This window comes from Novosphingobium terrae (genome assembly GCF_017163935.1).
GTDB lineage: Bacteria > Pseudomonadota > Alphaproteobacteria > Sphingomonadales > Sphingomonadaceae > Novosphingobium > Novosphingobium terrae.
Window position 1 is genome coordinate 2,450,755 of the sequence record NZ_JABVZR010000001.1, and the last position, 56,717, is coordinate 2,507,471.

General features: G+C 65.2%; 54 protein-coding genes (2 of these 54 only partly in view). 32 read left to right on the forward strand and 22 right to left on the reverse strand.

The genetic code is table 11. The features are described 5' to 3' along the window. On the forward strand, positions 1-287 hold the end of the coding sequence (locus tag HGK27_RS11090) for a hypothetical protein (RefSeq protein WP_206240578.1). It extends 1,141 nt beyond the left edge of the window; the window shows 287 of its 1,428 coding nt (coding positions 1,142-1,428); the start codon falls outside the window, past its left edge; the stop codon is at positions 285-287. 2 nt (positions 288-289) lie between these two features. Here HGK27_RS11090 and HGK27_RS11095 read toward each other — a convergent pair whose 3' ends face one another. The 3 genes from HGK27_RS11095 to HGK27_RS11105 all read right to left on the reverse strand — a co-directional run bounded on the left by HGK27_RS11095 (position 290) and on the right by HGK27_RS11105 (position 4,395). Beyond that, entirely contained in the window at positions 290-841 is a 552-nt protein-coding gene (locus HGK27_RS11095; RefSeq protein ID WP_206240579.1) for a hypothetical protein, read from the reverse strand. A gap of 53 nt (positions 842-894) precedes the next feature. Continuing rightward, a complete protein-coding gene (locus tag HGK27_RS11100; RefSeq protein WP_206240580.1) occupies positions 895-1,815 on the reverse strand; it encodes a DUF481 domain-containing protein in 921 nt (306 codons plus the stop codon). A 162-nt stretch (positions 1,816-1,977) separates the two neighbouring features. Further along, positions 1,978-4,395 carry a DUF3772 domain-containing protein gene (locus HGK27_RS11105; protein WP_206240581.1) on the reverse strand — a complete coding sequence of 806 codons (2,418 nt, stop codon included), beginning with the start codon at positions 4,393-4,395 and terminating at the stop codon, positions 1,978-1,980. Between the two features lie 271 nt (positions 4,396-4,666). Here HGK27_RS11105 and HGK27_RS11110 point away from each other — a divergent pair, with 271 nt between their 5' ends. The 5 genes from HGK27_RS11110 to HGK27_RS11130 all read left to right on the forward strand — a co-directional run bounded on the left by HGK27_RS11110 (position 4,667) and on the right by HGK27_RS11130 (position 9,711). Next, positions 4,667-6,388 carry an Hsp70 family protein gene (locus HGK27_RS11110; protein ID WP_206240582.1) on the forward strand — a complete coding sequence of 574 codons (1,722 nt, stop codon included), beginning with the start codon at positions 4,667-4,669 and terminating at the stop codon, positions 6,386-6,388. Next, a complete protein-coding gene (locus HGK27_RS11115; RefSeq protein WP_206240583.1) occupies positions 6,385-7,608 on the forward strand; it encodes a J domain-containing protein in 1,224 nt (407 codons plus the stop codon). The genes HGK27_RS11110 and HGK27_RS11115 overlap by 4 nt, the downstream gene beginning before the upstream one ends. Continuing rightward, on the forward strand, positions 7,605-8,396 hold the full coding sequence (locus HGK27_RS11120) for a DUF1266 domain-containing protein (protein WP_206240584.1): 792 nt from the start codon (positions 7,605-7,607) through the stop codon (positions 8,394-8,396). The genes HGK27_RS11115 and HGK27_RS11120 overlap by 4 nt, the downstream gene beginning before the upstream one ends. Positions 8,397-8,439: 43 nt before the next feature. Continuing rightward, positions 8,440-9,009 carry an HdeD family acid-resistance protein gene (locus tag HGK27_RS11125; protein ID WP_241127044.1) on the forward strand — a complete coding sequence of 190 codons (570 nt, stop codon included), beginning with the start codon at positions 8,440-8,442 and terminating at the stop codon, positions 9,007-9,009. A 129-nt stretch (positions 9,010-9,138) separates the two neighbouring features. Then, a complete protein-coding gene (locus HGK27_RS11130) occupies positions 9,139-9,711 on the forward strand; it encodes a hypothetical protein (RefSeq protein WP_206240585.1) in 573 nt (190 codons plus the stop codon). Positions 9,712-9,717: 6 nt separating this feature from the next. Here the strand turns inward: HGK27_RS11130 and HGK27_RS11135 are convergent, their stop codons facing one another. Next, positions 9,718-10,443: an endonuclease/exonuclease/phosphatase family protein gene (locus HGK27_RS11135; protein ID WP_206240586.1), complete on the reverse strand. Its 726-nt coding sequence runs from the start codon at positions 10,441-10,443 to the stop codon at positions 9,718-9,720. 55 nt (positions 10,444-10,498) lie between these two features. Between HGK27_RS11135 and cls the strand changes: the two genes are divergently transcribed. Then, the gene (gene cls / locus HGK27_RS11140) at positions 10,499-11,968 is read left to right on the forward strand and encodes a cardiolipin synthase (protein WP_241127045.1); all 1,470 of its coding nucleotides are present in this window, start codon (positions 10,499-10,501) and stop codon (positions 11,966-11,968) included. Here the strand turns inward: cls and HGK27_RS11145 are convergent. Then, positions 11,965-12,465 carry a GNAT family N-acetyltransferase gene (locus HGK27_RS11145; RefSeq protein ID WP_206240587.1) on the reverse strand — a complete coding sequence of 167 codons (501 nt, stop codon included), beginning with the start codon at positions 12,463-12,465 and terminating at the stop codon, positions 11,965-11,967. The genes cls and HGK27_RS11145 overlap by 4 nt on opposite strands. Positions 12,466-12,544: 79 nt before the next feature. Here HGK27_RS11145 and HGK27_RS11150 point away from each other — a divergent pair, with 79 nt between their 5' ends. From HGK27_RS11150 to HGK27_RS11160, 3 genes are all read left to right on the forward strand, one after another. Further along, entirely contained in the window at positions 12,545-13,711 is a 1,167-nt protein-coding gene (locus HGK27_RS11150; RefSeq protein WP_241127046.1) for a benzoate/H(+) symporter BenE family transporter, read from the forward strand. A gap of 93 nt (positions 13,712-13,804) precedes the next feature. Continuing rightward, complete coding sequence (locus HGK27_RS11155) at positions 13,805-14,083, forward strand: hypothetical protein (protein WP_206240588.1); 279 nt, start codon at positions 13,805-13,807, stop codon at positions 14,081-14,083. A 202-nt stretch (positions 14,084-14,285) separates the two neighbouring features. Next, positions 14,286-17,507 carry an alpha-L-rhamnosidase gene (locus tag HGK27_RS11160; RefSeq protein WP_241127047.1) on the forward strand — a complete coding sequence of 1,074 codons (3,222 nt, stop codon included), beginning with the start codon at positions 14,286-14,288 and terminating at the stop codon, positions 17,505-17,507. Positions 17,508-17,669: 162 nt separating this feature from the next. On the opposite strand, the gene HGK27_RS11165 is transcribed toward HGK27_RS11160, so the two are convergent. Beyond that, the gene (locus HGK27_RS11165) at positions 17,670-18,776 is read right to left on the reverse strand and encodes an FAD-dependent oxidoreductase (protein ID WP_206240589.1); all 1,107 of its coding nucleotides are present in this window, start codon (positions 18,774-18,776) and stop codon (positions 17,670-17,672) included. Positions 18,777-18,938: 162 nt separating this feature from the next. Beyond that, positions 18,939-20,099: an MFS transporter gene (locus HGK27_RS11170; protein WP_206240590.1), complete on the reverse strand. Its 1,161-nt coding sequence runs from the start codon at positions 20,097-20,099 to the stop codon at positions 18,939-18,941. Positions 20,100-20,257: 158 nt separating this feature from the next. Between HGK27_RS11170 and HGK27_RS11175 the strand changes: the two genes are divergently transcribed. Then, positions 20,258-20,791 (forward strand): type 1 glutamine amidotransferase domain-containing protein, encoded by a 534-nt coding sequence (locus HGK27_RS11175; RefSeq protein WP_206240591.1) that lies wholly within the window; start codon positions 20,258-20,260, stop codon positions 20,789-20,791. Positions 20,792-20,827: 36 nt separating this feature from the next. Here HGK27_RS11175 and HGK27_RS11180 read toward each other — a convergent pair whose 3' ends face one another. The 3 genes from HGK27_RS11180 to HGK27_RS11190 all read right to left on the reverse strand — a co-directional run bounded on the left by HGK27_RS11180 (position 20,828) and on the right by HGK27_RS11190 (position 23,528). Further along, complete coding sequence (locus tag HGK27_RS11180) at positions 20,828-21,199, reverse strand: UrcA family protein (RefSeq protein ID WP_206240592.1); 372 nt, start codon at positions 21,197-21,199, stop codon at positions 20,828-20,830. A 218-nt stretch (positions 21,200-21,417) separates the two neighbouring features. Beyond that, positions 21,418-23,124, reverse strand: coding sequence for a M56 family metallopeptidase (locus tag HGK27_RS11185; RefSeq protein WP_206240593.1), 1,707 nt, complete (start codon positions 23,122-23,124; stop codon positions 21,418-21,420). Beyond that, entirely contained in the window at positions 23,121-23,528 is a 408-nt protein-coding gene (locus HGK27_RS11190) for a BlaI/MecI/CopY family transcriptional regulator (protein WP_206240594.1), read from the reverse strand. Before HGK27_RS11190 ends, HGK27_RS11185 begins: the two co-directional genes overlap by 4 nt. An 87-nt stretch (positions 23,529-23,615) precedes the next feature. Here HGK27_RS11190 and HGK27_RS11195 point away from each other — a divergent pair, with 87 nt between their 5' ends. The 8 genes from HGK27_RS11195 (at position 23,616) to aqpZ (ending at position 33,369) form a co-directional block, all read left to right on the forward strand. Continuing rightward, on the forward strand, positions 23,616-23,873 hold the full coding sequence (locus HGK27_RS11195; protein ID WP_241127048.1) for a hypothetical protein: 258 nt from the start codon (positions 23,616-23,618) through the stop codon (positions 23,871-23,873). Positions 23,874-23,941: 68 nt separating this feature from the next. After that, complete coding sequence (locus HGK27_RS11200) at positions 23,942-25,030, forward strand: endo-1,4-beta-xylanase (protein ID WP_206240595.1); 1,089 nt, start codon at positions 23,942-23,944, stop codon at positions 25,028-25,030. A 267-nt stretch (positions 25,031-25,297) separates the two neighbouring features. Next, positions 25,298-26,806 carry a S53 family peptidase gene (locus tag HGK27_RS11205; RefSeq protein ID WP_206240596.1) on the forward strand — a complete coding sequence of 503 codons (1,509 nt, stop codon included), beginning with the start codon at positions 25,298-25,300 and terminating at the stop codon, positions 26,804-26,806. A 76-nt stretch (positions 26,807-26,882) separates the two neighbouring features. Next, the gene (locus tag HGK27_RS11210; RefSeq protein WP_241127049.1) at positions 26,883-27,566 is read left to right on the forward strand and encodes a response regulator transcription factor; all 684 of its coding nucleotides are present in this window, start codon (positions 26,883-26,885) and stop codon (positions 27,564-27,566) included. Further along, complete coding sequence (locus HGK27_RS11215) at positions 27,557-29,011, forward strand: sensor histidine kinase (RefSeq protein WP_206240598.1); 1,455 nt, start codon at positions 27,557-27,559, stop codon at positions 29,009-29,011. Before HGK27_RS11210 ends, HGK27_RS11215 begins: the two co-directional genes overlap by 10 nt. Before the next feature lie 33 nt (positions 29,012-29,044). Next, positions 29,045-31,297 carry a TonB-dependent receptor gene (locus tag HGK27_RS11220; protein WP_206240599.1) on the forward strand — a complete coding sequence of 751 codons (2,253 nt, stop codon included), beginning with the start codon at positions 29,045-29,047 and terminating at the stop codon, positions 31,295-31,297. Beyond that, positions 31,297-32,490: a histidine-type phosphatase gene (locus HGK27_RS11225; protein WP_206240600.1), complete on the forward strand. Its 1,194-nt coding sequence runs from the start codon at positions 31,297-31,299 to the stop codon at positions 32,488-32,490. Before HGK27_RS11220 ends, HGK27_RS11225 begins: the two co-directional genes overlap by 1 nt. Positions 32,491-32,640: 150 nt before the next feature. Then, positions 32,641-33,369, forward strand: a complete 729-nt coding sequence (gene aqpZ / locus HGK27_RS11230) for an aquaporin Z (RefSeq protein ID WP_206240602.1) — start codon at positions 32,641-32,643, stop codon at positions 33,367-33,369. Between the two features lie 14 nt (positions 33,370-33,383). Here the strand turns inward: aqpZ and HGK27_RS11235 are convergent, their stop codons facing one another. Continuing rightward, a complete protein-coding gene (locus tag HGK27_RS11235) occupies positions 33,384-34,313 on the reverse strand; it encodes a LysR family transcriptional regulator (protein WP_206243071.1) in 930 nt (309 codons plus the stop codon). A gap of 131 nt (positions 34,314-34,444) precedes the next feature. Here HGK27_RS11235 and HGK27_RS11240 point away from each other — a divergent pair, with 131 nt between their 5' ends. The 7 genes from HGK27_RS11240 to HGK27_RS11270 all read left to right on the forward strand — a co-directional run bounded on the left by HGK27_RS11240 (position 34,445) and on the right by HGK27_RS11270 (position 38,995). Further along, positions 34,445-35,272 (forward strand): alpha/beta fold hydrolase, encoded by an 828-nt coding sequence (locus HGK27_RS11240; protein ID WP_206240604.1) that lies wholly within the window; start codon positions 34,445-34,447, stop codon positions 35,270-35,272. Positions 35,273-35,293: 21 nt separating this feature from the next. After that, entirely contained in the window at positions 35,294-35,908 is a 615-nt protein-coding gene (locus HGK27_RS11245; protein WP_206240606.1) for a M17 family peptidase N-terminal domain-containing protein, read from the forward strand. Between the two features lie 4 nt (positions 35,909-35,912). Beyond that, entirely contained in the window at positions 35,913-36,317 is a 405-nt protein-coding gene (locus HGK27_RS11250; RefSeq protein ID WP_206240608.1) for a hypothetical protein, read from the forward strand. 20 nt (positions 36,318-36,337) lie between these two features. Next, complete coding sequence (locus tag HGK27_RS11255; protein WP_206240609.1) at positions 36,338-37,048, forward strand: YoaK family protein; 711 nt, start codon at positions 36,338-36,340, stop codon at positions 37,046-37,048. Positions 37,049-37,265: 217 nt separating this feature from the next. Further along, positions 37,266-37,964 carry a pirin family protein gene (locus tag HGK27_RS11260; protein WP_206240610.1) on the forward strand — a complete coding sequence of 233 codons (699 nt, stop codon included), beginning with the start codon at positions 37,266-37,268 and terminating at the stop codon, positions 37,962-37,964. Positions 37,965-38,019: 55 nt separating this feature from the next. Then, positions 38,020-38,403: an OsmC family protein gene (locus HGK27_RS11265; protein WP_206240611.1), complete on the forward strand. Its 384-nt coding sequence runs from the start codon at positions 38,020-38,022 to the stop codon at positions 38,401-38,403. 79 nt (positions 38,404-38,482) lie between these two features. Further along, entirely contained in the window at positions 38,483-38,995 is a 513-nt protein-coding gene (locus HGK27_RS11270; protein WP_206240612.1) for a Dps family protein, read from the forward strand. A gap of 40 nt (positions 38,996-39,035) precedes the next feature. On the opposite strand, the gene HGK27_RS11275 is transcribed toward HGK27_RS11270, so the two are convergent. Beyond that, on the reverse strand, positions 39,036-39,314 hold the full coding sequence (locus tag HGK27_RS11275; protein WP_206240614.1) for a hypothetical protein: 279 nt from the start codon (positions 39,312-39,314) through the stop codon (positions 39,036-39,038). 200 nt (positions 39,315-39,514) lie between these two features. On the opposite strand from HGK27_RS11275, the gene HGK27_RS11280 reads away from it, so the two are divergent. Next, positions 39,515-41,629 (forward strand): TonB-dependent receptor, encoded by a 2,115-nt coding sequence (locus HGK27_RS11280; protein ID WP_206240616.1) that lies wholly within the window; start codon positions 39,515-39,517, stop codon positions 41,627-41,629. 63 nt (positions 41,630-41,692) lie between these two features. Here the strand turns inward: HGK27_RS11280 and HGK27_RS11285 are convergent, their stop codons facing one another. Continuing rightward, entirely contained in the window at positions 41,693-42,454 is a 762-nt protein-coding gene (locus tag HGK27_RS11285) for a creatininase family protein (protein ID WP_206240617.1), read from the reverse strand. Between the two features lie 286 nt (positions 42,455-42,740). Here HGK27_RS11285 and HGK27_RS11290 point away from each other — a divergent pair, with 286 nt between their 5' ends. Then, complete coding sequence (locus HGK27_RS11290) at positions 42,741-43,766, forward strand: lysozyme inhibitor LprI family protein (RefSeq protein WP_241127381.1); 1,026 nt, start codon at positions 42,741-42,743, stop codon at positions 43,764-43,766. A 4-nt stretch (positions 43,767-43,770) separates the two neighbouring features. Here the strand turns inward: HGK27_RS11290 and mmsB are convergent, their stop codons facing one another. Next, entirely contained in the window at positions 43,771-44,640 is an 870-nt protein-coding gene (mmsB, locus tag HGK27_RS11295; RefSeq protein WP_206240621.1) for a 3-hydroxyisobutyrate dehydrogenase, read from the reverse strand. A gap of 12 nt (positions 44,641-44,652) precedes the next feature. Beyond that, positions 44,653-46,149, reverse strand: coding sequence for a CoA-acylating methylmalonate-semialdehyde dehydrogenase (locus tag HGK27_RS11300; protein ID WP_206240623.1), 1,497 nt, complete (start codon positions 46,147-46,149; stop codon positions 44,653-44,655). A gap of 94 nt (positions 46,150-46,243) precedes the next feature. Here HGK27_RS11300 and HGK27_RS11305 point away from each other — a divergent pair, with 94 nt between their 5' ends. After that, a complete protein-coding gene (locus HGK27_RS11305; RefSeq protein ID WP_206240625.1) occupies positions 46,244-47,137 on the forward strand; it encodes a LysR family transcriptional regulator in 894 nt (297 codons plus the stop codon). 181 nt (positions 47,138-47,318) lie between these two features. Here HGK27_RS11305 and HGK27_RS11310 read toward each other — a convergent pair whose 3' ends face one another. From HGK27_RS11310 to HGK27_RS11320, 3 genes are read right to left on the reverse strand one after another with little or no spacing between them, the layout of a single operon-like run. Further along, a complete protein-coding gene (locus HGK27_RS11310; RefSeq protein ID WP_206240627.1) occupies positions 47,319-48,449 on the reverse strand; it encodes a lysozyme inhibitor LprI family protein in 1,131 nt (376 codons plus the stop codon). Between the two features lie 5 nt (positions 48,450-48,454). Beyond that, the gene (locus HGK27_RS11315; RefSeq protein WP_206240629.1) at positions 48,455-49,198 is read right to left on the reverse strand and encodes an anti-sigma factor family protein; all 744 of its coding nucleotides are present in this window, start codon (positions 49,196-49,198) and stop codon (positions 48,455-48,457) included. Next, positions 49,195-49,653 (reverse strand): RNA polymerase sigma factor, encoded by a 459-nt coding sequence (locus HGK27_RS11320; RefSeq protein WP_241127050.1) that lies wholly within the window; start codon positions 49,651-49,653, stop codon positions 49,195-49,197. Before HGK27_RS11320 ends, HGK27_RS11315 begins: the two co-directional genes overlap by 4 nt. 135 nt (positions 49,654-49,788) lie before the next feature. Between HGK27_RS11320 and HGK27_RS11325 the strand changes: the two genes are divergently transcribed. The 3 genes from HGK27_RS11325 (at position 49,789) to HGK27_RS11335 (ending at position 52,728) form a co-directional block, all read left to right on the forward strand. Beyond that, on the forward strand, positions 49,789-51,063 hold the full coding sequence (locus tag HGK27_RS11325) for a S8 family serine peptidase (RefSeq protein WP_206240631.1): 1,275 nt from the start codon (positions 49,789-49,791) through the stop codon (positions 51,061-51,063). A gap of 169 nt (positions 51,064-51,232) precedes the next feature. Next, complete coding sequence (locus tag HGK27_RS11330; RefSeq protein WP_206240632.1) at positions 51,233-52,147, forward strand: hypothetical protein; 915 nt, start codon at positions 51,233-51,235, stop codon at positions 52,145-52,147. A gap of 350 nt (positions 52,148-52,497) precedes the next feature. After that, positions 52,498-52,728, forward strand: coding sequence for a hypothetical protein (locus HGK27_RS11335; RefSeq protein WP_206240634.1), 231 nt, complete (start codon positions 52,498-52,500; stop codon positions 52,726-52,728). A 14-nt stretch (positions 52,729-52,742) separates the two neighbouring features. Here HGK27_RS11335 and HGK27_RS11340 read toward each other — a convergent pair whose 3' ends face one another. The 4 genes from HGK27_RS11340 to HGK27_RS11355 all read right to left on the reverse strand — a co-directional run. Further along, positions 52,743-53,483, reverse strand: a complete 741-nt coding sequence (locus HGK27_RS11340) for a prephenate dehydrogenase/arogenate dehydrogenase family protein (protein ID WP_206240635.1) — start codon at positions 53,481-53,483, stop codon at positions 52,743-52,745. Positions 53,484-53,677: 194 nt separating this feature from the next. Next, complete coding sequence (locus HGK27_RS11345) at positions 53,678-55,030, reverse strand: alpha-amylase family glycosyl hydrolase (protein ID WP_206240636.1); 1,353 nt, start codon at positions 55,028-55,030, stop codon at positions 53,678-53,680. Positions 55,031-55,046: 16 nt separating this feature from the next. Next, a complete protein-coding gene (locus HGK27_RS11350; protein ID WP_206240637.1) occupies positions 55,047-56,549 on the reverse strand; it encodes a tryptophan halogenase family protein in 1,503 nt (500 codons plus the stop codon). 86 nt (positions 56,550-56,635) lie between these two features. Next, positions 56,636-56,717 carry the end of a TonB-dependent receptor gene (locus HGK27_RS11355; protein ID WP_206240639.1) on the reverse strand. It continues 2,744 nt past the right edge of the window, so only the last 82 of its 2,826 coding nucleotides appear in the window; its start codon lies off the right edge, out of view — the gene reads right to left on this strand; the stop codon is at positions 56,636-56,638.

Here is a 56,717-nt window from a genome sequence, read left to right on the forward strand (position 1 = left end):
ACGATGTGGGCGCCCTGCCCCGCCTGCCGATCCTGCGCCTGCGCTTTGACGATCCGGCGCAAAGCTGGCTGCATATCGATCCCGAGACCGGCGCCATCCTTGAGCATCTCGATGCCCGCCGCCGCACCTATCGCTGGCTCTTCGACCTGCTTCACAAATGGGACCTCAACGCCCTCACCCACAACCGCCCGATCTGGGACATCTGGCTGTGGGTGTGGTCGCTGCTGGGGCTGGTCACCTCGGTCAGCGGGGTGTGGATCGGCTGGAAAAGGCTGCGCCGCGCCTGATCCTATTGGCCCGAGGAGTATTTCTCCAAAGCCTTCATCGCTTCGAGATCCTCATTGGAATCGAATTCGCAGACCAGCATCGTCTTGCCCGGCATCGCCGGACCTTCACGCGCGACAAGCGAGATCAGCCCCAGATCCTTCATACCCTGATCCGCATCGGGCAAGCGACGCGAGAAACCCAGCGTGGAGGCACCAAACAAATGATTTTTCTCGCGCTCCAGCTGGTATTTTTGCGCCAGTTCCTCCGCGACATGGCCCTCGATCAGCACGCCCACCGCGGAACCGGCGAAGATCACATCCTGCGTGGTAAAACCATCCCGGGTGACCGGCGCGGGCAGATGATAGACCGCCGCGCCCATCATCGACATATCCGGCTTGGTCAGCTTTTCAGCAGCCTCATACAGCGTGTTGGCATGGTCGAAGGAATAGGGCGGCTGGCACAGCGCCGCCGAGAAAAAGTCGGGTGCGGCGCCCGCCTCGACCGGCACCGAAGCACACAACCAGAGTAAAGGCAAAGCGGCGAAGCGGCGCAGAGCCGAAGAGCGGATCAACATAAATTCAATCTAATGAAATGGTTGCCACCAATCAAGTCACCTGACGAACCGCATCAGAAGCCATAGACAAAGGTCAGGCGCGAGGTTGTGTTGGTCTTGGCCAGACCCACCGGCGGCTGGGTTTCGTGATCGACCAGAAAGCCCGCCTGTACCGATAGCCTGCCGAACACCTTCATCGTCAACGCCGTGTTGGCGGTCAGCGTGCTGTCGCCGCTCTGGCCGTAATAGGTGGCGTTTTCGGTGAAGACCACGCCGGGGCGGATGGTCCAGCTGTAGTCCAGCCCCGCGCGACCGGCCAGCTTGCCGTCATCATAGCCGGTGGTGATCTGATAGTCCGGCACATAGCGCGTCTGGCGCAAGGCGGGACCGGCGGTGAGGTTCAGCGTCATGGTCGGCGTCTTGATCGCCGTATAGCCCGCGCCCAAAGTCTCGCTGAAGCGGCGTTCGAAGCCCGAGAAGCGATCGCCTTCCCAGCTGACCAGCCCCATCACGAAGAAGCGGTCGTTCAGCTTGTAATCCATCTGATAGCTGACGGCATGCTGATTGGCGGTGGTGACGCCATTCTGCCGCGCATAATTGGCCGAGGCGATCACCGTATGCCGCCATTTGATGCCATTGCGCACCAGATTGAGGCCCAGCGAAATGCCGGTCGTATCGGTGGTGCCGGTCGTGTTGTTGAGACCGGCCTGCCCCTGCCCCTTCCAGCCTTGCCACGGCTTTTGCGTGCGGACCTTGGCAATCTGCTTGTCATCGGCCTGTTTCTGCAGGCCGGTGGCCAGTTCATCGATCTCCTTGGCAGCGTTCGGATTGGTCTTTTTCGCCAGATCCGCCACGGTCTTGAGCGTCACCGCATTGCCGGTGTCGGCAGCCGCATGGATCATGGCGGCGATGCTATCGGGAATGGGGTCGGCCTGGGCAGGCACAGCCGCAAGCATGCCCGCTGCTCCAAAACCGAGCATGATTGTTCTGCGCATGGAAGCCTCCGCTGAATTGTTGCTGGCGGGTTAGCAGCCATGGCGCGCGGCAGGCGACCGCCTCACCCCGGCTGATCGCCAGAAAAGCGACCGTTCCGGCATCATGTGCGATAAAGAGGCGATCCGCGCTGATCTTTCGGCATAATCCCGGAAGGGCGGTCCTCAGCCCGGCCCCGCCTCATCCGCGCCATCGCCCGTCGGCATGCCGATCCACTGCACCTGCTGAGGCGTGGTGCCCAGCTCGATCCCCGCGGCAGGCAGTTCGGAGAGCAGGCGGAACCAGATATCGCTGCGCGTCGCATAGACCGCGCGTGGCGAGTTCACGAAGGCAAAGCCGTTGAAGTTGATCCGCCCGTCGATGATCGTATCGATATAGAGGCTGGGCTTGGGATCGGCGATCACGGCGGGCTGCGCTTCGTAGATCTCCATCACCATATGGCGGATCTGCTCGACATCGCTGCCCAGCGGCACGGAGAATTGCAACTGGATGCGCCCCAGCGGGTCGGCAAGGGTCTTGTTGACGATGCTCTTGGTGATCAGCTCGGAATTGGGCACGATCAGCGTCGAGCGATCCGCGATCTGGATCTCGGTGGCGCGCACGCTGATCTTCTTCACATCGCCTTCCTGATCGCCGATCTTCACCCAGTCGCCGATCTTCACCGGGCGCTCGGCCAGCAGGATCAGGCCCGACACGAAATTCTGCGTGATCGCCTGAAGGCCGAAACCGATGCCGACCGACAGCGCAGAAAGCAGCAGCGCAATCTTCTCGACCCCGATCCCCAGCGAGGCCATCGCCCACAGCACCGCCAGGATCAGGCCGATATACCGCGTGACCATGGCGATGGAGTTCTGTGCGCCCGCATCCAGATCGGTGGCGGGCAGATAGCGCCCGGTCAGCCAGCGCTGAAGGGAGCGCGCAATGAACATGCCCACCGCCAGCACCGCCATTGCGCGCAGGATCGCACCCGGAGAGATCGTCACCTGACCGATGGTGATGCCCTGCGCGATCTGGCTCAGCTGGTCGAAGATGCTCGACACATCCGAGCCGAAGGGGCGCGACACACGCCCGATCGCCAGCAGGATCAGCAGCAGCCGCAGCAGGGCGGACAGGGCCACGCCGAACTGGTCGACCAGACTGCGGCGCACGCCAAACCCTTGATAGAGGGTGGTGGCCAGCTTGCTGTCACGGTCGAAGGCGGCGGTGCAGATATCGTCCACCGCGATCAGCAGCAGATAGAGCGTCGCCCCCACCACCGCGACCCAGATCATGAAGCGCATCAGGAAGAAGGCAAAGGCGATATAGCCGCTCAGCAGCGACAGCACCGACAGGATCAGCAGTCCCCATGAGGCCAGCGAGAGGAAGGCCATGATGGATTGTTCGCCGCTCTCCTCCTGCGTCTCGCCCTTTTCTTTCGCAACGGCGTGAGCATGGGTGCGGGCCCGCGCGCCACTGACCAGAATGGCCATCACCAGTCCGGTGTAGATCAGAGCCGTCACCGCATCGACCGCCGCCTGCAAGGGGCCGCTCGCCCCCATGCCATCCCGCAGCGCCAACAGCAGCGTGGTCAGCATGGTCACGCCCGAGGCGATGAAGGTCAGCGGGCGCAGCATCTGCGCCGTATGATCGGAAATGCCGATCAGCCGCCATGAGGGCTGGCGCCGCTGAAGCAGCGCGCCGCCCAGCGCGGTGATCAGCGCGGCAATCAGGCTGGCGATCTGGAAATGGCTGACCAGCGGCGCCCAGGCCGGCGCGATCATCTCCCCGGCGCGCAGCCCCATCACCAGCGAGAGCAAGGCCAGTGACGGCACCAGCGTGCCCACAACCGCCAGCCACAAGGCCAGAGTGGAGCGCCGGATACGGCTGCCCGGCACGCGCTCGATCACATAGCGGCGCCCTGCCGCGCGCAGGGCGAGGCGCGCGGGTCCGATCAGCGCAAGGCCGAAGAGCAGGCCAACCAGCGCGGCGGGCATGCCGCCGCCCTCGATGCCCTGAAGGATGGCGTGCATCTCGATGGCCAGAAAGCCCGAGAAGCGCTTGCTGTCCCGTGGCACGTTGCGGATCAGCGGCCCCCAGAACTGCCCGCTGAGCGGCGAAGCCACCCGCTGGGACATTTGATCGGAAAAGGCATCAGCCTGATTCTGCCCGATTTCATTGGCGAGCTGATCGGCCTCCGTGCCCAGCAGCTTGCCACGCTTGATCGCCGAATCGATGGTCGAGCGCTGCTGCGCCAGCAATTTGCGCTGGGCCTGAATGTCCGGCGCCTCGACCACGCCCGGCGTCACCGGGCCAAGCTGGGCCACCCGCGCATCCACCAGCTGGAGCTGCGTCTGCAGGGCCGTCACCTGATCGCCCGCCGTCTGTTTGACGGCGGCTACGCGGTCTTTCAGCGCGGCGGCCTGATTGGCGCCGTCGCGGCTGTTCATGGCGGTGTCGATCGCCTGATAATCGGCGGTGGCCTGATCCAGCGCCTTGGTGGACGCCAGGATCGGGTCGACGGCATCGACATCCTGAGCAAAGGCGGGCGCGGCAACAGGCACCGCAAGAACAAGCGAGAGAAAAAGGATAAACAGACGCATCATGGGCGCCTTCCTAAAGCCTTGGGGCCGCCCTGCCCAGCCTTTCAGGCACGGTTCTGACCGGATGGATGGCACCGCCTGACGCAATCACCGCTCCATGAAACTGCAATCGATGGCATAGTAGAGATGCGAAATTTTTATGATCCTGTCACCCTGCCACACCCCTGACGTATAGACCTCAGCAAGGAGCGCAAAGCAGCGTAAAGAAAGCGCCGGCGCGATTGACGCAAAGCGGCCACGCTCTTATGCCTCGCGCAAATTTGGATTGGTTTTCATGATCATCGGCATAGATCTCGGCACAACGAACAGTCTCGTTTCAGCCTGGCGGGATGGCGCCGCCGTGCTGATCCCCAATGCGCTGGGCGATTTTCTTACCCCTTCTGTTGTCAGTCTTGACCGCAATGGCGAGATGCTGGTGGGTGCCGCCGCGCGTGAACGCCTTGTCAGCCATCCGCAGCGCTCGGCCGCCGTGTTCAAGCGGCTGATGGGCACCAGCCGCACCGTCACGCTGGGCGACCGCAGCTTTCGCGCCGAGGAGCTGTCCTCTTTCGTGCTGCGCGCCCTCAAGGCCGATGCCGAGGCCTTTCTGGGGCAAAGCGTCGAGGAAGCGGTCATCACCGTGCCCGCCTATTTCAACGATGCCCAGCGCAAGGCCACCAAGGTGGCCGGCGAAATGGCCGGGCTGCGGGTGGAACGCGTGCTCAACGAACCCACCGCCGCCGCGCTGGCCTATGGGCTGCACGAAAGGCAGGCCGGGCGCGAGGGCAAGATTCTGGTCTTCGATCTGGGCGGCGGCACTTTTGACGTCTCGGTGATCGATCTGTTCGAGGGCGTGATGGAAGTGCGCGCCACGGCGGGCGACAATTTCCTTGGCGGCGAGGATTTCGACGCCGCGATCATCAGCTGGTTCGCCCAAAGCACGGGGCTGGAACAGCTGGCCGCAGAGGATGTGGCGGCAGAGGATGGCTCACTGCAGGCCCGCCTGCGCCGCGCCGCCGAACAGGCGCGCCGCGCGCTGGATGCCAGCGACAGCACGGTGATGGAACTGGAGGTCGCCGGGCAAAGCGCCAAGGCCGTGCTGGACGCCCGGACCTTCGCTCGCATCACCGAGCCTTTGCTGGACCGCTTGCGCCGCCCCGTCGCCCGCGCGCTGTCCGACAGCCGTATCCGCAGCGAGGATCTGGCCCATGTCGTGCTGGCGGGCGGCGCCACGCGCATGCCTGCCGTGCGCAAGCTGGCCACCACGCTTTTCGGGCGCTTTCCGCTGCACAGCATCGATCCCGATCGCGTCGTGGCGCTGGGCGCCGCCGTGCAGGCCGGGCTGAAGATGCGCGATGGCGCGCTGGACGATGTGGTGCTGACCGATGTCGCGCCCTACACTTTGGGCATCGAGGTGGTGGAATCGCTGGGCGGCGCGGGGGTCAGTGCCGGTCGCCTGCTGCCGATCATCGAGCGCAACACGGTGGTGCCTGTCAGCCGCAAGCAGACCGTCACCCCGATGCAGGATTTCCAGAAGCAGGTGAACGTGCGGATCTTTCAGGGCGAAAGCCGCCTTGTGAAAGACAACATTCCGCTCGGCACGCTGGAGCTGAAGCTGCAGCCCCGCAAGCGGGAAGAGCAGAGCATCGAAATCCGCTTCACCTATGATATCAACGGCCTGCTTCAGGTCTCGGCCAAAAGCCTGATCGATGGCGTGGCCGAACAGATCATCATCGAGCAGCATGCCGGCCTCCTCACCCAGGAGGAAATCGCCGAGCGTATGGCCGCCCTCGCCCATCTGCGCCTGCCCGATCGTGAAAGCGCGCAAAGCCGCCTGCTGATCGCCAGGGCCGAGCGTGCCTATGAGGAAAGCCTCGGCGCCCATCGCGAGCAGCTGGGCGCGGGCATCGCCCTGCTCGAAGCCGCGCTGCATGATGAAGACCGCACACGTACCGCCATGCTGTGCGAGCAACTCGAAGCGCTGATCGAGATGATCGAAGGCAGCCGCATCCAATGAGCCAGAATGCCGAAGACTGGGCCCTGCTGGGCCTTGAGCCCACCGATGATGCCGATACGATCCGCCGCGCCTATGCCCGCAAGCTGAAAACAGTCAATCCCGAGGACGATCCGGAAGGCTTTCAGGCCCTGCGCGAAGCCTATGAACGCCTTCAGGCCGCCCCCTCTGCCCAGCCGGCCCCGGCAGCGGACGATCATACCGATGCCATCCGCAGCGTGCTGCTGCAGATTGCCGCTTTCCGCGAAGCCGGAGACACCGCCCGCGCCATCGCGGCGGTCAATGCGCTGTTCATGGTGCGGCGGCCTGACGATCCTTTCCTTGAAGCGATGAATGTCGCGCTGTTCGAGACCATGGCGCTGCAGCGCTCGCTCTCGCCCGAGCTGTTCCGCCATCTGGTGGCGCGCTTCGACTGGCGGGACGCGCATGGCCCGGCGGCCCGCACCAACCCTCAGGCCCATTCGATCCTGCTGGCCCGCGTGGCGGCGGAAGACTGGTATGAGGCATTGAGCCAGCAGGCCATGGGGCCGGGCGGCCTGATCGCAGGCTTTATTCTGGGGCTGCGCACGGCACTTCCCGCTGACGGGCTCGACAAGGCACAGAAGGATGAAGCCCGCGCGGTGATGGGCGATCTGCTCGACCATGGCGATTTCCTGCTCGAACGCTTCGATCCGCGCGTGCTGGCCAGATTGCGCGCGGCGGTGGAGGGTGAGCCGCTGGTGGCCAATGCCGCCACGGCATCCGCCCCGCGCAGGAAGCCCGAGCGCCAATATTCCGAAAGGCAGCTGATGCTGCTGATCGGCCTGATCATCATGGTGGCCGTGATGGGCTGGAACACGCAGGGCTTCGGCCTGCTGCGCCCCTCGGCCAGGGACAGCATCATGAACAAGCCCCCGCGCGAACAGGCGCGGGCCATTCTGGATCAGACCACCGCCCATTGGGTGGAGCTGCGCCCCTTCGACGGCAAGATGCTGGTCTATTTCACGCAGATCATCTCCAGCGCCATCGCGGTGAAGGAAGTGCATTACGGCATCGATCGCGACACGCCGGACCAGACGTTCCATGTCCCCGCCCATGCCGATCAATGGCCCATGCCCATCCCGCCCGAGGTGCCCATTTCCATCTCCGCCCCTGCCGAGACGAAGAAGGTGACCGTGCAGATCGTCTACAGCGACGGCACACTCTCCCCCATCCAGACCTATCGCGCGGGAGGCAGCCAATGAACCCGCCGGTCGGAAAGCTGATCAACATCGGTGCGCCGCCCGCCTGGAGCGCGGCGCAGCTCTGGGCCTATGCGCTGGGCGCGCCCTATCATGTGCAGCATCAGGTGCCGCTCAACGCCCTGCCTGCCGATAACAGCGCCAACAGCACCGATTTCGCCAGAATGCTGAAAGACGGCTGGTCGGTGGAAGGCGAGGAGGATCTGCTGCGCGTGCTCGGCTGGCTGGGCAGCGAGGGGCATCGTCGCGGCCATGGGCTGGAGCTGCGGCGCTACAGCCTGTGGCGGCGCCCCTCGATCGCGGCGCGGCGCGAGGAGCTGCGCGAGGCGGCTCAGGAGAACCCGGACGCGCTGGAGGAATTGTGGCGGATCGATGCCATTCAGGCCGATCTTGACGGCATTCGCGGCGCCGATCTGATCGGCTTCGATGCGGCGCGCGCGGTGATGGTGGCGCGTTCGGGCTGGCGGCTGGGCTGGCTGTCGGAAGAGCGCATGTGGGACTATCTGCTCGATACGGCGCGCGATGTGCAGCGCCGCTTCAGCTCATGGGCCGACTATGCGCAGGATTTCCGCCTGTCGCGCAACATGTGGCGCGGGAAAAACGACCCGGATCACTTCGACGATGTCATCACGCAATTGCTGAAAGACAAGGCCAGCCCCTGGCTGCGCCTGCCCTGGTCGGTCGAGGGTCTGGAGGCACCGCGTGCCACGCGCCCCTTCGATCCCGCCGCCCCGGTCTGGACGCTGGAACGGCGCGACGGTCGCGTCGATCCGGTCACGCCTGCGCGGTAAGGGCTGGAACCTGCATGGCATAAGCCTGTTAGCATAGGCATCGATGCTTCATGTGAGGGCCCTGCCGATGATCCACACCTATCGCCCCCATTTGCGCGCCTCACTGGGCTGGGGATGGCTGCTGGCCTATGGGCTGCTGGTGATGGCCGTGGGCGTGCTGGCCCTGTTCAACCCGCTGGCGACGGGCGTGGCCACCGGGATCATGCTGGCCATCGGCCTGACGCTCTATGGCGTGGTCGCCATCGCCATTGCCCTGTGGTTTCTGGAAGGCGCGCCGCGCTGGTCCGAACTGTTGCTGGGCGCGCTGGCGCTGATCGCCGGTGTCACCATCTTCGATGAGCCGCTGAGCGGCGCCATATCGCTGATCTGGGTGATCGGGGCCTGGCTGCTGGTTTCCGGCATCTTCCATGTGATCGGCGCGTGGCGGCTGCGGGCGCATCGCAAATCGCGGCTGCTGTCGGGCGGGATCGATGTGGTGCTGGGCCTGTTCCTGCTGCTGGCCGGGCCTGCCTCCAGCCTGTTCATGCTGACCGTGCTGGTGGGGATCAGCTTCCTCTCCCGCGGGGCCCTGCTGGTGAGCGCTGCCCTTGCGATCCGCCGCTTTGAGGCCTGAACTGCAGCAGCATACTAAACGGCCAATTCATCATCACAAAATCTGTGCAGAAGTTCTTGGCTGACCAGCTTTATCTTTAGTCGGCCCGTCGACTATGCCATGAGCGCTCCACTTGAACTGGAGTTGATCATGCATCTACGCTCATGCCTCTTGGCGGGATTGGTTCTGGCGCTGCCGGCGCAGGCTCTGGCACAGAGCGCCACGCCGCCCTGCATCACCCCGGCCGAAGCGCAGAATGTGGTGACCTTCGCCTTGCCAACCGCCGTGCAGGCCGTCGATGGCATGTGCCGCAAGGTGCTGCCGCCCGAAACAGGCTTTGCCGCCACCGCCGAAGCATTGCAAAAGCAGTATCAGCCCGCTTCCGACGCGGCATGGCCCGCCACCCGCGCCACGCTGACCAAGCTGCTGGGCAACAGCGATGACCCGGCCAAGGCTGTGCTGTCCGGTTTCCTCGCCAGCGACGATCCGACCGCGCTGCGCGCCTTCGTCACCGCGGCGGTGGCGGGCAAGCCGATGAAGCCCAAGACCTGCGCGGCGATCGCTCGCGTGCTGCCGCTGATCCAGCCGATGCCCGCGCAGAATATGGCCGGGCTGTTCGAATTCGTGATCGAGGCCATGATCAATGACAAGAAGGAGGGCAAGAAGGAGGGCAAGAAGCCCGGCCCCTTCACCATCTGCCAGGCGCCCGAAGCGGGGCAGTAAAACCGGTCAGCCCGCAAAAAGGCTGGCCGAGACCGGCAGGTGATCCGACAAGGCCAGAGGCTCGGCGCGATAATCGCCGAGCGTCAGGCCCCGGCTGCCCAGAATATGGTCGAAATCCCGCCTTGGCCGCCATGAGGGATAGGTGCGGGGCGAGGCCTCGCCCGGCCCGGCGCCCACCTGCCGGCAAAAGCCCGTCAGCGGCCTGCTGCCTGCGCCGCAGTTGAAATCGCCCATCGCCACCCAATTGGGGGCCTCATCCAGTCTGGTGCGGATCGCCTCCAGCTGCGCCATCTGATCCGCCGCGCCAAGGCTGAGATGCAGGCAGGCCACCCGCAACCTCACCGGCCCTTCGACATCCACGATCAGGCAACCGCGCCCCGCCAGACGCCCGGGCAGCTTCATATCCTCGACAAGGCGCAGCGGCCAGCGGCTCAGGATCGCATTGCCGTGGCGTGAAACCCCCGGCACCACGCGGTTCTGCTGCACAGCCGCATGGCTATGGCCCGAGCCTTGCGCAATCATCTCCACCTGGGAGCGATAGCCCGCCCGCCGCCCGCCCAGATCGACCTCCTGCAGGCAGACGACATCAAAGGGCGTGACCTCACGCGCGATCTGGCCCAGAACGGCATTCTTGGCAGCGGTATGGATGACCTGCCGATGGGCATGCAGCAGATAATCCCGGTAACGCCGCGTGCCGATCCCGGCCTGAATGTTCCATGTGAGGAGTTTCACGAAACTTCATCTTCCATCATGCGTATGACACCATCAAAGCCCCGAAGGAGCCCCCTTGTTCCAGACCTTCCCGACTCTGTCCTATCCGCTGCTGATCCATATCGTGGTGGCAACGGTTCTGTCGCTGCGCGTGCTCTATCGCAAGCTTCAGGTGAACAGTGCCTTGGCCTGGATCGTGGTGCTGATCGCCATGCCGATCGCCGGGCCGGTGCTTTACGTGCTGTTCGGCGCGCCCAGCCTGGGTGAGCGACGGCTGGAACTGGGCCAGCGCATCCGCCGCTTCTACGAAAAGGCCTATGCCATCGCGGGCGCCGATGGCGCCGGTCTCGACGCCATTCCCGAGCCCTTTCCGGCTCTGTCCGCCTCCATCGCGCAGGAAAGCAGCTTTCCGGTCCTGTGCCGCAACCACCAGACGATCCTGACCGATGCGGGCCAGATCCTCGACAGCATGGTGGCCGATATCGACCGGGCGCGCAGCGACTGCTGTCTGGAATTCTACATCATCGATCCACAAGGGCGCGTGGTTTCGGTGCTGGAGGCCGTGTTGAGGGCCGCCGCGCGCGGTGTCGATTGCAAGATCCTGGCCGATGATTTCGGCAGCAAGGGCTTCTTCCGTTCGACCTGGCCCACGCGGCTGAAGGCGGCGGGGGTCAGCGTGCTGCCCTCGCTGCCGGTGGCGGTGATCCGCTCCTTTTCCAAGCGGACCGATCTGCGCAACCATCGCAAGCAGCTGATCTGCGACCGCGCCGTGGCCTATATGGGCAGCTTCAATCTGGTCGATCCGCATCTCTTCAAGGCGGACGCCCATGTCGGCGAATGGATCGATCTGATGATGCGGATCGAGGGCGAGATGGTCGATGCCTTCGCCTGCGTCTTCAACACCGACCATCTGCTCGACAAGCCGGGCGCCGATATCGATGATGAGGCCCTGCGCACCCTGCCCTTCGACAAGCAGCGCCCGCCGCTGCCCGATTGCACATTGCGCATGCAGCTGCTGCCCTCCGGCCCGGAGATGCCAAGGTCCACGATCTATGAATTCATCGTCGCGGCGATCTTCAATGCGCGCGAGCGGGTGCGGATCGTCACGCCCTATTTCGTGCCCGATCAGGCGGTGCTGCTGGCGCTGACTTCCGCCGCGAAACGCGGTGTAAAGGTGCAGATCATCGTGCCGCAGAAGGGCGACAGCCGGATGGCGCAATTTGCCAGCCAGTCCTGCTTCGATGAACTGCTGGGTGCCGGGGTGGAGATCCAGTGCTTCAGCGGCGGACTGCTGCATGCCAAGGCCATGCTGATCGATGAGAACGTCACGCTGTTCGGCACGGTCAATATGGATATGCGCAGCTTCTACCTCAATCTGGAGATGAGCCTGATCCTCTATGAGGCGCAGGTCAGCGCGCAGCTGGATAGCATCCTCGAAGGCTATCTCCGGCACGCCACGCCGCTCAGCAAGGAGAGCTGGGCGCAGCGCCCGGGCCATCGGCGCTTTCTGGAGAACCTGTTTCGGCTGGCCGGACCGCTGCTTTAGGAAGCGACCTCAACCCTTTGATGCATATAGACCACATCGCCATAGATCTTGCGCAGATAGGCGATCAGCGCCTTCTCCGTGACGGGCACATAGCCTCGTGAGGTCCAGAAAGTCTCGGCGCCATTGACCGCCAGCAGATAGATATCGTGCAAGCCATGCTCCACCGCGATGGCCAGCGCCATATCAGCGGCCCTGGCGCCAGCACCGGAGCCCCGGGCACTGGGCAGCAGCGCCAGATCATGGAGATAAAGGCAATCCGCCCCCTGAGGCAGCGGCCCCATCAACTCACCCAGCGGCGGTGGGCCGCCATGGCGCCAAGGGTGAGTGATCAGATAACCCTCAACACCCTGCCCCCGGTCGAACACAAAACAGCCTGACGGAAACAATTCGCGCCGCTCGGCATAGACCTCAAGCGGCTCGGTGTAATCGCCATGGACGGCATCGGAAATCGCCGTGACCGCGTCCATATCCGTTTCCTGCATGGGCCGCCATGTCATGCCGCTGTCTCCTCGCCGGTGAAATTCATCATGCACAATCCACCACTTGGCGCAAAGGGCCGGGCTGGTCTAGGCATGGATGATGATCCGTTCACTTCCTCCTCTCTCCGCATGGTCCTCGGCTCTGATCGCCGCGTTGATCGGCTTTGGCGGCACCATCGCGCTGATCGTTCAGGCCATGAGCGCCATGGGCGCATCGGTGCTGCAGACCGCCTCCGCCGTCACCGCTTTGTGCCTTGGCATCGCCCTTGGCGGAGCGGCCCTGTCATGGCGCTATCGCATTCCTGTTGTGCTGGCCTGGTCCACACCCGGCGCCGCGCTGCTGGCGGCGACGGCAGCGGGCACGCAATGGGCGGCAGCGGTGGGCGCTTTCGTCTGCGCCGCCGTGCTGATGATCCTGCTGGGCGCCATCCCCGCGCTGGGGCGGCTGGCAGAACGCATTCCCGGCGCCATCGCCTCGGCCATGCTGGCGGGCATTCTGCTGCCTTTCTGCCTTGGCCTGTTCAAGGTGGCCGGGGCCGATCCCCTGCTGGTCGGGCTGATCCTGATCGTCTTTCTGGCCGCAAGGCAGCGCCTGCCGCTCTATGCCCTGCTGCTGGCGCTGGGCACGGGCGCGGCGCTCTGCCTGCTGCGCGGCGATGTGAAGGCCCTGCCCCAGGGCGCCACGCTGGGCATCCTGAGCCCTACCATCCCCAGCTTCCAGATCAGCACCATCATCGGCATCGGTGTGCCGCTGTTTCTGGTTACGCTGGTCTCGCAGAACCTGCCCGGGCTTCTGGTGCTGCGCTCGGCGGGTTATCAGCCCAGGCCCGGGCCGTTGCTTTCGATCACGGGGCTCGCCTCGCTGATCGGCGCGCCTTTTGGCGTGCATGGGGTCAATCTTGCCGCCATCACCGCCGCCATCTGCACCAACCCCGATGCCCATCCCGACAAGGACCGCCGCTGGAGCGTGGGGATGCTCTATGCGGCCTGCTATCTGCTGCTGGCGCTGTTCTCGCCGATTCTGGTGCGATTCTTTATGGCACTGCCCCACAGCGTGATCTCGGCGCTGACCGGCCTTGCCCTGATCCCCGCGCTGATCGGCGCGCTCGATGGGGCCATGGCCCGGCATGAGGACCGCGATCCCGCCATCGTCACGCTGCTGGTCACCGCTTCGGGGCTGACCCTGTTCGGGCTGGGGGCCGCTTTCTGGGGGCTGGTGGCGGGGTTTACCGCACTGGGCATCAAGGCCGCACTAAAACGCTAAAAATCCCAAGATGAACGGTAGACATCGGCCTCGCCACACCCCGTTCAACCACACCCTCCTAACCAGGCTTCACACTTGTAAGGAGGGTGTAACATGCGTGTTTGGATCAAGGCAGCATTGCTGACGGCAACATTGGCCGGTTCTCTGGCCACGGCCACCATGGCGAGCGCTCAGGAATGGGGAGGCCCGCCTCCTCCGCCCCCACCGGGATGGGATCGCGGCCCGGGCTGGGATGGCCCGCCGCCCCCTCCCCCGCCGCCCTATGATGGCGACTGGCGTGCCCGCCGCGAATGGCAGTGGCGCCACGAGCAGGAGCGCCGCTATGAATGGGCCCGTCACCGCGAATGGTGCCGCTGGCACGCCTGCTGGTAACGCCTGACAACGCATGGAGAGCCGGCGCCTTCGGGTGCCGGCTTTCGCGCATCTGACCTTCGCCCTCACCCACCGCCATACTGCATCCTGTTAAAAATGTGCAGGAATTGCGCTTGAAGCTGCGCCATGATGCACTCTGTTCCGGGCTCTTACCCCGGAGCCAGCAACAGCGAGCGGCACCACAGGCCTTGGGAGAGAGCTTTTGTCCATCGACACATCCAGACGCGGTTTTATGGCTCTGACCGGCGCGGGCGCCATCGCCGCGCCTGCGCTGAAAGCGGCTGCCGCGCCTGTTGTTCTGGCGATTGAAAATCTGCAGGCCGATTGCCTGCCCGAGCCCCGCGCGCTCCACAGCCAGAAGGTGCGCCTGTCATGGACCCTGCGCGCCGACCGGCGCGGCGTGGCGCAAAAGGCCTATCGCATCGGCGTGGCCAGCACCCCCGAACGCGCCCGAGCCGGCCAGTTCGACCTGTGGGACAGCGGCCGGATCGACAGCCGCCAAAGCCTCGACATTCCCTATGGCGGCGCGGCGCTGGCTTCACGCACGCGCTGTTTCTGGACGGTCACCGTGTGGGACAATCAAGGCCATTCCGCCAACAGCCCACTGGCCAGTTGGGAGATGGGCCTGCTTTCGCCTCAGGACTGGCAGAGCGGCTGGATCGCCGCCGAAACCGCAACCCTGCGCGATGATCGGCTGGCCGGGCTGCGCTGGATGCGCGCCAGTGACGGCACCAACAAGGACGCCCGCAGCTTCCGCCTCGATTTCGATCTGCCCGAAGCCGCGCAACTCACCATCTACAGCTGCGCCAACCGCCCCGCAGAGGCCATACTGGATGAAGCTCCGCTCTCGGTCCGTCAGGATGCCATGCGTTTCGGCCCGCCCCAGACCGATCGCAACCTGCGGCCGGTGCAGGCCGGGCGCCATCATGTCGCCATCACCCTCAAAGCCGATGCCGATGCCGCCGCCAATGCCCCGGCGCCGCATGTCGCTGTGCTGATCCGCGCGACGCTGGCCTCGGGCAAGGTGCTGCACATCACCGGCGACCGGTTGCGCACCGCTCTGGGCAAGCCTGATGATTGGGCCAAAGCCGGTGCCGACACCAGCCACTGGTCACCCGTCACCCCCGATGAGGGCACCGCGCAATTCCCCGGCAATGGCGCCTTCCTGCTGCGCCATCCCTTTACGGCGGCCCGCGCCATCCGCTCGGCCCGGCTCTATGTGGCGGCGATGGGGGCCTATGTGCCCTGGCTCAATGGGCACAAGGTCGGCGATGCGCTGCTCGCCCCGGAATGGACCGATTTCAGCAAGCATGTACTCTATCGTGCCTATGATGTCAGCGATCTGGTCAAGCCCGGCGCCAATGTGCTGGGCGCGCTGGTCGGCGATGGCTGGTATGGCAGCTATATGGCGCCCGCCGGGCGTTATGGCTTTGGTGGAGCGCCCTTGCGGCTGCGCGCCCAGCTGGAGCTTGCCTACACCGATGGCAGCAAGGAGATCATCGCCTCCGATCAGGGCTGGTCGGTGAGCCCTTCGGCCATCCTCTCCTGCGATCTCTATGATGGTGAGGCGGTGGACAGCCGTCTTGAGCAACCGGGCTGGTCCACCACAAGCTTCCATCCCGATCAGCGCTGGGAAGCTGCGCAACCTGTCGAAACACCGGAGGTTACCCTGATCGGGTCCGCCGTTCAGCCCATCGCCTCATCGCTGACAATGCGGCCCAAAACTTTGACCCCGCGCGGCAATGGTTCGGTCGTGGTGGATTTCGGGCAGAATTTCGCGGGCTGGGTGAAGCTGAAAACCAAAGGCGAGGCCGGGCGCCACATCACCCTGCGCTTTGCCGAATTGCTGCGCCCCGATGGCGATGTCGACCAGTCCAACCTGCGCTCCGCCCACGCGACGGACAGCTGGACCCTGCGCGGTGATGCCACCGGCGAAACTTTCGAACCGCACTTCACCTATCACGGCTTTCGCTATGTGCAGATCGACGGGCTTGCCGCCCCGCTCGACACCAGCGATGTCGAGGGGATCGTGATCCACTCCAGCCTGCCCGAAACCGGCACGCTGTCACTGCCGCAATATGTGCCCGAGCGCATGTGGCAGAACGGGCTGTGGAGCCAGCGCTCGAACTTTATGGGCATCCCCACCGATTGCCCCCAGCGCGACGAAAGGCTGGGCTGGATGGGCGACGCGCATGTCTTCTGGGATGCGGCCTGCTTCAACATGGACGCCGCCGCCTTCACCCGCAAATTCATGCGCGATGTGCGCGATGCCCAGCGCAGCGACGGCTCCTTCCCCGACATCGCCCCCAACAATGACCTTGAGCATTTCACCCCCACCGGCTCCTCGCCGGGCTGGGCCGATGCCGGGGTTTTCCTGCCCTGGACCAGCTGGCGCCGCTTTGGTGACACCAGCGTGATCGATGAGCATTGGCAGGCGATGGAGCGCTTTCTCGCCTCGCTCCACACCGCCAATCCGGATCTGCTGTGGAAGAACGGGCGCGGCAATGACTTCGGCGACTGGCTGGCGCTGGACGCCAGGCAGCCGGGCGATCCCACCACGCCCAAGGATCTGATCGGCACCGCCTTCTGGAAAGCGAGCGCCGATGCCATGGCCGATATGGCGCAGGCCACCGGGCGCACCGAAGCGGCGGAGCGCTATCGCAGCCTGTCCGGGGCCATTACGCAGGCCTTTGCCAAGGCCTATGTCCAGAGCGACGGCCATATCGGCAATGGATCGCAGACGGGATATATTCTCGCCCTGAACTTCAACCTGCTGCCCGAAGCACTGCGCAAACCCGCCGCCGATCTGCTGGTGGCCGATATCGCGCGGCGCGGCACGCTGCTTTCCACCGGCTTTCTGGGCACGCCCTACAGCCTCGATGTGCTGGCCGCTGCGGGGCACACGTCGCTGGTCTATGATCTGCTGCTGCGCACCGCCTACCCCTCATGGGGCTATATGATCGACAAGCACGCCACCACCATCTGGGAGCGGTGGAATGGCGACACCGGCGATCTCTCGATGAACTCCTACAACCATTATGCGCTGGGCGCGGTGGCCGGTTTCATGTTCCGCCGCATCGCGGGGATCGATCCTGTCGAGCCGGGTTTTGCGCGCTTTCGCTTCGATCCGGTCTATGATGCGCGCATGCCCTCGGGCGGGGCGCGCTATCAGAGCCGCTCGGGCCTGATCGCCACCGACTGGAAACGGGGCAGCGATGGTGTTTTCACGCTGGATCTCACCGTGCCCGCCAACACGCGCTGCACGCTGCATCTGCCCGCGCGCGATGCCACGCAGGTGAGCGAAGGCGCCCGCCCCATCACCGGGCGGGCAGAGTTCAAGCCTGTGGCGCAAGGGGGCCGAGTGGTCCTCGATGTGGGCTCGGGAACCTATCACTTCCGGGTCGCAAGGGCCGTGTTCAGCTGAGCGCATACACGCCTTCAACAGAGCCACACACACGATGCGGTCACTGTCGCCGCTTTCCCGGCCCCGGAAGCAAGGGAAAGCGGCGCGCCTATATGATCCGGCACCCCAGTCACGCCGCACAACCGCCATCCCCTCGACTGAAAGACCGTCCTGTCGCGATGATCAGCGCCGCAACGCAGCCTGAAACAGATCAATCGCGCTGAAGGGCGCATCGTCGCCGAAAAAGCGGGCAAGGTTGCTGGCGGAACGCTGCGCCACCGGCTGACTGCGCGCAAAAAGCTCATGCTCATAAGCCGCGAGCGCCGCTTCACCATCGCCCGGATGGGCCAGCAGCGCCCCGGCCAGTCGTGCGCCATCCAGCATCGCCAGATTGGCTCCCTCTCCGGCGAAGGGCGACATCAGATGCGCCGCATCGCCCAGCAGCGTCAGCCCGGGCCTGCGCGCCCAGCAATGGTCGACCGGCAGGGCATGGATCGGGCGCAGCAGCGGCTCGATCTCGCTTAGGGTCAGGAAATCGACAAGCCATGGCGCCCATCCGGCAAAATGGCTGGCCAGATCGCCCCGCGCCGTGCCCACATCAGCCTCTGGCAGGTGAAGCGCCGCATAGCCGCGCATCGTGCCATCCCCATGGCGATGCGCCATAATTCCCTTGCCCGGCGCCAGCGCCATCAGCGTTCCCCCGCCGATGGCATCGATCATCGCCTTGTGACGCAAGGCGCCCTCGACGATCCCGATCTCGATAAAGGAGACCCCGGCATAAAGCGGCCCGGCATCTGACAGCAAAGGCCTCACCTTCGACCAGGCGCCATCGGCCCCCACCAGCAGATCGGCCTCGATCCCGGAGCCATGGGCAAAGGCCACCCGATGCCGGGCGCCATCACGCTCCAGAGAAACGGCCTTGTGCCCCCAGCGGATCGTGCCCGGCGGCAGGGAGGCGATCAGCATGGCGCGCAGTTCACCGCGGTCCACCTCGGGGCGGGTGCTGGCCGGATCGCCGGGGTGGTCGAAAAGGACCGTGCCATGCTGATCCACAATGCGCTTGGCATCCTCGCCCGGGCGCACCAACGCGAGGAAGGCATCGTAAAGCCCGGCATCGCGCAGCGCCTGCTGGCCGCTCAGCTCATGGATATCCAGCAGGCCGCCCTGAGTTCTTGCCTCGGGCGATGCCTCCGCCTCATAGATGGTGGCGGGGATGCCGTTCACATGCAGGACCCGGGCAAGCATCAAGCCGCCCAGCCCCGCACCGATGATGGCAATGTCATCTTTCATGTCAGCGCTCCAACTGTGTCGCCCGCGCCGGTGAGCGCAGGCTTTGGAAGACGCTGGCCGAACCATGCCCGAAGCATGGCTGGCGTATCCTCGAAGGCAGGCCGCCTCCGTTTTTCGCGATGGAAGCTCCTATAACGCCTTTCCCCGCCCGGCGCAACGCGGCTAACGCCGGCGCGAGACCACCAGCCCGGAGGACAGCGGCACCACCAGCAACCCCGCCGCCAGCATCCAGAAGGCCGCCTTCAGCCCGGCATGCTGAGCGATAAAGCCGATCAGCGCCGGGCCCAGCAGAATGCCCGCATAACCCGTGGTGGTCATCACCGCGACGGCCAGATGGCCCGGCATCACCGTCTGAGCGCCCGCCGCCCGGAAATAGACCGGCACGATGTTGGCCGCGCCCAGCCCGATCAACACAAAACCCGACAGCGCCAGCCCGGCGAAAGGCGCGCTCAGCAACAGGGCAAAACCGGCGATGGCCACCACGCCGCCGCCCATCAGCGCGGCACGGTCGCCGATGCGGGCCGTCAGCGCATCGCCCGCGAAACGCCCCGTCGTCATGGCGATGGCAAAGAGCATATAGCCAAGGCCCGCATGCTTCACGCTCAGCAGGCCCAGATCGGTGACGACCAGCGCGCCCCAATCCAGCAAGGCGCCCTCGGCCAGAAAGGTCACCGCCGCCAGCCCGCTCAGCACCAGAACGATGCCGCGCGGCACGGCGAAATGGCTTTCCTCACCCTCGGGACGGGTCCGCAGCAGGCGTGGCGCCATCAGGACAATGGCAAGGAGGATGAAGGCCGTGCTGATCATCGTACCGGCCACCGCGCCCGTCCCCAGCGAGAGGCAGGCGGTCATCGTCGCGGCCCCGGCAAAGCCGCCGATGCTGTAGAGCCCGTGAAAGCCGGAGAGCAGCGGCTGCGGCGCATCGCGCTCCACCTCGATCGAATGCACATTCATGCCCACATCCAGCACGCCCATCGATGCGCCGAACAGCAACAGAGCAAGGGCGAGCAAAGCCGTCGAAGGCGCCGCGGCCAGACAGGGCAGCAGCAGCATCACCCCGGCCCCGCCCGCCAGAATCACCGGCCTTGTGCCAAAGCGGGAGGTCAGCGTGCCCGAGACCATCATCGCCGCCACCGAACCGCTGCCCAGGCACAGCAGCAAGAGGCCCAGCGTGGCATCGTCCAGCCCCAGCCGCGCCTTGGCGAAAGGCACCAGCGGCGCCCAGCAGGCAATGGCAAAACCCGCGACAAAAAAGGCCAGCCGCGTGGCAAGGCGGGTGGCAGGCGTGTCGGCGCCGGTCTTTGTGATGGTTTGCACGGTCATTCGACTGCCATGGCCGCCCTCGCCCGTCTTGAACAGACCTATCTGAGCAAACTCATGGCCGGGCGGCCTTGTCCGCGCGATGGCCCGAGTCACCCGCGCGGACCTATGGCCCCGGCCCTCCATTCCATCGGCAGATCCTCACAATCAGGAGAGCCGTCATGAGCCGTGTCCTTATCCTTGCCACCGATGGCTTTGAACAGTCGGAACTCACCGGCCCGCGCGATGCGCTCCATCAGGCGGGCATCGAGACGGTGGTCGCCAGCCCAAGGCCGGGCGAGATCAAGGGCTGGCAGCACACCGATTGGGGCGACAGCGTGGCGGTGGACCAGACGCTCGATGAGGTGAATGAGGGCAGCTTCGATGCTCTGGTGCTGCCCGGCGGCCAGATGAACCCCGACAAGCTGCGGCTGGAACCCAAGGCCATCGCACTGGTGCAGAGCTTCGCCCGGGCGGGCAAGCCGGTGGCCGCGATCTGCCATGGGCCCTGGCTGCTGGCCGAAGCCAATGTTCTGCAGGGGCGCACCGTCACCAGCTGGCCCTCGATCCGCACCGATCTGCGCAATGCGGGGGCTCAGGTGGTGGATCAGGCGGTGGTGGTCGACGGCAATCTGATCACCAGCCGCAAGCCGGACGATATTCCGGCCTTTTCCAAAGCCGTGATCGCGGCCTTGCAGGAAAGCGCGGCGGCCTAGCTTCAAGGCCCGGCCGCCGCACCTCCGGAGAGGGCATCAACGCGTCTTCAGGGCGTAATCGACGGTCTTGCCGGTCTGCATGCGCCGGGCCAGCTGGGTCTGGCGCAGGTCTGACAGCTGCTGATAGCCCTGCTGACGCGCGGTGTTGGCGCAGGCGGTGGCCTGAAGGTTGAACCCGTCGGGATCGGGCAGACCGGCGCATACGCTGCGCGCCGCCCCGCTGATCCGGCGCCGGGCCAGAGCCTCACCCTTTGGCGTGGTCACATCCACGCCCGCAAGGTTGATCTCCAGACGCGGCGCGCGATCGGGGTCCTGGTTCAGATCCTGCGCCGCAACCGGGGAAGCGGCGGCCACCATCAGGCCAGAAAACAGAGCGCAGCGGGCAAAAAAGCTCATTCTGTAGGTCATGGTCGATCTCCTGAGTTGGGGGTTACGGAGGGCTTCGATCCCGGTTTCCGTCTGACGCAGGCGCAAAGAGGCGTTCCGTCAGCGCAGGTGGCAGCGGAAAACAGGGCAATTCAGTCTGAAAGCGGGTCTATCGGGGGCCCGTCCGGGAGGTGAAACCGGACGGGCCGACGTATCGAGACAGGCGATGGGCTCTCCGGTCCGCCTCGATCGTCAAAGGGTCAGTCGTTGCGTTCCATGGCGGCGGCGCGGCGCGCGGCCTGTGCTTCGCGGCGGGCCTCGGCCGCCTCCGCCAGGGCCTGGCGGCGAGCGTGATCGGCCTCCGCCAGAGCCTCGCGCCGGGTCTGTTCGGCCTCACGTCGAACCTGATCGGCCTCCGCCAGCGCCTGACGCCGGGCGTCCTCGGAGTCGCGGCGGGCCTGTTCCGATTGGCGGCGGGCCTCGGCGGTCTGGGCCAGCGCTTCCTGCCGGGCCTGCCGGGCGATGGCCTGAGCGTCGATCCGCGCGGCGGCAGCCTGAGCCCGGCCTTCGGCGGCGGCGGTCAGCCCCTCGCTGCGGGCGCGCTCGGCATCGCGCATGGCCTCGGCGCGGATGCGGGCGATGTCGGCGCGGGAGAGCTGTCCATCCTCGCGGTTGCCGATATAGGGCGGCGCGGGCGGAGCCGGGGGCGCAGGCGGGGCCCAGCCCGAAGGCGGTGCCGGAGGCGCAGGCGGCACGGGCGGCTCGGGCGACATGACGGAGACGCCATCGCTCGCGCCATCGCTGATCACCGTGGTGCGATGGCCGTTGCTGGCGGCAAGATGGATATGGGTGTGGCGGCCATTGGTGCCCACGACCTCGATGGTGGTGTTGCCGTCGCCATCGCAGCTGCGGGTTTCCACCGTGCCGTCAGGATGAACGATGCGGGTCGTGGTGATGTGCGAGGACGAGGGCGTTTCGGCGGCATGGGCAAAGCTGACCAGCGATGCGGCGACGGCCAGCGTGGCAATGCCCCCCAGCCCGGCCACCCTGATCCGCGAGCGGCGCAGCAGGTCGGCGGGGGCCGCATCCAGCACCTGATGCACGCGGCGGCTGAGACCATGGCCGGCAGCCATGCCATTGGCGGGCAGCAGGCGCGTGCCATTTTGCCCCATGAAATTCCCGGCAAGGCAGGTCATCAGCGTTTCGGCATAATCGGTGGGCGCGCAGCGGGTCAGCGCCTGAGCGTCGGCGGCTTCCTCGCAATGCTGGACCAGCGCGCGGGTCAACACCCAGACCAGCGGGTTGAACCAGAACAGCGCGACCGCCACCCGCGCGCCCATCAGCGCCAGCCAGTCGGCACGGGCGATATGGGCGGCCTCATGAGCCAGAATGGCGCGGGCATCGCCGGGGCGCCGGGCGCTGGCCGGGTCGATCAGAATGGTGGGATGGCGCAGACCCCAGCTGAGCGGCGCGCTGACCTTCTCGCTGACCACCAGCCGCGTGCTGGCGGGCGCACCGGACAGCTCCAGCGCTTCCTGCCATGGATGGTCCTGCAAAGGCTGCGCGCGGCGCGTCCAGCGGCTCAACAGCGTCACGCCGAGCAGCAGGCGGCCCAGCAGCGCTGCCGCGCCCAGCCCATAGGCCAGCATCAGCAGCGTGGAGAGCGCGATGGTGGGGCGCGTCACCGGCGGCACGGCTTGCGGCAGGGCCTTATAGGGCCGCGCCACGGTCTGGGCGGTGTCAACCGGCTCGGCGGCGGGGGCCGGCATCAGCCGTTCCAGCGCATGCGGTATCGTCAGGCTGACGCGCGGCAGCAGCGGCATTGCCAGCAGCAGCGCAAGCGCCAGCTTCAGCCAGGCCGCGCGATCAAGCGGCGAACGGCGGCGCAGCAGCCACAATCCGCCCAGCCCGAGCGCCGCACCCAGCGTCGATTGAGCGGCAAGGCCGCTCAGCAGGGCGGCGGTCACGACTGCTTCTCCGCTTCGGCGGCAGCGTTCCTGGCGGCGCGGGCCCGAGCCTGTGCCAGCGCTTCTTCCAGCGCCTCCAGCTCGTCTTCATCGGCGCTGCGCGACATGCCCAGCAGCGCGGTGGCGGCGCTGATCGCGGAGCCTTCGAAAAAGGTCTTCACAAACTGGCTGAGCGCCGAGCCGCGCACCTGCTCCACCGCCTGGGTCGGGCTGTAGAGATAGACGCCGTCCTGCTCGACATGATCGACCAGCCCGCGCCCTTCCAGACGGCTGAGCAAGGTGCGCACCGCCGAGGAGCCCGGCGCATCGGCCATGCGGGCGCGCACGGCGGCGGCGGTGATGGGGGCGGCAGCGCAGAGAATTTCGAAGACCTCGCGTTCCCGTCGTGGCAATTTGGGACTCATGATGCTCTCCTCGCTTCTGGCCTCGAGTCTTGCTACATTTGTAGCGTGCTACAATTGTAGCGCATGCGCAAGAGGGAAATGCACGGCATGACCTTCGGGCAAAGCAGCATGCCCCCTCCCATCCGCCCGGCGCTCCATTTCGTGGGCTTTCGCGGCGAGGAATATTGGAGCGCGGTGAAGGTCTGGGGTGTGCCGGATTTCATCCATATCGGCTGGGACCGCTATGCCATCCATGCCATCGACCCTTGCGATACGGTAATTTTCGCGAAGGGCGACTGGACTCAGGAGCCCAATGCCTATGGCTATCCGGATATGAAGCGCGGGCCGCTGCATCTCTATGACTGATGCCATCGGTCATGCTGCGGTCATGTCGGACGGGGCAGATGTCCCCACATCCTTCGGGAGATCGATGCATGCCTGATCGCCGCGCCTTTCTTGGTCAAGCCGCCGCCTCGCTGGCCGGGCTGTATGCCGGGCCTGTGCTGGCCGCCGACTCGGGGTTTGTGCCTTTGGGGCAGGTCGCGCGGGCGCATGGACTGCAGTTCGGCTTTGCGCTCGATCCGCGCCGCCTGAGCGATGCGCGCTATGCGGCGTTTGTGGCGCAGCAGGCCTCGCTGGTGGTTCCGGAAAATGCGCTCAAATGGGCGGCCACCCATCCCGCGCCCGACCATTATGATTTCGGCCCCGCCGATACCATCGCCAGCTTTGCCCGCTCGCATGGCATTGCGATGCGCGGCCATACGTTTTGCTGGCACCGCTCTCTGCCCGCATGGGTGACGCAGACGGTCACCCGACAGAACGCCGAGGCCGTGCTGGTCGATCATATCCAGACGGTGGCCGGGCATTATCGCGGCATGATCCACTCCTGGGATGTGGCCAATGAAGTGATCAATCTGGCCGACAACCTCCCCGGCGGCTGGCGTGACTGTTTCTGGCACCAGATGCTGGGGCCAGCCTATGTCGAGATCGCAGCCCATGCCGCACATCAGGCCGATCCGGGGGCGCTGCTCTGCTACAATGACTATGGGCTGGAGAGCGACAGCGACAAGGCACAGGCCAAGCGCAAGGCCGTTCTGGCGATGTTGCAAGGGCTGAAACAGCGCGGCGTGCCGATCGGCGGGCTGGGCCTTCAGTCGCATCTGCGCGCGGGCGGATCTGACAGCTTTGGGCCGGGGCTGGCGCAATTTATCCAGGAGGTGCGCGGCCTTGGCCTGACCGTGCTGATCACCGAACTCGATGTCGATGACAGCAAGCTCGATCCGGCGACCAGCGACGGCGTGGTGGCCGGAGTCTACAAGCGTTATCTCGATCTGGTGCTGGGCACGGGCGCCGTTTCCGCCGTGCTGACCTGGGGCGTGTGGGACACGCCGCATTACACCGCCGCCACGCCGGGCCAGAGCGGCCCCATGGCGCAGCGCCCGCTGGCCTTTGGCCCCGATGGCAGCTTGAAGGATGCCAGTTGGGCCGTCGAGCATTGCCTGATGCGGGCGCGCAAGGTGTGATGGGACCTGTCCTACACGGCCCCTCTGCGGGACAATGGCGGTCAACAGTCGGAGTCGCATGGTGGATCGCCCGCTACGGTGCCCCTGCCCTCGCTCCGGCTTTCCATGGGGGCGTTTCACCCTGCAAAGCGCTGATCGCGGTTGGGTTTTTCCATCGCTCAGGGCAGAGTGGAAGATGCTCCGATACCGCGCCTATCCCTTTCAAACTTAAGGGACTTGGGCAGCATGACCACGACCCGTATGTTCCAAAGAACAAGGAGGCAGACCATGGCCGATCTCACCCAGCCGCTCGCCGGAAGCCATCGCGACGCGCCCAGGGATATGCGCTCCATCGGGCGTGTGCCTGCTGACGAGCAGATCGCTGTCAGCCTCTATATCCGGCCCGTTGATGGTGCGATGGAAGGCGCAACGGACCGCGCCGCCCTGCATGCCGCACGCAGCACCGAGCATGCCGATGATATCGCCGCCATCGAAGCCTTTGCGAAAAGCCATGGCCTGACGGTGGCCGAATGCTGCCCCGAACGCCGCCTGATCCGCCTGAGTGGCCCGGCCTCTGCCGTGGAGCAGGCCTTCGGCACGCAGCTTCATCACTATGAGGGCCATGGCCAGACCTGCCGGGGCCGCCATGGCGCGCTGCATGTGCCCACAGATCTGGCCGGGCGGATCACTGCCGTGCTGGGGCTCGACACGCGCCCCATCGCCACGCCCAAGATCGTGCCGCACAAAGGCCCGACGCCACCTGCGGGCTTTTTACCGACCGATGTGGCCAGGCTTTATGGCGTCAGCGGCGTGGATGCCTCGGGCCAGTGCATCGGCATCATCGAATTGGGCGGCGGCTACACCGATGCCGACAATCAGGCCGCCTTCAAGGCGATGGCGCTGGCGGTGCCGCCCATTGTGGCCGTTGGCGTGGATGGGGCCAGCAACGATCCTTCCGACACCAGCGGCGCCAATGGCGAGGTGGCGCTCGATATTCAGGTGGCGGGCGGCGCGGCGCCGGGGGCCAAAATCGCGGTCTATTTCGCACCCAACACCGATCAGGGCTTTGTCGATGCCATCACGCAAGCCGTGCATGATCAGGACAACGGGCCCAGCGTGCTGTCCATCAGCTGGGGCTCGGCGGAGAGCGGCTGGACCCAGCAGGCCATCGCCGCGATGGGGCAGGCCTTCAAGGATGCCGCGCAACTTGGCGTGACGGTCTGCGCCGCCTCCGGCGATGGCCTCGCCACCGATGGGGTGAGCGATGGCAAGGCCCATGTCGATTATCCGGCCTCCGATCCCTTTGTGCTGGGCTGCGGGGGCACGAAGATCACCGCCTCGGCCGATGCCATCACGGGCGAAACCGTGTGGAACAGCAATGGCGGCGGCACCGGCGGCGGGGTCAGCACGCTGTTTGCCCTGCCCGGCTATCAGGACAAGGCGGGCGTTCCCCCCGCCAGCGACAAGAGCGGCGGGCGCGGCGTGCCCGATGTCTCGGGCGATGCCGATCCTGACAGCGGCTATCGCATCATCACCGATGGCCAGACCGGGATCATCGGCGGCACCAGCGCGGTGGCGCCTTTGTGGGCGGGAATCGTGGCCGGGCTGAACGCCGGTCGCAAGGCGCCGCTGGGGCAGATCCATGCCCAGCTTTATGGCGATCCTTCGGCGCTGCGCGACATCGTCAGCGGCAACAACAAATCAGGCAGCATCGGTTTCGAGGCCGCCAAGGGCTGGGATGCCTGCACCGGTCTGGGCTCGCCCGATGGCGCTAAGCTCAAGACATTGCTGTCATAAAAACGCCATAACAGAACTGTCACATCCGGGCGCTATCGGCGGGCGGTTTCATGTCTCCCGCCCGAGGACCGCCCCATTGCAACTCCTGCTTGTCGAGGATGACCCGCTGATCGCGCAGGAGCTGACCGGCAGCCTGAGCACGCTGGGTCATGACTGCACCCATTGCGCCACCGGAGCCGGAGCCATCGGCGCCTTTGCGCAAGGGTCTTTCGACGCGATCATCCTCGACCGCATGCTGCCCGATCTGACCGGCACCGGCCTGCTCGACCATCTGCGGGCGCGCGGGCCCTTGCCGCCGGTGCTGATGCTTTCGGCTCTGGGCAGCGCGCGGGACAAGGTGGAGGGGCTCAACGCCGGGGCCGACGACTATCTGGCCAAACCCTATGATATCCATGAATTGAACGCCCGGCTTTCCGCGCTGACGCGGCGCGGGGCGCAGGTGCATGGCGATGCGATCACCCTCTCCATCGGGCGGCTCAGCCTTGATGCGGCCAATCACAAAGTGCGCTTCGGGACGCAACAGGCGCATCTCAACCGCGTGGAATTTTCGCTTCTGCTGTTCCTGATGCGCCATGCCGACAAGCTGGTCACCCGCGCCATGCTGCTGGAAGGCGTGTGGAGCTATGCCTTCCAGCCGGTGACCAACATTGTCGACACCAACATTTCGCGTTTGCGTCGGCGGCTGCAGGAACTGGGCTGCGACCCCATCATCACACGGCGTGGCGAGGGTTACATGCTGATGAGCGACGAATGCGTCTGATCGACACCCTGCGCCAGGGCGAGCCGCGCATTGGCCGCCTTTCGCTGCGCATCGGCGCGGCGGTGGCTCTGGGCATGGTGCTGACGGCGCTGATCGTGCTGACGCTGACCAGCCTGCAATTCTCGCGCGATCTGGATGCCTCGCTCTTCAAGGAGATGGGCAAGCTGATGCCGGAAGGCGCCCCGCGCGACACTGCCTCCGTGGCGGATCGTGTGGTGAGGCGGGCGGCCTCGCGCTCCACCTCGATGAAGATTGCGCTGCTTTACGATGCCTCGGGCCGCCGCATCGTGGGCCGCGTGGACCTGCCCCTGCAGCGCGACGGCGTGGTGACGCTGAGCTACCGCGACGGCGATTCCAAGCCCAAGGATGGCCGCGCCTACACCATCCGACTGCCCGATGGCGCGCATCTCACCGTGCTGCATCACGATGAGATGAAGGAGGTGGTGCAGCATATGCTGCCTGCGCTGGTGGCCTGTCTGGCGCTGTCTGGCGCCGCGATGGGCATTTTCGCCAGCCGGGCGATGGCGCGGATGATCGCCGCGCGTCTGGCGCTCACCCGTGCCACTGCCGATGCCATTGCGGCGGGGGATCTCTCCAAGCGCATCCCTGTCGCAGGCATGGAGGGCATCTTCGCCGCTCAGGCCGACAGCTTCAACAGCATGATCGCCCGCATGGAGGAAATGGTGGAAGGCCAGCGTCATTTCGCCAGCCATCTGGCGCATGATCTGCGCACGCCGCTCACCCGCCTGCGCGCTCTGCTGGGGCGCGAGGTCGAGGATGCGGAAGACTTCGCCGCCATGCGCCTTGCCGCCGAGCGCGAATGCACCGCGATCATCGCCACCTTCGAGGCCATGCTGCGCCTGTCCGAAATCAAGGCCGGGCGCCATGATGCCCCGCGCGAGCCGCTGCCTCTGGCCGAATTGCTGGAGGATGTGGGCATCACCATGGAGGCGGTGCTGATGGAGGCCGATTGCGCGCTGGCCATCGGGCCCTTCGCCCCGGCCACGGTGGTGGGAGACCGCAGCCTGCTCCAGCAGCTTTTCGTCAATCTGCTGGAGAATGTGGCCCTGCACACCGCGCCAGGCACCAAGGCCCGCCTCGCCCTGCGCCGCGAGGGCAACGAAGCCGTGGTCACGCTGGCCGACGATGGCCCCGGCCTGCCCGAAGCCGACCGTGCCCGGGTGCTCCGACCCTTCGAGCGTGGCAGAGTGGCGACCTCCTCACGCGGCAGCGGGTTGGGGCTGGCGATTGCTCAGGCGATTGTGCGCTTTCACGATGGCAGCTTGCGACTGCTGGACGGGGCGCCGGGGATGATCGTGGAATTGCGCTTTCCCGCCCAGCCTCTGGCCGAAACAACCGCTCCATCCGTGCTGAAAACGGCGGAAACCGCCAACCTTGCAAGCTTGTCATCTTTGGCCGGGGGTTCTGTCATACCGCTCACCTAGGCGACCTTCCAACCCCTTCTGGAAGGTTCCTCCATGCGCTGTTCGATCCTGTTATCCGCCACAAGCCTGCTTGCCGTCGCCACACCGGCGCTGGCCCAGACCGCGCCCGCTGACACTGACGACAATTCCCGCGCGATCACCGTCATCGCCACGGCGCTGCCGCTGGCGCCATCGTCCATGCCGCTCAATGTCACGCAGCCCACATCGGTGATTCAGGAAGGCTTTATCGCCAACAACATCGCCCCGCTGGCCAGCATCGATGACATCATCAAGTTCCAGCCCAGCGTCTGGAGCGAAAACCCCAACGGCCCCGGCATCGGCAAGGCCGAGACGATGGCGATCCGCGGCTTTCAGGATGGCCAGTACAACGTCACCTTCGATGGCATTCCCTTCGGCGATTCGCAGGATCTGCATCACACCACCTCCTCGCTGTTCATCGCCCATGCGCTGCAGCAGGCGCAGATCGATCGCGGCCCGGGCTCGGCCAGCACCATCGGCAAGGCCACGTTTGGCGGCACGGTGGGCTTCCTCTCGAAAGACCCGCTCGATCACTTCGATGTCGATGCCTATGGCACGGCGGGCAGCTGGAACACCTTCGCCGGCGGCGGTCGTGTCGACACCGGCAACATCGGCGGCTTCCGCATGTTCCTCGAAGGGCAGCATGAGCAGACCGATGGCTATCTGACGGGCTCGAACGAGAAGCGCACCAATGTCATCGGCAAGGCGATCTATGACGTCAGCCCGACCACGAAGCTGACCGCGCTGGGCAGCTGGAACCGTGAGAACCAGTACACCACGCAAGGCGCCACGCTTCAGCAGTACGCCCAATATGGCAACAATTACGGCCTGTGCTACAACACGGCGGCGATGTGCTATTATGGCTATCAGCCCAGCCGTTACGAGACCGACTTCGAATATATTCGCCTCGAAACGCAGATCGGCCCGGTCAAGATCGACAATCAGGTCTACCATAACGGCTTCGTCCATGACTACACCGAGTCGAGCGACGCCTCTGACACCAACGTGGCCGACAATGGCGTAACCTTCTACAGCCCCACCAAGATCGGTTCGAAGGTCGCCACCTATGCCAGCGACATCAAGGGCAAGTTCACCGACGCGGTGGTCAGCACCTGGGGCGATACGCTGCGCTTTGCCGTCAACACCAAGATGGCCGACATCAAATGGGGCGTGTGGTTCGATTCCCAGCATGACGACCGCTTCTCCGAAACCGTCGACATTTCGCAGGGGGCCATCCCCGTCACCGGCAAGACGGGCACCGCCTATTCCTATATTTACGAAGACAAGGGCACGACGTGGCAGCCCTATCTTCAGGTCGACCTGCATCCCATCGAAGGCCTGACCATCAACCCCGGCATCAAATACACCAATTACAAGCGTGATCTCAACGCCACGCTCAACAAGAATGGCCCGAATGGCCTCACCAGCATCACCTATGATGCATGGCAGCCCTCGATCGCCGCGAACTATCGCCTTGCCGAGGGCTGGTCAGCCTATGCGCAGGTGGCGCGCGGTTTCCTTGCGCCGCCGATTGCCGTCTTCCAGGTGCAGGACCCCACGCAGCTCAAGCCCGAACTGACGTGGAACTATCAGGTCGGCACCGTGATCCACGGCAAGCACTGGAGCCTCTCGGCTGACGGTTACTACATCGATTTCAGCAACTTCCTCTCGCCGCAGACCACCATCGTGGGCGGCACGGCGGAAAGCAGCTATGTCAATGCAGGCGGCGCCATCTACAAGGGTCTGGAATTCGAAGGGCAGTATGTGCTGGCCAAGGGCCTGTCCTTCTATGGCAATGCCACGCTGAACTCGGCCAAATACAAGGGCACCGGCGCCACGCTGGAGGAAGCCCCCAAATGGACCGCCGCCACCGGCATCATTTACGAAAACAAGCACGGCCCCTTCGGCTCGCTGATCGGCAAATGGATCGGCCCGCGCTATGGCAATGACAATGGCAATGTCGCCATCACCGCCGGCTATCTCAACGGCAACACCGCCATCGCGGCAGGCACCATCGACGATCCCACCAGCCATATCGGCACCACTTTCTCCGCCGATCTGGCCGCGGGCTGGCATTTCGACAAGGTCTATGGCCCGCTCCATCAGGTGACCGCCTCGATCAAGGTCGGCAATCTGTTCAACAGCCATCAGGTGACGGATTATGCCGGCACCCAGTCGGCGGTGCAGAGCGGCCAGCAGGCGGCCTACAACCTCTATTGGCGCCAGCCGGGCCGCAGCATTTTCTTCAATCTGGAAGCGCATATCTGATGGGGCGCGTTCTGACATCCTCAATGGTGGCACTGGCGGCGCTGATGGCGCTGCCGGTGGCCACCGGCTCTGCCCTCGCCGCCGAAAGCGCACCGGGCTGGACGCTCGACCGCGTGGTGGTGGTGATGCGCCACGGCGTGCGCCCGCCCACCAAGGCTGATCCCCTGCCGCAAGCCATGGCGCCCGCGCCCTGGCCGACATGGGATGTGAATTGGGGCGAGTTGAGCCATCATGGCGAGAAAGCCGTGGCGCTGCTGGGCACCTTTGACCGGGCCAGCTACGCGCCGCTGCTGGGCACCGGCTGCCCCACGATCCATGCCGTGGCCGATACTGACCAGCGCACGGTGCGAACCGCTGAGGTCTATGTCGCGACGCTGCTGCCCGGCTGCACGGTGAGCGTGGAACACAAGGGGCAGAGCGAAAGCGATCCCCTGTTCCAGCCCTTCGAGAGCGGCAGCACCCTGCTCTCGCCCGAACAGACGCTGGCGGCGGCCAAGGGCGTGTTGCCGCGCGGCGGGGCTTTGGCGCTTGATCGCGATCTTGCGCCGCAATGGGCCATGATCGACCGCATCCTCCAATGCCATGCCGCTGCCTGCATCGCCGCCAAACCCACGGCCTTGAGCGCGGGCGAAGGCAAGGTGAAGCTGGCGGGCGCGCTGGGTCTGGGCGGCAGCTTTTCCGAAACGCTGGCGCTGGAATATGCCGATGGCAAGCCGATGAGCGAGGTCGGCTGGGGCCGCGCCAGCCGCGCGCAGATCACCAGCCTGCTGATGCTGCATGCTCAGGAATTCGCGGTGACGGCGCGCCCTGCTGCCATCGCCCGCGCCGGTTCCGCCAGACTGCTGGGCGACGTGGCAACGGCGCTGGCCAGCCCGCAAGCCCCGGCGTTCAGCCTGTTTGTCGGCCATGACGGCAATCTGGCGCTGATCGGCGGCGCTTTGGGTCTGCACTGGCACGCCGCCCAATTCGCCCCCGACGATCCGCCCCCCGGTGGCGCTCTGATCTTCGAGCGCTGGCACAATGCTGCAGGCCGCTATCGCCTGACGGTACGCTTCCGCGCCCAGAGTCTCGACGAGATGCGCAACCTCACCCCGTCCGGGCCGAAATCTGTGCAGACGCTGCCTTTCGCCGCCTGTTCAGAGACCAATGACTGCGATGCCGAAGGCCTGCGCAAGGCCTTGTCGCCCCAATAAATCATGCGGGGAGGAAGGTTCATCCCCCTCCCCGCACCGCGACAAGTATGAAAACTTGTAAAGCACAGCATTGTGATGCTGCAGACTCCCACAACACATGGCACAGTGAGCATAAGGCGCCCCCAAATCCTTTCGCCAAGGACTTCACTTATGCCACTGACCAACAGACTGACCGCAGAACTCTTCGGCACCTTCTGGCTTGTCTTCGGAGGATGCGGCAGCGCGGTGCTTGCCGCTGCCTATCCTGCTCTGGGGATTGGCTTTACCGGTGTCGCCCTGGCCTTTGGCCTGACGGTTCTGACCATGGCCTATTCCATCGGCCATATTTCGGGCTGCCATCTCAATCCGGCGGTGACGGTCGGCCTGTGGGCTGGCGGGCGCTTCCCTGCGCGTGACATCATTCCCTATTGGATCGCCCAGCTGATCGGCGCCACCGTGGCCGCCTATCTGCTGCTGCACATCGCGCAAGGCGCTCCGGGCTTCGAGCTTGGCCCCAAGGGCCTTGCGGTCAACGGCTATGGCCCGCAATCGCCCGGCGGCTATTCGCTGGAATCCGGGCTTATCATCGAGATCGTGCTGACATTCGGCTTTCTGGTCGTCATTCTGGGCGCGACGGACACGCGTTCACCCTCGGGCTTTGCGCCGATTGCCATCGGACTGGCGCTGACGCTGATCCATCTGATCAGCATTCCGGTCACCAACACTTCGGTCAATCCGGCGCGCAGCACCGGCCCCGCGCTGCTGGTCGGCGGCCTTGCGCTGAGCCAGTTGTGGGTGTTCTGGATCGCGCCGATCATCGGCGCCCTGCTGGCCGGTGGCTTCTACCGCCAACTCGCCCCGCAGCCCCTGCCGCCCGCCATCAGCGGCGAACCTCTGTAACCACACGCGAGGGGCTAGATATCCCCCAGCCCCTCCAACTCGCGATCATGCGCGCCCAGTTGCACGAACTGGTCGAGCAGCCATGAGGCAGCGGGGCCCGGCGGCGTATCGCGCCGCCACACGCCCGCAAAACGATAGGTCCCGCCCGGATGATCGGGCATATGCAGCTTGACCAGAGTGCCTGCCGCCAGATCGCCCTCGATCATATGCTGCGGCATATTGCCCCAGCCGATACCCTCGCGCAGCAGAGCATGCTTGGCGCCCAGATCGGCCAGACGCCAGGTGCGCGGGCTCATCACCGAGAAATCCTGACCCTCGGTAAAGCGTGAGCGATCGGTCAGCACCAGCTGCACATAGTCACGCCCCGCGCCCGGCGCGATATGCTCCATAAGCCCAAGCGGATGATCGGGCGCCGCCACCGGCACCATCGGCACCGATCCGGCGCTGATCGCCTCGATGCCCTTGACCCCCGCCGCCAGAGGCCCCGAAATCCCGACCACCGCCGTGCGATCCAGCACCATGGAGGGCACCGCGCCCAGCGCCTCTGTATGCAGGCGCAGCTGCACGGTGGGATACATTTCACGGAAGCCGCGCAGCACGCGCCCCAGCCTTTCGGCGGGCAGCATCACATCCACCGCCAGATCGACCTCGGCCTCCAACCCGTCGAGCAGGCCTTTCACCTTGGCGCGCAGCCCATCCATGCCCTGATGGATCGCGCGTGCCTCGGCCAGCAGGGCGCGCCCCGCCGTGGTCAGCACCGGCTTGCGTGAGCCTTCGCGCTCGAACAGCATCACGCCCAGCTGGGTCTCCAGATTGACCACGCCATAGCTGATCACCGAGACGGCGCGCCCAAGCTGGCGCCCGGCGGCGGCGAAGCTGCCCGCATCCACCACGGCCAGGAAAATGCGCAACTGATCGAAGGTGGGCGTACCGGGATCACTCATCATTCAACTTTCTGGAACATTTTGAACATCTTTATGCTGGTTTCCTGCAATATCCGCAAGGGCTAATCAGGCATCAGCAGACGCCAAGCGGCAGTTCTGAAACGCTTTTACCCCCAATCAGGAGACCCGACATGCCCTTCATCACCACCACCGACGGCACCGAGATTTTCTACAAGGACTGGGGCGCGAAGGATGCCCAGCCCATCGTCTTCCACCATGGCTGGCCGCTCAGCAGCGACGACTGGGATGCGCAGATGATGTTCTTCCTTGCCAAGGGCTACCGCGTGATCGCCCATGACCGCCGGGGCCATGGCCGCTCGACGCAGGCCGCCACCGGCCATGACATGAACACCTATGTCGCCGATGTGACCGCCCTGACCGATGCGCTGGATCTGAAAAACGCCATCCATATCGGCCATTCCACCGGCGGCGGCGAAGTCGCGCGCTATGTGGCTCAGGCCAAGCCGGGCCGGGTCGCCAAGGCGGTGCTGGTCAGCGCGGTCTCGCCGATCATGCTGCGCGGCGAAAGCAATCCTGACGGCGTGCCGATGGAGGTCTTCGACGGCATCCGCGAGCAGGTCGCCACCAACCGCAGCCAGTTCTTTTACGACTTCACCCTGCCCTTCTTCGGCTACAACCGCGAGGGCGCGCAGGTGAAGGAAGCGGTGCGCCTCAACTGGTGGCGCCAGGGCATGAACGGCGGCGCGCTGGCGCATTATCTGGGCATCGCGGCCTTCTCGGAAACCGACTTCACCGCCGATCTGAAGGCCATCACCGTCCCCACGCTGGTGATGCATGGCGAGGACGACCAGATCGTGCCTTTCGAGACCACCGGCAAGCTGGCCGCGCAGATCGTGCCCGGCGCTCAGCTGAAGGCCTATCCCGGCTATCCGCACGGCATGCCCGTCACCCATGCCGATGTGATCAACGCCGATCTTCTGGCCTTTATCCAGCAGTAAGCCTCAGGAAGGAGCAGGCGCATGACACAGGTTCAAACCCTTGGATCATACAGGCATGTAGCGGTGGATGTCGCCGGATGGGACAGCACTGCCGCCACGGTCGATCTGTCATGCGCCTGCATGTTCACCCATGAGGCCCATGGCGCCACGCTGGGTGGCGGACTTGCCCACCTCGATCAGGCGCTGGGCGGCACGCTGACCACCATGCGCAAGGATGGCCTGTTCAAGGCGGAGCGGGGCGAAAGCCTGTTCCTCTCCAACCCGCCCGCCGGGGTGGCCGCCAAGGCGCTGCTGGTGTTCGGTCTGGGCGCGCCCGAGGACTGGTCGCCCGCCGTGATGGAAGGTGCGGTAAGACAGGCGGTTGGCGCAGCATTTTTCCGCCCGATCCGCAGCATCGCTCTGGCCGCCAGCATGCTGGATGGCGGGCTGACGCCTGCCGAAACTGCCGGGGCCTCCCTCGCCATGCTGCACGGACTGACCGGCGCGCTGGATGCCGCGGCCCATCTGCGCGCCATGAATTTTGTCGAGCCCCTGACGCTGACCCGCTGGGTCTTCGATGTGGGCGCCGAGCGCTTCGATGCCGCCGCCGCTCAGTTCCGCAGCGAGTTGGCGGCGATCTCCGACTTGAAAGGATAGCACCATGCAAGCTGCTCCCCCTGCCCCTGTCGTCACGCAGGAAATCCGCGTCACCGATGCTCAGGGCCATGCCCGCATCGTGCTCTCCGCCAGGGATGGCACGCCCACCATCCAGCTGCTGCGCGGCGATGACACGCCCGGCGCCACCATCAGCCTCGATGCCGCAGGTCGCCCGGCGATCCGGCTGGCCAACCCCGCGCCCAACGCCCCCACGGCCTCGCTGGAGATCGATGACAAGGGCGCTCATGTGAAGTTCGACCGGCCCGGTGGCGCGTCTTCCTATGTCTTCCTCAACAATGCGGGAGGATCGGGTATCGTGCTGATCGACGCCCGGGGCGCCCGCAAGGCCGGGATCGTTCTGGCGCCCGATGGCACCATCTCCCTGCAGGGCATCACGCCCACCCCGTAACGCCCTTCAAGGACACCACCATGGCCTCCACCTCTACACCGCCCCGTTCTTCCCCGCTGCCTCTGCTGCTGTTGCTGCTTTCGGTCACAACGGGCCTTGTCGATGCGATCAGCGTACTGGGGCTGGGCAAGGTCTTCACCGCCAACATGACCGGCAACATCGTCTTTCTGGGCTTTGCCGCCGTGGGCACGCCGGGCTTCCATCCGCTCTCCTACATCGTGGCGATCGGCGGCTTTCTGGCCGGGGCCTTTGTCGCCGGGCATATCGGCAAGCAGCAGGAGGGCGGCCCGCTTCACCGCTGGCTGATGCGCGCTGCCATTATCGAGGCAGCCTTGCTGTGGGCTGCCGCTGGCGTCTCGTGCTTCTTCGATGTCGCCACGCAATCGCCCGATGCCGCGCTGTTGAGCATTGTGGTGCTGACCGCTCTGGCGATGGGTTTCCGCAATGCCACGGTGCGCCAGTTGAAAGTGCCCGATCTCACCACCACCGTGCTGACGCTGACGTTGACCGGCCTTGCCGCCGACTCCAGCATGGCGGGCGGTGCCAACCCCAACTGGCAGCGCCGGGTGGCCAGTGTGGCAGCGATCTTTGCAGGCGCGGCGCTGGGGGCATTCCTGCTGGCACTTCCCAGTCCATGGGGCGGAATGGCGCTGCCTCTGGCGCTGGCCGGTGTGCTGATCCTTGGCGGGACGGCGGCCTGCGCGCTGCATCCGGCCTCTCGCGAAGGCTAAAACCCTCTCAACACAGTCTTTCATTAAAGGCCCGTGCCCCGCGAAACGCGTGGCGCGGGCTTTTTGCGTTGCCCTCCGCACAAGCGCAATCATTCAACTTTATAGAACATCTTGAACTCATTTATCCAGCTAACCTGATGGACGAGTCGCCGCTAGAACCACTCCATCAGGACAGCAGACCACCCCCCCGGTCACCGTCCTTCACAGGAGAAGACCTATGATCGAACTGCGCTCTTTCAACAGCCTTGGCGGTGCCAACCATGGCTGGCTCAACGCCAAGCACCATTTTTCCTTCGCCGATTATTACGATCCGGCACGCACCAGCTGGGGCAATCTGCGCGTGTGGAACGATGATATCATCGCCCCGCAGACCGGCTTCCCCCCGCACCCCCACCGCGACATGGAGATCATCACCTATGTCCGCGAGGGCGCGATCACCCATCAGGACAATCTGGGCAACAAGGGCCGCACCGAGGCCGGCGACGTTCAGGTGATGAGCGCGGGCACCGGCATCACCCACAGCGAATACAATATGGAGGATATCGCCACCAAGATCTTCCAGATCTGGATCGTGCCCACCCGGCGCGGCGACCAGCCGAGCTGGGGCGCCCGCCCCTTCCCCAAGGGTGAGCGCGCCGGGCAATTCGTGGTGCTGGCCAGCGGCTATGACAATGACGACGACGCCCTGCCGATCCGCACCGATGCCCGCATCGTGGCCGCCACGCTGAAGGCTGGCGAAACGGCGGAATATCCGCTGGGCAAGGACCGCCGCGGCTATCTGGTGCCTGCCATCGGCGCGGTTCAGATCGATGACATCCGCGTGGGCACCCGTGACGGCGCCGCGATCAAGGATGTCGATGTGCTGAAGGTCACCGCGCTGGAAGACACCGAGATCGTTCTGGTTGACGCTGCCTAAATCCCCCCTGTGGCCGGTATCCCTCTGCCGGCCACCTTTCTACGAAAGACAAGCCATGACCCGTGCCCATGCCGCCATCGGCCAGACGCCCTATGCCACTCGGATCGAAGTCAACGGCCGCAAGCTCATCGCCGACGAGCCCGAAGTGCTGGGCGGCAAGGGCGCGGGTTTTGCGCCTTATGATCTGCTGCTCTCCAGCCTGGCCGCCTGCACCGCGATCACCCTGCGCATGTATGCCGACCACAAGGGCTGGCCGCTGGAAAGCCTCGATATCGATCTCAGCCTGAGCGGCGCGGGCGATCAGCGCCATATCCGCCGCGTGCTGCATCCCGTTGGGCTTGATGCCGATCAAGCCGCGCACCTTGCCGATGTGGCAGAGCGAACACCCGTCACGCTGACGCTGAAAGCGGGCATCGCCATCGCCACCACGCTGGCCTGAAATCCATCCGTTTCATCCAAGAATGCGGCGAAGAATCTCGCCACATTGCCCTCCTCACCTCACCCAAGGAACCAGTCTCATGTCGATCACCGCCCAAGCCAAGCGCCTTGCTCCCCTCGCCACGCCCTCGGGCCTTGGGGAAGAGGCCACCCGCGATCTCTCCGCTGCACTGACCGTGCTGCTGGCCGATGTTTTCGCGCTGTATCTGAAGACCAAGAACTTCCACTGGCATGTCTCGGGCCCGCATTTCACTGAGTACCATCTGCTGCTGGACCGTCAGGCCGATGAAATCTTCGCCATGACCGACCCCATCGCCGAGCGCGCCCGCAAGCTGGGCGGCACGACGCTGCGCTCGATCGGCCAGATCGCCCGCCTGAGCCGTGTGCTGGACAATGACGCCGATTACGTCGAGCCACAGGACATGCTGGCCGAATTGCGCGACGACAATGGCGATCTGGCCACCCGCCTGCGCGCCCTGCATGAGCTGTGCGAGGAGCATCGCGATGTCGTCACCGCCAGCCTGATCGAAAACTGGCTCGATGAAACCGAAGGCCGCCGCTGGTTCCTCTTCGAAACCGGCCGCAAGGGCTGATGATGAAGGAGCGCCGGTCCCGCAACGGACCGGCGCTTTTTCACACGATCAGATCGATATACGCACCCGAGCCGTTGTAGAAGCGGCTGCCGGGCTGATAGTTTTCCAGCGAGGCATTCGGCGAAAAGGCCTTCAGCGCCTGTTCGATGGCCTGCAAGGTGGTCGAATTGGCGGCTTTCAGCGCCTCGGCCACGGTTTGTTCGGCGCTGTCCGTTGTGTCGGTTTGAGAGGTTGTCCCGGCCTGCTGCTGCAACCGCGCCGTGCCCGAGATGCTGATCGACAGATGGCTGCCCATCACCACGTTGGAAACATCCATCATTGCACTCCTTGAAAGCCCGTTCCGCCCGAAAACCTGCCCCGCATCCCGAGGCAAGAACGGCGCCCGAAAGCTTTTTTGAACCCGCCCGAGAGACAAAACGCCCTGCCACGAATACATATCGTTACGCTATTGCAAATGATTTTCATCAACGATAATGCGGCCACCACATCAGTCGGAACACCGACCAGGGGGTCCATATCATGCTTACTCTTGCCGTCGCGGCTGCCGCCGCCGTTTCCATCGCGCCTGCCCCCAGTCCCGCAGGCGATCCGCAATCCACCAGCGACGATGCCCGTGTGGAACGCAGCCTCGATGATTCCATCGTCGTCACCGGCAAGCATGAAGCGCCCTTCCGCGCCGAGGTCGTGCAGGTCGGCGCCTTCCGCAACCAGTCGATCATGGATACGCCCGCCAGCATCGCGGTGATGACGCGCTCGCTGCTCGACGATCAGGGCGCCATCGGTCTGGACGACGCGCTGCGCAACACGCCCGGCGTCACCCAGCAGTCGACCAGCCCGACGACCACCAACAATTTCCTCTCGCGCGGCGTGCTGATGAATGCGCGCACCAATTATCGCCTCAATGGCGCGCTGCAGATCATCAACCTCGGGCCGATCCCGCTGGAGAACAAGCAGCGTGTGGAATTGCTGAAGGGCGTTTCGGCGCTTTATTACGGCATCAGCACGCCATCGGGCATCGTCAATGTGGTGACGAAACGGGCGGGCGTGCAGCCCGTCACCAGCCTTTACGTGAACGGCGATGTGGAAGGCAGCGTGGGCGCGGGCGTGGACATTGGCCGCCAGTTCGGATCGGAAAAGCAGTTCGGCGCGCGGATCAACGCCTATGGTTCGCATGTGGAAACGCCGATCGATGGCGTGAACGGCTCGCGCTATGTGGTCAGCGGCGCTTTCGATGCCAAGGTGACAGATCGCCTCTCGCTGAAACTCGATGTCGAGCATTACCGCCGTGCCACCGATGAGCCGGGCGGCATCACGCTGCCCACAGCAGTCAACGGCAAGATCACCCTGCCCGCCATCCCCGATCCGCATGACCGCTATGCCCCGGCCAATGCGCCCTATCGCACGCTGGTGACCAATGCGCTGGGCCGCGCCGACTATGCCCTCTCCGACGACTGGTCGATCCGCGCCGAGGCAGGCTATGCCAACACCCAGCGCGCGCGGATGATCGCCAACATCGCCAAGTTCAATCTGACGACCGGCACGGGCACTGTCGCCACCACCTTTGCCGGGGACCAGGAATATTCGAACCTCTATTGGCGCACGGAAATCTCGGGCAAGGTGGAGACCTTCGGCATCAGGCATGAGATCCTCTTCGGCTATGCCCGCAACCGGCAGGTGCAGGAAGATCAGCACACGCAGAGCTATGCCGCCTACACGCAGAATCTCTACAGCCCAATCACCGTCACCCTGCCCAGCCTGACGCCCACCACGCTGAAAACCACCACCGGATCGACCAACATCGACACCGGCCTCTATGCGCTGGATCTGGCGCATATTGGCGAGAAGGTGCTGGTGATCGGCGGCGTGCGCCATGTCGATTACGCCACGCGCACGGCAACGGCCAATTACTCGGTCCGCACCTGGACGCCGACCGGCGGCCTTGTGCTGCGCCCCACCAAGAAGACCAGCCTGTACTTCACCTATATCGAGGGTCTGGAAAGCGCGGGCACCGCGCCCGATGGCACCGTCAATGCGGGCGATGTGCTGGCCCCGATCAAGAGCACCCAGATCGAGATCGGCACCCGCGCCGAATTTGCCGGGGCGCTGCTGTCGGTCGCTTGGTTCCATATCAACCGGGGGCTGACCTACACCGATCTGGCCACCAACACCTATCTGGTCAACGGGCGGCAGGTGAACAAGGGGATCGAGGCCTCGGTTCAGGGCAATCTGACGAAGGAACTGTCGGTGGTGCTGTCCGGACAATATCTCACCGCGATCCAGCGGCAGACGGGCGTTGCGGCGCAGGATGGCAAATTCATCGACAGCACGCCGCGCTGGTCGGGTTCGGCCTTTGCCGAATATCACCCTGCCGTGCTGCCCGCGCTGGGGCTGAATGCGGGCGTCTATTACACCGGCAAGCGCTACACCGATGTGCTGGATCAGGGCGTGCTGCCTGCCTATGCGCTGCTGGGCCTTGGCACCAGCTATCGCATGCCGCTGGGCGCGCGCAAGGCCATGACCTTCCGCATCAACGCCGACAATGTGACCAACAAGCGCTATTGGGCCACCGGCGGATCGACGCTCTATGTGGGCCTGGCCCGCACCGTGCGCGGTTCGATCACGATGGACTTTTGAACGCAATCGACGGGCGTCGGCCGGGGGGCATGCCGACGCCCGTCACAGGGGGAGTGGGGGGCTTTACTCCTGCCCTGTAAGGTCTGCGACGATGTCTGCCAGCGCGTCGATCACGTAACCGGTGATCGCCTCGCCCTTCTCCGCCGTCGCCAGCGTGGGATCTCCGGCGACCCCGCTGCCGCAGGTGCGCTCATGCATGGTGCGATAGAGCGTGGCGCGCTCGGCCCGCAGCAGATCGCCGCTGGCCCAGTCGAAGGTGTGGGTGCAGAGGTGATCGCCCGGCACGATGGCGCGCACCGCATCGGGCGCGGCATGCAGCACGATCGAGGTTTCCAGATCCCCTGCGTGGGAGTCGAGCCCCACCACACCCTCGCGCAGCTTGCGCAATTCGGGGCCCACCAGCAGCCACCAGCCCGCCAGCACGATCCGGCAACCGGGGTGAGCCGCGCCCACCTCCTCGGCGATCAGATTGGCGACAGCCTGATTGCCCGCATGGCTGTTGAACAGCACCACATTGGTAAAGCCATGCGCCAGCGCCGAATGCAGGATCGCCGCGACATAGGCCTGAAACGCCGCATGGCTGACGCTGAGCGTGCCCGAGAAATCCATATGATGATGCGAGCAGCCCACGCTGACCTGAGGCAGGATCAGCACCTTCTCGCCCAGCGTGCGGTCCAGTTCCTCAAGGAAATAGGCGCCGATCAGGGAGTCGGTGGCCAGCGGCAGATGCGGCCCATGCTGCTCCACCGCGCCGATGGAGAGGAAGAGCGGCGTCGCCCGGTCGATGGTTTCCAGCTCGCTTGTGGTGAGGTCCTGCCATTTCATCGCTGCAACTCCTGATGTGCGTTGTTCCGTTGAGAGACTTGTGGCGCAGGGGTCGGGAAAAAGCTCGTTAGGGGGTGTGAGGCGGCGTTAGGCCTCGCAGTTGTGTTAGGAAGAAGTGCAACGCAGGGGGCGTTACGCCCCCTGCACCCCCATTTCGTCTCCCGACGAAGCCTCAGTGGTATCCGGAGGACGCGAGTAAACTCTCCACCTGTGCAAGCTGTGTTGAGAAATGCCCGCCGGCAGGGCAAAGAGCGCAACACGCTGTTTTACGCTGGAGAAACTGGTGATGCCCCGCCCGAAGATCATCCTGCTGGCTCTGGCCATCGCCACCATGCCTGCGGCGGCCCTGACGCAGATCTCCTCCGGCAATTGGGATGCGGTGGATGCCAAAGTCCGGGCCGTCTGCCACCGGTTGGGCCAGCCCAAACCGCCCATCGCCGATCTCCCCTCCGCCGCGCAGATCAAGGCCTTGAAGGGCTGTGACGCGGAAAAAACCTATTACGGCGAAGGCATCAAAGTGGATTATCTCAAGGCCCGCCAATGCGCCTTTGCGCAAATCCAGAACAAGGATGACGCCTCCACCTTCGGCGGCGAGACCATCCTGATGCAGCTCTACGCCAATGGCTTTGGCGTCAAGCGCGACCCCGATCTCGCCACCGCCTATGCCTGCCAGATCGATGGCTCCCCCATGGAGAATGAAAGCCGCGTCCAGCATCTCCAGTCGCTGAAGAGCAAACCCGGCCCCTTCGACTATTGCGACGATATCGGCAGCGGTCTGGCCCAGGGCGAATGTCAGGCGCGCCGCTCGAACCAGAAGGCGGCGGGGCGCGACAGCAGGCTGGCCGCCTTGATCGCCGGCTTCCCGGCCGCCTCACGCCCGCTCTACACGGCGATGAAACAGCGCTTCGATGCCTTTGTCGATGCCCATGGCGGCGGCGAGGTCGATCTCACCGGCACCGCCCGCGCCGCTCTGGTGATCGAAGAGCAGGACCGCGTGCAGAACCAGTTCCTCAAGGATCTCGACCGGCTGAAGTCCGGCCAATGGCCCGCCGCCAGCGCCAATGACGCCGCCATGGCCGATGCTCAGCTCAACACCAGCTATCGCAAGGCGATGGTCTGGGCCGGCAGCAAGAACAATTTCACCACGACCAGACCCGACGATATCCGCAAGACCCAGCGTGCCTGGCTGACCTATCGCGATGCCTATCTGCGCTTTGCCACCCTCGCCGCGCCGGGCCTTGCCAGGGAGGCGGTGCTGACGCGCCTCACCCGCCTGCGCACCGCCCAGCTGGACGATCTGTCCGCCACCTGACGCGTTACAGGCTGCGGATGATCGAGGAGAAATCGAAGCCGCCATTCCCCTGCCCGGCAAAGGCTTCGTAAAGCGCCTCTGCCCGCTCGCCCATCGGCACATGGGCGCCGACATCGCCTGCCGCCGCCATGGCCAGCTTCAGATCCTTGAGCATCAGCGCGGTCGCAAAACCGCCCTGATAGTCCCTGTCGGCAGGCGTGACCGGGCCGACGCCCGGCACCGGGCAATAGGAGGTCATCGACCAGCACTGGCCCGAAGCCCTGGAGGAAATATCGTAAAAGGTCTGCAGATCGAGCCCCAGCCTTTCGGCCAGTTTGAACGCCTCGCAGGTGGCGATCATGCTGGCGCCCAGCAGCATGTTGTTGCAGATCTTGGCGGCCTGCCCGGCGCCGCTCTCACCGGCATGGATCACTGCCTTGCCCATCGCCTGAAGGATGGGCTCGGCCTGAGCGAAAGCCGCAGCCTCACCCCCGGCCATAAAGGTCAGCGTGCCTTCCCTGGCCGCCGCGATACCGCCCGAGACCGGCGCATCCACCATTGCATGGCCCCGCGCGCCAGCCTCTTGCGCCACCGCCTTGGCGCTGGCGACATCGATGGTGGAGCAATCGATCAGCAGCGCCCCCTGCGGCGCATGGCCGATCACATCCTCGGCATAGACCGAGCGCACAATCGCGCCATTGGGCAGCATGGTGATCACCACCTGCGCCCCCGCCACCGTCTCACGCGCCGTGGTGAAGGTCTCGCAGCCGCTGGCGCGTGCCTGCTCCAGCGCCGGAGCGGCCAGATCGAAGGCATGGACGCGATGCCCCGCCTTCACCAGATTGGCGGCCATGCCGCTGCCCATATTGCCAAGGCCGATAAAACCGATCTGCATCGACTTTCTCCCTTAACCCATGGTCGGAATGATAAAGGCGTTCCCGCCCTCCGCCGAACCATCCGGCCAGCGCGAGGTCACGGTCTTCACCTTGGTCCAGAACTTCACACCTTCCATGCCGTGCTGGTTGGTGTCGCCAAAGGCAGAGCGCTTCCAGCCGCCGAAGGTGTGATAGGCCACCGGCACCGGGATCGGCACATTGATCCCCACCATGCCGACATTGACCCTTGCGGCAAATTCCCGCGCAGCATGGCCGTTGCGGGTGAAGATCGCCACGCCATTGCCATATTGGTGCTTGCTGGGCAGCGAGAGCGCCGTCTCGAAATCCGCCGCGCGCACGATCTGCAGCACGGGGCCGAAGATTTCGTTGTGATAGCTGTCCATCTCGGGCGTCACATGGTCGATCAGCGTCGGGCCGACATAGAAGCCGTCCTCATGGCCCTGCGGCGTGAAATTGCGGCCATCGCGCAGAATCTGGCCGCCTTCCGCTTCGCACTTGGCGATCCAGTCCTCGACACGCGCCTTGTGCTGGGCGCTGACCACCGGCCCGTAATGCGCCGCGGGATCGAGGCTGGTGCCGACCTTCAACGCCTCGATTTCCGGCAGCAGCTTGTCGATCAGGCGTTCCGCCGTGCCCTCGCCCACCGGCACCACCACGGGCAGCGCCATGCAGCGTTCACCCGCCGAGCCGAAGGCCGCGCCCACCAGATCGCCCACCGCCCGGTCGAGATCGGCGTCGGGCATGATGATGCCATGGTTCTTGGCCCCGCCCATCGCCTGCACGCGCTTGCCGTTGGCCGCGCCGCGCTGATAGACATAATTGGCAATGTCGGACGATCCCACGAAGCTGATCGCGCCGATCGCCGGATGGTCGAGGATGGCATCCACCATCTCCTTGTCGCCATGCACGCATTGTAGCACGCCTTCGGGCGCGCCAGCTTCCAGCATCAGCTGCGTAAGGCGCACCGGCACCGAAGGATCACGCTCGGAGGGCTTGAGGATAAAGGCATTGCCGCAGGCGATGGCCACGCCGAACATCCACATCGGGATCATCGCCGGGAAGTTGAAGGGTGTGATTCCCGCCCCGATGCCAACCGGCTGACGCATCGAATAGACATCGATCCCCGGCCCGGCGCCCTGCGTGTACTCGCCCTTCAACGCATGGGGGATGCCGCAGGCGAACTCGATCACCTCCAGCCCGCGCTGAATGTCGCCCTTGGCGTCGGCGACAACCTTGCCATGCTCGCTGGCCAGCAGTTCGGCCAGATCCTGCATATTGGCCTCGACCAGCCGCTTGAACTCGAACATCACGCGGGCGCGGCGCTGGGGGTTGGTGGCCGCCCATTCGCCCTGCACCGCCTGAGCCGCCGCCACCGCGCGATCCAGCACAGCACGATCGCCCAGCGCCACTTCGGCCTGCACCGTACCAATGCTGGGGTTGAAGACCGGGCCACGGCGACCGCCGACAGTCGGCCCGCCACCGGCGATCACATGATCGATCAAGCGCATGCCTTGCATCCTTCTCATCTGTCTCTTTGTGCCAAGGCTTACGCCCTTTGAAATTGCGGGCAAGGCTACAAATTTGCTGCTATGACCTGCAAATATGCAGGACATCGACTGGAGCGACTACCAGGCCTTCCTCGCCATCGCCCGCAGCGGGCAATTGGCGCGTGCGGGGCGACTGGCGGGCATGGATGCCACCACCATGGGACGCCGCCTGCGCAAGCTGGAGGCCCGCCTTGGCGCCACGCTGTTCGAGCAGACGCGCGAGGGCCAGATCCTCACCCAGGCCGGAGACAAGCTGCTGCTCGCCATCGAGCAGATGGCGCAGGCCGCCAGCGGGATCGAGCCCGCCACGCCCGGCAAGGGCGTGTCAGGCAGCGTGCGGATCAGCGTTTCGGAAGGCTTTGGCAGTTGCATCGTGGCGCGCCATCTGGGTGCCTTCGCCGCCAGCCATCCGGACCTCAGCGTGGATCTGGCGGCCTCAAGCGGTTTCCTCAGCCCCTCCAAGCGGGAGGCCGATGTGGCCGTGCTGCTCTCACGCCCCAAGGCGGGGCCGCTGATCGCGCGCAAGCTGGCCGATTATGCGCTGCGCCTCTATGCCAGCCCCGCCTATCTGCAGGCCCAGCCGCCCATCAGGCGGCCAGCCGATCTGCAAAGCCACCGGCTGACGGGCTATATCCCTGACCTGCTCTATGCGCCCGAACTCAACTATCTGTCGGAAATCGCGCCCGGCATGAGCGCCGATCTGCGCTCCTCCTCGATCCTGGCGCAGCATCGCATGCTGGCCTCGGGCGCGGGGGTGGGCGTGCTGCCCTGCTTTATTGGCGACGCTGACCCGACGCTGACCCGCGTGCTGCCCGAAAGGCCGATCCTGCGCAGCTTCTGGCTGGTCACCCATCAGGACACCAGCAGCCTGCGCCGCATCCGCGCCGTCAGCGACTGGCTGACCGACATTGTGCGTCAGGAAAAAGCACTGCTGTTACCCGCGGGCTGATGATGTGTTGCCGCATCGTTTGATGCGAAAAACCGGTTCCCACTTTTTCGCACGATGCTTCGGATGTGTTGCCGCATCGCTTGATGCGAAAAACCGGTTCCCACTTTTTCGCACGATGCTTTGGATGTGTTGCCGCATCGTTTGATGCGAAAAACCGGTTCCCACTTTTTCGCACGATGCTTCAGTCACACTCATGGGCGGCATTGAGCATCGCCGCCAAAGCATCTGTGGCCATCTGCGAGGCCTGCGCCTGCGTCCTGCCAAGATAGCGGACATAGTAAGCCGCCAGCTCCCCGCGCGCTGCGGAGATATCGCGCCAAGCCACACCGCGCACGGCAGGCAGAACCGCCTTGGGATCATGCCCGGCCAATCCCAGCCGGGCCTCATCCACCGTGCTGCGATATTGGCGATAGGTTGCGAAACGGATCGTGCCGTCGCACATCGGCCATGTCTTCCACACCTTGCCATCCAGAGCCGTCAGCAGAGGCAAGGGCGGCAGGCTGGCCCGGCAATCGGTGTTGAACACGAAATTGTCAGGCGTGGCGCCATAGACCGAGTCCGTCGCCTTCAGCAGCCCGGGATGGGCCACAATGGCCGCGCAGGGCATTTCGCGAGACCCAACACTGCCATCCCCGGCCAGCGATGGGCCCAGCACATTGAGGAAGCCCACGAAACGATCGGGCGACGTCAGCAGGTCCTCGGCCCGCTTCACCGCGCCTTCACCGGTGGCGCTGTCCAGCATGCCGCGCGCGAACTGCGGGTCCTGCTGCGTGAGGAAATCCTGCAACACCGGCTGGAGCAGGCCGACAATCCGCGCCCGCTTCCCCGCCCGCACCGGCGCGGACCAATCCGCGCCATCCGGTTCCGAAGACCACAGCACCACCGCCTCCACCACCGGCGCAAACGCAGGATCGAGCCGCCGGATCACCGGCAGGGCCAGATCGGGCGCGCGCGTTGCGGCGGCGATGGCCAGATCCTTGTTGCGCTCATCATAGGCGCCCTGAAGGCAGGCGGCGATGCTCGTGCGGCCCGAGGGTCTGGCGCAAGCCTGCATGGCTTTCACCGCCTCGCGCTGGTCCTCCAGCTGGTTGGACGGCCCGCTGCCAAAAGCGCTGACCTTGCTGACTGCATAAAGCGCCGCCATCTCCCGATCCGCCGCTGACAGCGTGGGGCTGGCGCAGATCACCGCCTCGATCCCGCCCTGCCCGGCGGTGCAGGCAAAGCTGGGGCCCGGGGATGCGGCAGGCGCCTGCGCCTGAGCGGGCGTCACACTGAAGGCCAGCAGCAGCGCCGCGATGATCCGCCGCACCATAAAGCTCAGCGCCAGCCCTTGACCTTGGCCGCCTTTTCCTGAGCGGCATCCAGCGGATCGCCCTGAGCCATGCTCTGGGCCAGCGCCATCAACGCGCCATCCTGCGATCCGGCCTGGCGATAGGCGCTCTGCTCGGCAGGGGCGCTGCCCGGCAGCACATGCTGCAGCTGCCACTGCCCGCCATCATGGCACGCAATGCCCGAGGCCTGAGCCCCGGCAAACACCCGGCACAGATCACCACCCTCGCGGTGGAAGGTGCCCAGCATGCGGATCGGCGCATTCCCATCGGCGGATGCCAGCTGCGTATCAAGCGCCCGCCCCAGATCGCCCGAGGCCACCAGAGCGCCCTTCTCGGCCACAATCGGCCCCTGCGCGCCACCCCCTTGCGCACCATGCCACTGCGCCCCGACAAACACGCCGATGGCCAGACAGGCCGCCATCGCCGCCCCGGCCCATGCCGGCGTGCGCCAACGCGGGGCGGGCGCCGCCCGCCGGGCGCGTTCCGCAGCCAGATGGATCACCGGAGCAGGCGGCGTGGCGGCGCGAATGCTCTCCACCCATGCGGCGGGCACAGGCTCCTCCACCACGGGTGCGAAATGGGCCTTCAGGCGTTCCCTCAAGGCCCGCTCGGCCGCGATCCTGTCGGCCAGATCCAGATCGGCCAGCGCCGCCAGCGTGACGCGACCACGCGCGGCCTCATCCAGCTCGCCATCGACATAGGCCATGATCTCTTCCTGCGTGATCGTCATGGCTGCTCTCCTGTTTCTCCAAGCGCTTTCATCAGGGCCTCACGCCCGCGCACCAGCCGCGAGGTCAGCGTGCCCATGGGGCAACCGATGATCTCTGCGGCTTCCTTATAGGCAAAACCCTCGACCAGCACGAGCATCACCGCCTCGCGCTGTTCGGCAGGCAGCGAAGCCATGGCGCGGTCGACATGGCTCATTTCAGCGTGGGCCTCGATGGCGGCGTCGCCCGGCACGCCCACGTTTTCGCCCTCTTCCTCGGGAGCGAAGGTCTGGGCGCGGCGGCTGCGCGCGCGGGTCTCGTCAATCCAAATGTTGCGCATGATCCGATACACCCATGCATCCAGCCGCGTCCCCTCCTGCCACAGATGGCTGGATTTGAGCGCGCGTTCGATCGTCGCCTGACACAGGTCGTCGCCGTCAGCGCCATCGCGGGCCAGCCCCCGGGCGAAGCGCCTCATCTGAGGCAGCAATCTGACCAGGTTCTCACCGAATTGCGCTGATGCCACGCCTTTTTGCCTTGCTTGCGGATGAAACGGATGCAGGATTGCGTTTCATCCGCGAGCCTGCAATTTTTTCAATCCGGGAACAAGCCCATGAGAAACAGATCGCGGAACAGAGCATCGAAATGGCTTCGTCTCTGCCTGCTGGCCACCCTGTTGACGACAGGCGCCGGGCTGCAGGCCCAGATCAGCCTGCCGGGCGGCGCGGGGCGCGGGATCGAGGGCGTGGAGGGCACGGTGGACCGTCTGGGCAATGGACTGCGCGACGCGACCAGCCCTCTCACCAATGCCGCCACAGGCGCGCTGGGCACTCTCACCCAACTGGCCGATGCGCGCCTCAACCGCTTGGGAGATTTCCTGCGCAGCCATCGCAACACGGTGGAGGCCGATGACACCGGCCAGCCCGCGCGCGCGCATGAGGTGCTGCTGCTCGACCCCGATGCTGCGGCTTTGTCAGGCGCGAACGCCGCAGGCTACAGGCTGATCGAGCAGGGCGATCTGGATGGCCTCGGCATCGCCTATGCCCGCCTTGCCACGCCGCAAGGCACCAACCTTGCCTCCGCGCTGCGCCAGTTGCGGCACCTGCTGCCCGGCAAGGAGATCAGCGCCGACCAGATCCATTTCCCCAGCGGCGCTACGCATCCCTCCGGGAACGCAGCGCCAACAGCCCCCACCCCACGCGGCGGCACGGTTGGCATCATCGACGGCGGCGTCCCACCCGGCCCGCGCATCACCGCGCAAAGCGCCTTCGCCAGCGGCGGCCCCGTGCCCAATCCCCATGCCGAGGCCATTGCCTCGCTGCTGGCAGGCGCGGGCACGGCGCATATCGTTGTCGCCGATGTCTATGGTCGCGATCCGGCGGGCGGCAATGCGCTGGCCATTGCGCGAGCGCTGGCATGGATGGCGGGGCAGCGCGTGCCGGTGGTCTCGATCAGCCTTGTCGGCCCGTCCAATCCGCTGCTGGCCAGGGCCATTGGCTCAGTGCAGGCGCGCGGCATGATCGTCACCGCCGCTGTCGGCAATGATGGCGCCGCCGCCCCGCCCGCCTTCCCGGCCTCCTACAAGGACGTGGTGGCGGTGACGGGCGTGGACGGGCGCGGTCAGGTGCTGTTCGAGGCCGGGCGCGCCAGCCATCTGGATTACGCCGCCCCCGGCGCCGATCTCACCGCCATTGGTGCAGGCGGCAAGGTGCAGAAGCTGCGCGGCACATCCTTTGCCGCGCCGCTGGTGGCCGCACGCCTTGCCGCATTGGGGCAAGCTGGCGGCGGCACCAGCACCATTCTGCAGCGTGCCGACAATGAGGCGACCGACAAAAACCGCCGCACCGGACGCGGCATTTTGTGTGCGTCCTGCCGCAAGGGCATCTGAAAAACACGCAGCAAAGAGATTTTTAAGACGCAGCAAAATATTGCTGGACAAAGATTTTTGAAAAATTTTCGAAAAAATCGTCAGCGCCGCGGATTAAACGGAAAAGACCTCTCGTTCATCTCTCAGAGCCGGACATCACGGACCTGCTCCAGACATCAGGAGATGAACCATGAACCGCTTTTCTTCCCTTTCGCTGGCTGCTCTCGCTCTGACGATGAGCGCTGTGGCCATGCCTGCTCACGCCCAGCTGCTGGGGGGCCATGGTGGCCTTGGGGGCGGCCTGGGTGGTGGTCTGGGTGGCGGCCTCGGCGGCATTGGCGGTGGCCTTGGCGGCGGCTTCGGCGGCGCGGGCTCCATCGGCAGCACGATGAACAGCACGATGGACTCCACCACCAGCACCGTCCGCTCGCACAGCAAGCACATCGCCGACAATGCCACCGGTGACGCCACCGGCACTGTGACCAGCAGCGGCAGCCAGTCAGTCAACCGCAAGACCGGCAAGGTGAGCGCGGACCGCAGCGGTTCGGCCAGCGGCTCGGCCAATCTGGCCAACACCGCCAGCACCCCGCTGAATTCGGCTACCAGCTCGCTGGCCGGTTCGGGTCAGGCCTCGGGCAGCGGCAGCGCCAGTGCGCAGCTGGTGGGCACCGATGCGGTGCGCAACACCGCGCAATCGGCCCGCTCGACCGCAAGCGACACCGTCAGCCAGACGCGCTCTGCCGCCACCAGCACCGGTCAGGCTCTGGCCAGCCGTGGCAAGCAGGCCGTCAGCGGCACCTCGGCCACGGCGATGGGCGCGGCCAAGGGCTCGGCGGCGATTGCCGGAACTGCGGCTAACTCCAGCCTGGCGCTGGCGGGCAGCAGCGCGGCGGGCCTGAGCGGCGCGACGGGCGTGAAGCCGGGCATGGTGGTCCGCTCGCTGAATGGCGACAAGTTGGGCAAGGTCAAGCAGGTGGTGGCTGACAGCAGCGGCAAGGTCAGCAGCCTGGTGGTCAGCACCGGCGCGGGCAATGTGACCATGCCCGCCGCCCAGCTTTCCGGTCAGGCCGATGGCAAGGGGCTGGTCAGCAGCGCGGCACAGTAACGCCTGAGACTGGAACAAGGATCGGACCGGCAGCCATGGGCTTGCCGGTCCGATTTTTTGCGCGGTGACCGGACAAGAGAAGGAGGTGCGCAAGGGAATTTCGTCGCTTCAGCAGGTCGGCTGAGCGGGGAACAGGGCGGAGACGCGCGATGCCTGCTGCCGTTGTTGCATGTGGCGCAGCGGCCAGATCAGGCCGTAATCCGATCCGGCAGGAGCAAGCGGCCCTCAGGCAAGGCTGTGCACCCTGCCCCTTCGGGCATGGAACCATGATTCACCCTCGGTTGTTACCTAAGTGCAATCACGGGAAGATTGCGTAAGGATCAAGAGATCACGCAGAAGGATGCGGCATTATGGGATCGCGATGCTTTGACAGTCCTGTCCTGTTTATGAAACTGGGAATAACATCCAATCATGATGAAAACCCGACATTGGGCGAAGCCATTGCCCATGTTCTGGAACAACCCAGTGATGAGCATTATCTCTTCGACATTATTACCGAAGATGGCCTGATCAACCATGCCTGCATCCGCGAAATCGCCCGGACCGAGGCTTTCGCGCATTGGCGCAATCAGGATCACTGATCGGGCTCTCGCCTTCAGCCCAATTCTCTCCGCAGCGCATCCATCTCCGCGAAAAAGGCCTGCCTTGCGCCGGTGGCATAGGGATTGCTGCTCTCGATCGCGGCGGTGACGCCGGCGGCATCATGGCGGACCATCGAGACCGCCTCCCACAGCAGATCGAAGCTGCGTGTCGTGATGCGGCGCGGCGCTTCCAGAGGCAGCAGGGCGCGAGCGATCAGATGGGTGAGGCCCTGGGTAAAGGCGGCCTCGCGGTCATGCTCCTCGGGGGTGGCCCGGATGATCCGCAGGCCCAGCGCCTTGCGCAGAAAGGCGGCCATGCGGCGCTCTCCGCCGCCCCGGATCGGGCACAGCACCAGTTTCAACCCCCGCGTGCCGTGTTTGATGCTCTGCGGCCCGAACATCGGATGGGTGGCGATCACCGAGACATGGCCGGGCAGCGCGGCCTCCATGATCCGCGCAGGCTCGACCTTGACCGAGCCGACATCCAGCACCAACGCGCCGAGGCGCAGCAGAGGCGCGATTTCTCGGCAGATCGGGCCCAGTTCAGACACGGGCACCGCCAGAACCACAATATCGCAGGCACAGACCTCGGCAAGATCGGTCAGCGTCACGCCCGCAGGCGCATCGGCCATGGGCGATTCATCCGTGGCATAGATCCGGGTGAAATCCCGAAGATGCGCGGCAATCAACCGCCCGAAAGCACCAAAACCGATGATGCCGAGCGAGGGTCGTTCCGATAAGGCGGGCCAGATCACAAGACTGTGCTTTCGTAAGAAAGCTGCCGAACCTGCCTTGCTCTGGATGATGCAACCGCTGGTCAGGCAGCGGTTGAAGGACGACACAAGACCAACCGCTGATCAGCGGTAATAATACATCCCGGCGCGGAGGAAGGTCTTGCTCATGCCCCGGCGATACCCCGGGGCATGAGTCCATGTCAAGGCAAGCCTCGTCAGTTGATCGACCAGCCCCAGCCCTTCAGCGTGACCTTGCGCCCGCCCAGCACCACAGTGCCCGGCGTGGCCGAGAGGTTGACGGCGACGGTCACGCGATTACGGCCCTTGATGCGGCGGAAGGCAAAGAGCCTGGGGTTGCCGGTCTCGATCAGTTGCAGATTGCCCGGCTCCATGCCGCTCATCAGCGCGGGGTGCTGGTGCTTCAGGCGCAGCAGTTGGGCGTAAAGCCTGGCGCGACCGTCCACCTTCCAGGGGATGTTGTCCTTCTCGAAAAAGGCCAGCCTTTTGTCGAGACCCGCTTCCTGACCGCTGTAGATCAGCGGCATGCCCGGCAAGGTTGCCGCCAGCACGGTCATGGCATCGACCCCGTCACCATAAAGCTCGCGGTCTGTGCCCGCGTTGGAATTCTCGTCATGGTCGCTGGTGAAGGTCATGCGCCAGGCGCCCCTGGGATAGCGTCGCGCCGGATCGGTATAGAGCTTCGCCAGATCACGCGCGTCGCCCTCGCCCTTCGCCACCTTGACCATGGTGTGGTAGAGCGACCAGTCATAGCTCATATCGAAGGCGTGGAGCTGCAAATCCTGCGTGTCGGCCTCGGCCAGCATGAACATGGGTTTGATCTTGTCCAGCGCGGGGCGCGCCTCGTTCCAGAAGCTGGTCGGCACGGCCCAGGCGGCATCGCAGCGGAAGCCGTCGATGTCGGCGGTCTTCACCCAATAGGCCATGGCGTCGATCATCCCGGCGCGCACTTGAGGCTTAGTATAATCCAGACCGATCACATCGGCCCAGACCTCCTCATGATGGTCGCTGGGATCAGTGTAGTGATAGCCTTCCAGCTCGCCTTTGGCGTTGCGCTTGTACCAGTCGGGGTGCTGATCGACCCAGACATTGTCCCAGCCCGTGTGGTTGGCCACCCAGTCGAGGATCACCTTGAAGCCTTGGCGGTGGGCGGCCTTCACCAGATGCTGCAGATCGGCAAGATTGCCAAATTCGGGATTGACCGCCTTGTAATCGCGGACGGCGTAATAGCTGCCCAGCGAGCCCTTGCGCATCTTCTGACTGATCGGGTTGATCGGCATCAGCCACAGGATATCGACGCCCATGCGGCGCAGGCGCGGCAGATGCTGCTCGAAAGCGCGGAAGGTGCCCTGCTGCGTGTACTGGCGAACATTGACCTCATAGATGTTGGCCGAGCGGGCCCATGCCGGATGCTTCACCGTGGTGACGCCCTCGGTAAGGGGCAGCGGAGCCGTTGCGGCATGGGCGGGCAGGCTGGCCAGTGACAGGATGGACAGTGACAGGGCGGGCAGCCCGATCATGCGGCCAAGAGAGGTCAGGTGTTTAGGCATGGGAAGCTCTCCAAAATCAGCCGCGTGTTGTTATCATTGTGGTTGGTGCCGAGCGGGCGATCGCCTCGGCATGGGTCGGCATGCCCGCAACCTGCCGACTGACGGCGGTTTCCAGCAGCTTGAGGAATTCCGCCAATTCGCCGTCACTGGGTTGGTCGGCCAGCGGGTGATAGCCTTGCGGGGTCAGCCCCTGCCCCAGCAGCACCTGGAGCCAGCCGACCTCGGCGAAGAGTTCCTCGCTCTGGCGGGTGATGCGGCCATTGGCCTTGAACAGCTCCAGCTTGGTGGTGACGCTGTCGGGCACATCCATCGCCGCGCAGGCGCGCCAGAAAGGCTCGGGGCGGCGGTTGAGCTTGTAATGCAGGATCAGGAAATCGCGAACGGATTCGAATTCAAAGGCGGCCTGAACGTTGAAGCTGTCCACATCGGCGGGGGCAATCGCACCCTGAGGCAGGAATTTCAGCAAGCGCTCCACGCCGGATTGCACCATATGGATGCTGGTGGATTCCAGCGGCTCCAGAAAGCCGCTCGCCAGCCCCAGCGCCACGACATTGTGGTTCCACATCTTGCGCCGCCGACCGGTGGTGAAGCGCAGGGGCTTGGGATCGGCCAGAGGGGCGCCGTCCAGATTGTCCAGCAGGGTCTGCTGCGCGGCATCGTCGCTGGTAAAAGCGCTGCAATAGACATGGCCATTGCCGATGCGGTTTTGCAGCGGGATGCGCCATTGCCAGCCCGCCTCGCGCGCGGTGGAGCGCGTGTAGGGCGTCAGATCGGGCGCATTGGCGCAGGGCACGGCAAGGGCGCGATCGCAGGGGAGCCAGTGGCGCCAGTCCTCATAGCCGGTGGCCAGCGCGCCCTCGATCAGCAGCCCGGCAAAGCCCGAGCAATCGAGGAACAGATCGCCGCGCGCCTCCTCGCCATTCGCCAGCGTGACATGGGTGACATCGCCGCTCTCGCCATCGCGGGTGACTTTGGTGATGCGCCCCTCGATCCGTTTTACACCGCGCTTTTCGGCATAGGCGCGCAGGAACTGGCCATAGCGGCTGGCATCGAAATGGAAGGCATGGCCAAGGCCGCCCAGCGGCGCGCCAGTGGCGGGCACGCCATGCTGGAATTTGCCCGCGTAAGCCGCGCTGGCGTTCAGCGAATAGGCTGTCAGCGGCTTGGCGATCCCCAGCTTCTGCCCGCGCAGCCAGTAATGATGGAAAGGCACCAGCCCCAGCGGCCTGCCAATCTCGCCGAAGGCATGGATATAGCGGCTGTTTTCATCGCCCCAGCCGACGAAATCGATCCCCAGCTTGTAGGTGCCTTTGCAGAAAGCAAGAAACTCGGCCTCATCGATGCCCAGAGCGCGATGCAGGATCTGCAATTGCGGGATGGTCGCCTCGCCCACGCCGACGGTGCCGATTTCCTCGGATTCGACCAGCGTGATGCGCCAGTGCTTCGTCAGATAGCGCGAGAGGATCGCCGCCGCCATCCAGCCCGCCGTGCCGCCCCCGATGATGGTGATGTCCTGCATGCCCACTCCCACACGCTGCGCCTTAAACAGAACGGCGCGCCAGACCTTGCCCGACGCGCCGCCCCTTATCTCACCTTACCCTTCGATCAGAACTTGTAGGAAGCCCCGATCGAATAGGTTGCCCCATAGGTCTCGTAATTGATGGGCAGCTTGGTCATGGCATAGTAG

Coding starts and splice junctions, on each gene's coding strand:
- HGK27_RS11095 (WP_206240579.1), bottom strand. CDS start 841: ATGTTGATCCGCTCTTCGGCTCTGCGCCGCTTCGCCGCTTTGCCTTTA.
- HGK27_RS11100 (WP_206240580.1), bottom strand. CDS start 1,815: ATGCGCAGAACAATCATGCTCGGTTTTGGAGCAGCGGGCATGCTTGCG.
- HGK27_RS11105 (WP_206240581.1), bottom strand. CDS start 4,395: ATGATGCGTCTGTTTATCCTTTTTCTCTCGCTTGTTCTTGCGGTGCCT.
- HGK27_RS11110 (WP_206240582.1), top strand. CDS start 4,667: ATGATCATCGGCATAGATCTCGGCACAACGAACAGTCTCGTTTCAGCC.
- HGK27_RS11115 (WP_206240583.1), top strand. CDS start 6,385: ATGAGCCAGAATGCCGAAGACTGGGCCCTGCTGGGCCTTGAGCCCACC.
- HGK27_RS11120 (WP_206240584.1), top strand. CDS start 7,605: ATGAACCCGCCGGTCGGAAAGCTGATCAACATCGGTGCGCCGCCCGCC.
- HGK27_RS11125 (WP_241127044.1), top strand. CDS start 8,440: ATGCTTCATGTGAGGGCCCTGCCGATGATCCACACCTATCGCCCCCAT.
- HGK27_RS11130 (WP_206240585.1), top strand. CDS start 9,139: ATGCATCTACGCTCATGCCTCTTGGCGGGATTGGTTCTGGCGCTGCCG.
- HGK27_RS11145 (WP_206240587.1), bottom strand. CDS start 12,465: ATGACATGGCGGCCCATGCAGGAAACGGATATGGACGCGGTCACGGCG.
- HGK27_RS11150 (WP_241127046.1), top strand. CDS start 12,545: ATGATGATCCGTTCACTTCCTCCTCTCTCCGCATGGTCCTCGGCTCTG.
- HGK27_RS11155 (WP_206240588.1), top strand. CDS start 13,805: ATGCGTGTTTGGATCAAGGCAGCATTGCTGACGGCAACATTGGCCGGT.
- HGK27_RS11165 (WP_206240589.1), bottom strand. CDS start 18,776: ATGAAAGATGACATTGCCATCATCGGTGCGGGGCTGGGCGGCTTGATG.
- HGK27_RS11170 (WP_206240590.1), bottom strand. CDS start 20,099: ATGACCGTGCAAACCATCACAAAGACCGGCGCCGACACGCCTGCCACC.
- HGK27_RS11175 (WP_206240591.1), top strand. CDS start 20,258: ATGAGCCGTGTCCTTATCCTTGCCACCGATGGCTTTGAACAGTCGGAA.
- HGK27_RS11180 (WP_206240592.1), bottom strand. CDS start 21,199: ATGACCTACAGAATGAGCTTTTTTGCCCGCTGCGCTCTGTTTTCTGGC.
- HGK27_RS11190 (WP_206240594.1), bottom strand. CDS start 23,528: ATGAGTCCCAAATTGCCACGACGGGAACGCGAGGTCTTCGAAATTCTC.
- HGK27_RS11195 (WP_241127048.1), top strand. CDS start 23,616: ATGACCTTCGGGCAAAGCAGCATGCCCCCTCCCATCCGCCCGGCGCTC.
- HGK27_RS11200 (WP_206240595.1), top strand. CDS start 23,942: ATGCCTGATCGCCGCGCCTTTCTTGGTCAAGCCGCCGCCTCGCTGGCC.
- HGK27_RS11205 (WP_206240596.1), top strand. CDS start 25,298: ATGGCCGATCTCACCCAGCCGCTCGCCGGAAGCCATCGCGACGCGCCC.
- HGK27_RS11215 (WP_206240598.1), top strand. CDS start 27,557: ATGCGTCTGATCGACACCCTGCGCCAGGGCGAGCCGCGCATTGGCCGC.
- HGK27_RS11220 (WP_206240599.1), top strand. CDS start 29,045: ATGCGCTGTTCGATCCTGTTATCCGCCACAAGCCTGCTTGCCGTCGCC.
- HGK27_RS11225 (WP_206240600.1), top strand. CDS start 31,297: ATGGGGCGCGTTCTGACATCCTCAATGGTGGCACTGGCGGCGCTGATG.
- aqpZ (WP_206240602.1), top strand. CDS start 32,641: ATGCCACTGACCAACAGACTGACCGCAGAACTCTTCGGCACCTTCTGG.
- HGK27_RS11235 (WP_206243071.1), bottom strand. CDS start 34,313: ATGAGTGATCCCGGTACGCCCACCTTCGATCAGTTGCGCATTTTCCTG.
- HGK27_RS11240 (WP_206240604.1), top strand. CDS start 34,445: ATGCCCTTCATCACCACCACCGACGGCACCGAGATTTTCTACAAGGAC.
- HGK27_RS11245 (WP_206240606.1), top strand. CDS start 35,294: ATGACACAGGTTCAAACCCTTGGATCATACAGGCATGTAGCGGTGGAT.
- HGK27_RS11250 (WP_206240608.1), top strand. CDS start 35,913: ATGCAAGCTGCTCCCCCTGCCCCTGTCGTCACGCAGGAAATCCGCGTC.
- HGK27_RS11255 (WP_206240609.1), top strand. CDS start 36,338: ATGGCCTCCACCTCTACACCGCCCCGTTCTTCCCCGCTGCCTCTGCTG.
- HGK27_RS11260 (WP_206240610.1), top strand. CDS start 37,266: ATGATCGAACTGCGCTCTTTCAACAGCCTTGGCGGTGCCAACCATGGC.
- HGK27_RS11265 (WP_206240611.1), top strand. CDS start 38,020: ATGACCCGTGCCCATGCCGCCATCGGCCAGACGCCCTATGCCACTCGG.
- HGK27_RS11270 (WP_206240612.1), top strand. CDS start 38,483: ATGTCGATCACCGCCCAAGCCAAGCGCCTTGCTCCCCTCGCCACGCCC.
- HGK27_RS11275 (WP_206240614.1), bottom strand. CDS start 39,314: ATGATGGATGTTTCCAACGTGGTGATGGGCAGCCATCTGTCGATCAGC.
- HGK27_RS11280 (WP_206240616.1), top strand. CDS start 39,515: ATGCTTACTCTTGCCGTCGCGGCTGCCGCCGCCGTTTCCATCGCGCCT.
- HGK27_RS11285 (WP_206240617.1), bottom strand. CDS start 42,454: ATGAAATGGCAGGACCTCACCACAAGCGAGCTGGAAACCATCGACCGG.
- HGK27_RS11290 (WP_241127381.1), top strand. CDS start 42,741: ATGCCCCGCCCGAAGATCATCCTGCTGGCTCTGGCCATCGCCACCATG.
- mmsB (WP_206240621.1), bottom strand. CDS start 44,640: ATGCAGATCGGTTTTATCGGCCTTGGCAATATGGGCAGCGGCATGGCC.
- HGK27_RS11300 (WP_206240623.1), bottom strand. CDS start 46,149: ATGCGCTTGATCGATCATGTGATCGCCGGTGGCGGGCCGACTGTCGGC.
- HGK27_RS11305 (WP_206240625.1), top strand. CDS start 46,244: ATGCAGGACATCGACTGGAGCGACTACCAGGCCTTCCTCGCCATCGCC.
- HGK27_RS11310 (WP_206240627.1), bottom strand. CDS start 48,449: ATGGTGCGGCGGATCATCGCGGCGCTGCTGCTGGCCTTCAGTGTGACG.
- HGK27_RS11315 (WP_206240629.1), bottom strand. CDS start 49,198: ATGACGATCACGCAGGAAGAGATCATGGCCTATGTCGATGGCGAGCTG.
- HGK27_RS11320 (WP_241127050.1), bottom strand. CDS start 49,653: ATGAGGCGCTTCGCCCGGGGGCTGGCCCGCGATGGCGCTGACGGCGAC.
- HGK27_RS11325 (WP_206240631.1), top strand. CDS start 49,789: ATGAGAAACAGATCGCGGAACAGAGCATCGAAATGGCTTCGTCTCTGC.
- HGK27_RS11330 (WP_206240632.1), top strand. CDS start 51,233: ATGAACCGCTTTTCTTCCCTTTCGCTGGCTGCTCTCGCTCTGACGATG.
- HGK27_RS11335 (WP_206240634.1), top strand. CDS start 52,498: ATGGGATCGCGATGCTTTGACAGTCCTGTCCTGTTTATGAAACTGGGA.
- HGK27_RS11345 (WP_206240636.1), bottom strand. CDS start 55,030: ATGCCTAAACACCTGACCTCTCTTGGCCGCATGATCGGGCTGCCCGCC.
- HGK27_RS11350 (WP_206240637.1), bottom strand. CDS start 56,549: ATGCAGGACATCACCATCATCGGGGGCGGCACGGCGGGCTGGATGGCG.